Source organism: Mycobacterium sp. 852002-51961_SCH5331710 (genome assembly GCF_001665535.1).
Lineage (GTDB): Bacteria > Actinomycetota > Actinomycetes > Mycobacteriales > Mycobacteriaceae > Mycobacterium.
Genome location: NZ_LZSQ01000061.1, coordinates 1 through 56,093 on the forward strand (window position 1 = coordinate 1; position 56,093 = coordinate 56,093).

60 protein-coding genes and 1 tRNA gene (1 of these 61 running past the window's edge) are annotated in these 56,093 nt (G+C 67.2%); 20 read left to right on the forward strand and 41 right to left on the reverse strand.

The window, feature by feature from the left end:
- Window positions 1–401 (reverse strand): thiolase family protein (locus tag A5752_RS10170; protein ID WP_286159387.1); only part of this gene is annotated, 401 nt, incomplete at its 3' end.
- Between the two features lie 75 nt (window positions 402–476).
- Between A5752_RS10170 and A5752_RS10175 the strand changes: the two genes are divergently transcribed.
- Entirely contained in the window at window positions 477–1,241 is a 765-nt protein-coding gene (locus tag A5752_RS10175; protein WP_067084836.1) for an SDR family NAD(P)-dependent oxidoreductase, read from the forward strand.
- A 169-nt stretch (window positions 1,242–1,410) separates the two neighbouring features.
- Here A5752_RS10175 and A5752_RS10180 read toward each other — a convergent pair whose 3' ends face one another.
- The 4 genes from A5752_RS10180 to A5752_RS10195 are packed head-to-tail and all read right to left on the reverse strand — an operon-like array spanning window position 1,411 to window position 5,449.
- Entirely contained in the window at window positions 1,411–2,178 is a 768-nt protein-coding gene (locus A5752_RS10180) for an enoyl-CoA hydratase/isomerase family protein (RefSeq protein WP_064346498.1), read from the reverse strand.
- Between the two features lies 1 nt (window position 2,179).
- Entirely contained in the window at window positions 2,180–3,268 is a 1,089-nt protein-coding gene (locus tag A5752_RS10185; RefSeq protein WP_067084837.1) for an acyl-CoA dehydrogenase family protein, read from the reverse strand.
- On the reverse strand, window positions 3,255–4,067 hold the full coding sequence (locus A5752_RS10190; protein WP_067084839.1) for an acyl-CoA dehydrogenase family protein: 813 nt from the start codon (window positions 4,065–4,067) through the stop codon (window positions 3,255–3,257). The genes A5752_RS10185 and A5752_RS10190 overlap by 14 nt, the downstream gene beginning before the upstream one ends.
- On the reverse strand, window positions 4,052–5,449 hold the full coding sequence (locus A5752_RS10195) for a class I adenylate-forming enzyme family protein (protein ID WP_067084840.1): 1,398 nt from the start codon (window positions 5,447–5,449) through the stop codon (window positions 4,052–4,054). The genes A5752_RS10190 and A5752_RS10195 overlap by 16 nt, the downstream gene beginning before the upstream one ends.
- 112 nt (window positions 5,450–5,561) lie before the next feature.
- Here A5752_RS10195 and A5752_RS10200 point away from each other — a divergent pair, with 112 nt between their 5' ends.
- Window positions 5,562–5,873, forward strand: a complete 312-nt coding sequence (locus tag A5752_RS10200; RefSeq protein ID WP_067084842.1) for a 2Fe-2S iron-sulfur cluster-binding protein — start codon at window positions 5,562–5,564, stop codon at window positions 5,871–5,873.
- Here A5752_RS10200 and A5752_RS10205 read toward each other — a convergent pair.
- The 4 genes from A5752_RS10205 to A5752_RS10220 are packed head-to-tail and all read right to left on the reverse strand — an operon-like array spanning window position 5,861 to window position 9,899.
- On the reverse strand, window positions 5,861–6,919 hold the full coding sequence (locus A5752_RS10205) for a CaiB/BaiF CoA transferase family protein (protein ID WP_067084843.1): 1,059 nt from the start codon (window positions 6,917–6,919) through the stop codon (window positions 5,861–5,863). The two genes, A5752_RS10200 and A5752_RS10205, sit on opposite strands and share 13 nt — an antisense overlap.
- Window positions 6,916–7,872: an LLM class F420-dependent oxidoreductase gene (locus A5752_RS10210; RefSeq protein ID WP_067084845.1), complete on the reverse strand. Its 957-nt coding sequence runs from the start codon at window positions 7,870–7,872 to the stop codon at window positions 6,916–6,918. The genes A5752_RS10205 and A5752_RS10210 overlap by 4 nt, the downstream gene beginning before the upstream one ends.
- A 33-nt stretch (window positions 7,873–7,905) precedes the next feature.
- Window positions 7,906–8,322, reverse strand: a complete 417-nt coding sequence (locus tag A5752_RS10215; protein ID WP_067084847.1) for a cobalamin B12-binding domain-containing protein — start codon at window positions 8,320–8,322, stop codon at window positions 7,906–7,908.
- Window positions 8,322–9,899 (reverse strand): methylmalonyl-CoA mutase family protein, encoded by a 1,578-nt coding sequence (locus tag A5752_RS10220; protein ID WP_067084848.1) that lies wholly within the window; start codon window positions 9,897–9,899, stop codon window positions 8,322–8,324. Before A5752_RS10220 ends, A5752_RS10215 begins: the two co-directional genes overlap by 1 nt.
- A gap of 209 nt (window positions 9,900–10,108) precedes the next feature.
- Between A5752_RS10220 and A5752_RS10225 the strand changes: the two genes are divergently transcribed.
- The 6 genes from A5752_RS10225 (at window position 10,109) to A5752_RS10250 (ending at window position 16,961) form a co-directional block, all read left to right on the forward strand.
- Complete coding sequence (locus tag A5752_RS10225; RefSeq protein WP_067084850.1) at window positions 10,109–10,960, forward strand: SDR family oxidoreductase; 852 nt, start codon at window positions 10,109–10,111, stop codon at window positions 10,958–10,960.
- Window positions 10,957–12,444 (forward strand): class I adenylate-forming enzyme family protein, encoded by a 1,488-nt coding sequence (locus A5752_RS10230; RefSeq protein ID WP_067084851.1) that lies wholly within the window; start codon window positions 10,957–10,959, stop codon window positions 12,442–12,444. The genes A5752_RS10225 and A5752_RS10230 overlap by 4 nt, the downstream gene beginning before the upstream one ends.
- A gap of 13 nt (window positions 12,445–12,457) precedes the next feature.
- Window positions 12,458–12,760, forward strand: coding sequence for a hypothetical protein (locus tag A5752_RS10235; RefSeq protein WP_067084853.1), 303 nt, complete (start codon window positions 12,458–12,460; stop codon window positions 12,758–12,760).
- A gap of 12 nt (window positions 12,761–12,772) precedes the next feature.
- Window positions 12,773–14,239, forward strand: a complete 1,467-nt coding sequence (locus A5752_RS10240; RefSeq protein ID WP_067084855.1) for an adenylate/guanylate cyclase domain-containing protein — start codon at window positions 12,773–12,775, stop codon at window positions 14,237–14,239.
- A gap of 29 nt (window positions 14,240–14,268) precedes the next feature.
- Window positions 14,269–15,567, forward strand: a complete 1,299-nt coding sequence (locus A5752_RS10245) for an MFS transporter (protein ID WP_067084925.1) — start codon at window positions 14,269–14,271, stop codon at window positions 15,565–15,567.
- 89 nt (window positions 15,568–15,656) lie between these two features.
- Window positions 15,657–16,961: an MFS transporter gene (locus tag A5752_RS10250; protein WP_067084857.1), complete on the forward strand. Its 1,305-nt coding sequence runs from the start codon at window positions 15,657–15,659 to the stop codon at window positions 16,959–16,961.
- On the opposite strand, the gene A5752_RS10255 is transcribed toward A5752_RS10250, so the two are convergent.
- The 14 genes from A5752_RS10255 to A5752_RS10315 form a co-directional block, all read right to left on the reverse strand.
- Entirely contained in the window at window positions 16,878–17,453 is a 576-nt protein-coding gene (locus A5752_RS10255) for an isomerase (protein WP_067084859.1), read from the reverse strand. The two genes, A5752_RS10250 and A5752_RS10255, sit on opposite strands and share 84 nt — an antisense overlap.
- The gene (locus A5752_RS10260; protein ID WP_067084927.1) at window positions 17,453–18,679 is read right to left on the reverse strand and encodes a cytochrome P450; all 1,227 of its coding nucleotides are present in this window, start codon (window positions 18,677–18,679) and stop codon (window positions 17,453–17,455) included. Before A5752_RS10260 ends, A5752_RS10255 begins: the two co-directional genes overlap by 1 nt.
- Window positions 18,676–19,851, reverse strand: coding sequence for a cytochrome P450 (locus tag A5752_RS10265; protein WP_067084860.1), 1,176 nt, complete (start codon window positions 19,849–19,851; stop codon window positions 18,676–18,678). The genes A5752_RS10260 and A5752_RS10265 overlap by 4 nt, the downstream gene beginning before the upstream one ends.
- Complete coding sequence (locus A5752_RS10270; protein ID WP_067084862.1) at window positions 19,848–20,273, reverse strand: VOC family protein; 426 nt, start codon at window positions 20,271–20,273, stop codon at window positions 19,848–19,850. The genes A5752_RS10265 and A5752_RS10270 overlap by 4 nt, the downstream gene beginning before the upstream one ends.
- A complete protein-coding gene (locus A5752_RS10275) occupies window positions 20,270–21,328 on the reverse strand; it encodes an NAD(P)H-dependent amine dehydrogenase family protein (protein WP_067084863.1) in 1,059 nt (352 codons plus the stop codon). The genes A5752_RS10270 and A5752_RS10275 overlap by 4 nt, the downstream gene beginning before the upstream one ends.
- Window positions 21,329–21,383: 55 nt before the next feature.
- Window positions 21,384–22,370 (reverse strand): NAD(P)H-dependent amine dehydrogenase family protein, encoded by a 987-nt coding sequence (locus A5752_RS10280; protein ID WP_082963827.1) that lies wholly within the window; start codon window positions 22,368–22,370, stop codon window positions 21,384–21,386.
- Window positions 22,367–23,590, reverse strand: coding sequence for a cytochrome P450 (locus tag A5752_RS10285; RefSeq protein ID WP_067084865.1), 1,224 nt, complete (start codon window positions 23,588–23,590; stop codon window positions 22,367–22,369). Before A5752_RS10285 ends, A5752_RS10280 begins: the two co-directional genes overlap by 4 nt.
- On the reverse strand, window positions 23,587–24,027 hold the full coding sequence (locus tag A5752_RS10290; protein WP_067084867.1) for a hypothetical protein: 441 nt from the start codon (window positions 24,025–24,027) through the stop codon (window positions 23,587–23,589). The genes A5752_RS10285 and A5752_RS10290 overlap by 4 nt, the downstream gene beginning before the upstream one ends.
- 21 nt (window positions 24,028–24,048) lie before the next feature.
- Window positions 24,049–24,771, reverse strand: coding sequence for a hypothetical protein (locus tag A5752_RS10295; RefSeq protein ID WP_067084869.1), 723 nt, complete (start codon window positions 24,769–24,771; stop codon window positions 24,049–24,051).
- Window positions 24,768–24,896: a hypothetical protein gene (locus tag A5752_RS28165; RefSeq protein ID WP_268777979.1), complete on the reverse strand. Its 129-nt coding sequence runs from the start codon at window positions 24,894–24,896 to the stop codon at window positions 24,768–24,770. Before A5752_RS28165 ends, A5752_RS10295 begins: the two co-directional genes overlap by 4 nt.
- 16 nt (window positions 24,897–24,912) lie before the next feature.
- Window positions 24,913–25,734: a CbbQ/NirQ/NorQ/GpvN family protein gene (locus tag A5752_RS10300; protein ID WP_067084871.1), complete on the reverse strand. Its 822-nt coding sequence runs from the start codon at window positions 25,732–25,734 to the stop codon at window positions 24,913–24,915.
- Window positions 25,731–27,260 (reverse strand): nitric oxide reductase activation protein NorD, encoded by a 1,530-nt coding sequence (locus A5752_RS10305; protein ID WP_067084873.1) that lies wholly within the window; start codon window positions 27,258–27,260, stop codon window positions 25,731–25,733. Before A5752_RS10305 ends, A5752_RS10300 begins: the two co-directional genes overlap by 4 nt.
- A 319-nt stretch (window positions 27,261–27,579) precedes the next feature.
- Window positions 27,580–28,227, reverse strand: a complete 648-nt coding sequence (locus A5752_RS10310; protein ID WP_231983373.1) for a hypothetical protein — start codon at window positions 28,225–28,227, stop codon at window positions 27,580–27,582.
- Window positions 28,228–28,335: 108 nt separating this feature from the next.
- Complete coding sequence (locus tag A5752_RS10315; RefSeq protein WP_067084877.1) at window positions 28,336–28,935, reverse strand: TetR family transcriptional regulator; 600 nt, start codon at window positions 28,933–28,935, stop codon at window positions 28,336–28,338.
- Between the two features lie 72 nt (window positions 28,936–29,007).
- Here A5752_RS10315 and A5752_RS10320 point away from each other — a divergent pair, with 72 nt between their 5' ends.
- Entirely contained in the window at window positions 29,008–29,796 is a 789-nt protein-coding gene (locus A5752_RS10320) for an SDR family NAD(P)-dependent oxidoreductase (RefSeq protein WP_067084879.1), read from the forward strand.
- Window positions 29,797–29,808: 12 nt separating this feature from the next.
- Window positions 29,809–30,882, forward strand: coding sequence for an NAD(P)H-dependent amine dehydrogenase family protein (locus A5752_RS10325; RefSeq protein WP_067084881.1), 1,074 nt, complete (start codon window positions 29,809–29,811; stop codon window positions 30,880–30,882).
- Between the two features lie 10 nt (window positions 30,883–30,892).
- On the opposite strand, the gene A5752_RS10330 is transcribed toward A5752_RS10325, so the two are convergent.
- On the reverse strand, window positions 30,893–32,155 hold the full coding sequence (locus A5752_RS10330) for an amidohydrolase family protein (protein WP_067084883.1): 1,263 nt from the start codon (window positions 32,153–32,155) through the stop codon (window positions 30,893–30,895).
- Window positions 32,156–32,179: 24 nt separating this feature from the next.
- On the opposite strand from A5752_RS10330, the gene A5752_RS10335 reads away from it, so the two are divergent.
- Window positions 32,180–33,031 (forward strand): AraC family transcriptional regulator, encoded by an 852-nt coding sequence (locus tag A5752_RS10335; protein ID WP_067084884.1) that lies wholly within the window; start codon window positions 32,180–32,182, stop codon window positions 33,029–33,031.
- 3 nt (window positions 33,032–33,034) lie between these two features.
- On the opposite strand, the gene A5752_RS10340 is transcribed toward A5752_RS10335, so the two are convergent.
- Window positions 33,035–33,664, reverse strand: a complete 630-nt coding sequence (locus A5752_RS10340; RefSeq protein WP_067084886.1) for a TetR/AcrR family transcriptional regulator — start codon at window positions 33,662–33,664, stop codon at window positions 33,035–33,037.
- A gap of 119 nt (window positions 33,665–33,783) precedes the next feature.
- Between A5752_RS10340 and A5752_RS10345 the strand changes: the two genes are divergently transcribed.
- The 3 genes from A5752_RS10345 (at window position 33,784) to A5752_RS10355 (ending at window position 34,932) form a co-directional block, all read left to right on the forward strand.
- The gene (locus A5752_RS10345; protein ID WP_084792511.1) at window positions 33,784–34,098 is read left to right on the forward strand and encodes a WhiB family transcriptional regulator; all 315 of its coding nucleotides are present in this window, start codon (window positions 33,784–33,786) and stop codon (window positions 34,096–34,098) included.
- Between the two features lie 91 nt (window positions 34,099–34,189).
- A complete protein-coding gene (locus A5752_RS10350; protein ID WP_067084888.1) occupies window positions 34,190–34,408 on the forward strand; it encodes a hypothetical protein in 219 nt (72 codons plus the stop codon).
- A 35-nt stretch (window positions 34,409–34,443) separates the two neighbouring features.
- Window positions 34,444–34,932 (forward strand): SRPBCC family protein, encoded by a 489-nt coding sequence (locus A5752_RS10355; RefSeq protein ID WP_067084890.1) that lies wholly within the window; start codon window positions 34,444–34,446, stop codon window positions 34,930–34,932.
- A gap of 51 nt (window positions 34,933–34,983) precedes the next feature.
- Here the strand turns inward: A5752_RS10355 and A5752_RS10360 are convergent.
- Window positions 34,984–35,065: transfer RNA gene (locus A5752_RS10360), tRNA-Leu, on the reverse strand.
- Between the two features lie 36 nt (window positions 35,066–35,101).
- On the opposite strand from A5752_RS10360, the gene A5752_RS10365 reads away from it, so the two are divergent.
- Both A5752_RS10365 and A5752_RS10370 read left to right on the forward strand, forming a co-directional pair.
- The gene (locus A5752_RS10365; protein ID WP_067084892.1) at window positions 35,102–35,479 is read left to right on the forward strand and encodes a hypothetical protein; all 378 of its coding nucleotides are present in this window, start codon (window positions 35,102–35,104) and stop codon (window positions 35,477–35,479) included.
- On the forward strand, window positions 35,476–35,808 hold the full coding sequence (locus A5752_RS10370; RefSeq protein ID WP_067084894.1) for a DUF3817 domain-containing protein: 333 nt from the start codon (window positions 35,476–35,478) through the stop codon (window positions 35,806–35,808). The genes A5752_RS10365 and A5752_RS10370 overlap by 4 nt, the downstream gene beginning before the upstream one ends.
- Here the strand turns inward: A5752_RS10370 and A5752_RS10375 are convergent.
- The 12 genes from A5752_RS10375 to clpS form a co-directional block, all read right to left on the reverse strand.
- Complete coding sequence (locus A5752_RS10375) at window positions 35,786–37,246, reverse strand: MFS transporter (protein WP_286159388.1); 1,461 nt, start codon at window positions 37,244–37,246, stop codon at window positions 35,786–35,788. The two genes, A5752_RS10370 and A5752_RS10375, sit on opposite strands and share 23 nt — an antisense overlap.
- 93 nt (window positions 37,247–37,339) lie before the next feature.
- A complete protein-coding gene (rdgB, locus tag A5752_RS10380; protein WP_067084932.1) occupies window positions 37,340–37,948 on the reverse strand; it encodes an RdgB/HAM1 family non-canonical purine NTP pyrophosphatase in 609 nt (202 codons plus the stop codon).
- Window positions 37,945–38,727, reverse strand: a complete 783-nt coding sequence (rph, locus tag A5752_RS10385; protein ID WP_067084896.1) for a ribonuclease PH — start codon at window positions 38,725–38,727, stop codon at window positions 37,945–37,947. The genes rdgB and rph overlap by 4 nt, the downstream gene beginning before the upstream one ends.
- Window positions 38,728–38,753: 26 nt before the next feature.
- Window positions 38,754–39,530: a cyclic nucleotide-degrading phosphodiesterase gene (locus A5752_RS10390; protein WP_067084898.1), complete on the reverse strand. Its 777-nt coding sequence runs from the start codon at window positions 39,528–39,530 to the stop codon at window positions 38,754–38,756.
- 58 nt (window positions 39,531–39,588) lie between these two features.
- A complete protein-coding gene (murI, locus tag A5752_RS10395; RefSeq protein WP_067084900.1) occupies window positions 39,589–40,410 on the reverse strand; it encodes a glutamate racemase in 822 nt (273 codons plus the stop codon).
- Window positions 40,411–40,418: 8 nt separating this feature from the next.
- Window positions 40,419–41,102, reverse strand: coding sequence for a rhomboid family intramembrane serine protease (locus A5752_RS10400; protein ID WP_067084901.1), 684 nt, complete (start codon window positions 41,100–41,102; stop codon window positions 40,419–40,421).
- A complete protein-coding gene (locus A5752_RS10405) occupies window positions 41,093–42,055 on the reverse strand; it encodes a cysteine synthase (RefSeq protein ID WP_067084903.1) in 963 nt (320 codons plus the stop codon). Before A5752_RS10405 ends, A5752_RS10400 begins: the two co-directional genes overlap by 10 nt.
- Window positions 42,056–42,057: 2 nt before the next feature.
- Window positions 42,058–42,339, reverse strand: coding sequence for a MoaD/ThiS family protein (locus A5752_RS10410; protein WP_067084905.1), 282 nt, complete (start codon window positions 42,337–42,339; stop codon window positions 42,058–42,060).
- Between the two features lie 29 nt (window positions 42,340–42,368).
- Window positions 42,369–42,803 (reverse strand): M67 family metallopeptidase, encoded by a 435-nt coding sequence (locus A5752_RS10415; RefSeq protein WP_286150371.1) that lies wholly within the window; start codon window positions 42,801–42,803, stop codon window positions 42,369–42,371.
- Window positions 42,804–42,862: 59 nt separating this feature from the next.
- Complete coding sequence (locus tag A5752_RS10420) at window positions 42,863–43,882, reverse strand: P1 family peptidase (RefSeq protein ID WP_067084908.1); 1,020 nt, start codon at window positions 43,880–43,882, stop codon at window positions 42,863–42,865.
- Window positions 43,879–44,463, reverse strand: coding sequence for an oxidative stress transcriptional regulator AosR (gene aosR / locus A5752_RS10425; RefSeq protein WP_067084909.1), 585 nt, complete (start codon window positions 44,461–44,463; stop codon window positions 43,879–43,881). The genes A5752_RS10420 and aosR overlap by 4 nt, the downstream gene beginning before the upstream one ends.
- Before the next feature lie 7 nt (window positions 44,464–44,470).
- The gene (clpS, locus tag A5752_RS10430) at window positions 44,471–44,785 is read right to left on the reverse strand and encodes an ATP-dependent Clp protease adapter ClpS (protein ID WP_067084911.1); all 315 of its coding nucleotides are present in this window, start codon (window positions 44,783–44,785) and stop codon (window positions 44,471–44,473) included.
- Between the two features lie 103 nt (window positions 44,786–44,888).
- Here clpS and A5752_RS10435 point away from each other — a divergent pair, with 103 nt between their 5' ends.
- From A5752_RS10435 to A5752_RS10445, 3 genes are all read left to right on the forward strand, one after another.
- Window positions 44,889–46,148 (forward strand): nicotinate phosphoribosyltransferase, encoded by a 1,260-nt coding sequence (locus A5752_RS10435; protein ID WP_067084934.1) that lies wholly within the window; start codon window positions 44,889–44,891, stop codon window positions 46,146–46,148.
- A 6-nt stretch (window positions 46,149–46,154) separates the two neighbouring features.
- A complete protein-coding gene (locus tag A5752_RS10440) occupies window positions 46,155–48,161 on the forward strand; it encodes an ATP-dependent DNA helicase (RefSeq protein ID WP_067084913.1) in 2,007 nt (668 codons plus the stop codon).
- 68 nt (window positions 48,162–48,229) lie between these two features.
- The gene (locus A5752_RS10445; RefSeq protein WP_067084914.1) at window positions 48,230–49,660 is read left to right on the forward strand and encodes a neutral zinc metallopeptidase; all 1,431 of its coding nucleotides are present in this window, start codon (window positions 48,230–48,232) and stop codon (window positions 49,658–49,660) included.
- Between the two features lie 7 nt (window positions 49,661–49,667).
- Here the strand turns inward: A5752_RS10445 and A5752_RS10450 are convergent, their stop codons facing one another.
- The 3 genes from A5752_RS10450 to A5752_RS10460 all read right to left on the reverse strand — a co-directional run bounded on the left by A5752_RS10450 (window position 49,668) and on the right by A5752_RS10460 (window position 53,975).
- Window positions 49,668–50,396 carry an MspA family porin gene (locus A5752_RS10450; RefSeq protein WP_231983376.1) on the reverse strand — a complete coding sequence of 243 codons (729 nt, stop codon included), beginning with the start codon at window positions 50,394–50,396 and terminating at the stop codon, window positions 49,668–49,670.
- Between the two features lie 104 nt (window positions 50,397–50,500).
- Window positions 50,501–51,346, reverse strand: a complete 846-nt coding sequence (locus A5752_RS10455; protein ID WP_067084918.1) for a virginiamycin B lyase family protein — start codon at window positions 51,344–51,346, stop codon at window positions 50,501–50,503.
- Between the two features lie 4 nt (window positions 51,347–51,350).
- Window positions 51,351–53,975 (reverse strand): glycosyltransferase family 1 protein, encoded by a 2,625-nt coding sequence (locus tag A5752_RS10460; RefSeq protein WP_067084920.1) that lies wholly within the window; start codon window positions 53,973–53,975, stop codon window positions 51,351–51,353.
- A 219-nt stretch (window positions 53,976–54,194) separates the two neighbouring features.
- Here A5752_RS10460 and A5752_RS10465 point away from each other — a divergent pair, with 219 nt between their 5' ends.
- On the forward strand, window positions 54,195–56,093 hold the 5' portion of the coding sequence (locus A5752_RS10465) for an alpha-1,4-glucan--maltose-1-phosphate maltosyltransferase (protein ID WP_067084922.1). It continues 189 nt past the right edge of the window; 1,899 of the gene's 2,088 nt are visible here — the first part of the coding sequence; it begins with the start codon at window positions 54,195–54,197; the stop codon falls past the right edge of the window.

Sequence of the window (56,093 nt, forward strand, 5' to 3'; positions counted from 1 at the left end):
TCGAGCATCGCGGCGGCCTTCGCGCTGCTGGCGCGGCGGGTGAAGCGCGGTGTGGTGGACGCGGAGTTCACGCCGCCGGCGATCACCACCTGGTCCATGCCGGCGCGGATGCTCGCGGCGGCGCTCTGCACGGCGGCCTGTCCCGCCGCGCAATGCCGGTTGTTCGACAGCCCGGGCACCGAGGTCAGGCCCGCGGTGATCGCGGCGTGGCGGGCGATCACGCCGCCGCCGTAGAGGCCCTCGCCGAGGATGACGTCGTCGATCGTCAACCCGTCGATCTCACCCGCCGCCGCGCCGACGACGTGTTCGGCCAGCTGATAGGCGTCGGTGTCTCGCAACGTCCCCTTCATCGCGGTTCCGATGGGGGTGCGCATGGCGGTGACGATCGCGGCTTCAGGCATGGGTTACTCCGTCTCGACAGTATGAGAATGCTATTCTCTCAAGCCGAGAGTGCCAGTTGCAAGAAGGGGAACCACATGCAAATCGCGGGTAGCTCGGCAATCGTGGTCGGCGGGGCCGGTGGCCTCGGCGAGGCGACGGTTCGGCGTCTGCACGGCGCCGGGGCCAAGGTCGTGGTCGCGGACATGGCCGATGACAAGGGCAAGAAGCTCGAAAGCGAGCTCGGCGTGCGCTATGTCCGCACCGATGCGACGTCGGAGGAGTCCGTCAACGCAGCGATCGCCGAGGCTTCTTCGCTGGCTCCCCTGCGCATCTCGGTCGACACCCACGGCGGCCCGGCGAGCGGCGGCCGGCTCATCGGCAAGGACGGCTCACCGCTGGCCCTCGACGGGTTCAAGACGACGATCGAGTTCTACCTCACGGCGGTCTTCAACGTGATGCGGCTGGCGGCCGCGGAGATCGCGAAGTCCGACCCGCTCGACGAGGGCGCCCGCGGCGTCATCATCAACACTGCGTCGATCGCCGGTTACGAGGGCCAGATCGGACAGCTGCCGTACGCCGCGGCCAAGGGCGGCGTGATCGGCATGACTCTCAATGCCGCGCGCGATCTTTCGCCGCTGGGCATTCGGGTGGTCACCATCGCGCCGGGCACCATCAACACCCCCGCGTATGGGCAGGCCGCCGATCAGCTCGAGCAGTACTGGGGTCCGCAGGTGCCGTTCCCGAAGCGGATGGGCCGGTCGACAGAGTATGCGCAGCTGGCGCACAGCATCGTCGAAAACGACTATCTCAACGGCGAAATCATCCGCCTCGACGGAGCGCTGCGCTTCCCGCCCAAGTAGCCACCTCTCCCCCTTTGCCCCTTTGCCGCGAGCGTGCGTGTTTGCACAGAACACGCCGCGGCTCCGCAGCAGTTCGCGCACGCTCGCGCGCACCGAGGGTGCGCATAACGTTGCGCGCGAGCGGCGTGTCGTGTGCAGACACGCACGCTCGCGGCCAACGTGGGGAGTGCTACTTCTTCTTCGCGTTGAGCCGGGTGACGATCTCGCGGAAGTCGTCGGTCTTGAACGACTGCTCCTCCGCGGTGTTCGCGTAGTCGAGAACCGCCAGCACCGACCGCTCGAGGTGAATGTTCAACAGCCGCTTGGTGCTTTCGACCGCTTGGCGAGGCAGCTCCATGATCTTCTTCGCGCAGGCGATCGCCTCGCTCAACGGGTCTTCGACGACGTGATTCGCCAACCCCAGCTCGGCGGCGCGCTGCGCCGAGATACGGGCGCCCGTCAACGCGTACTCCTTGGCGTGCAGCAGGCTCATCTCCAGCGGCCACACCAGGGGGCCGCCGTCGGCGGCGACCAGGCCGACCTGGACATGCGGATCGGCCAGATAGGCATCGTCTTTGATGTAGACGATGTCCGACAGCGCCACCAGGCTGCAACCGAGACCCATCGCGGGACCGTTGACCGCGGCGACCACCGGGATGCGGCAGCGCGCCATGCCCAACACGATCTCGCGACCGTGCAGGATCGTCTTGGCGCGAAGGTCGGCGTCCTGGCGCAACTCCTCGAGATAGCCGAAGTCGCCGCCGGCCGAAAAGGCCCGTCCCGCACCGGTGATGACCGCCGCGCGGGCCTCGCGGTCCTCCGCGAGCCGCGGCCACAACCAGGCGAGCCCGCAGTGCAGGTCGTCGTTGACCGAGTTCAGCGACTCCGGCCGGTTCAGCGTGATGATGCGGAGCGCACCGTCGGCCTGGACGTCGATCTCCGGGGGTAGGTCGTACAACTCAAACTCCTAATCCGAGAATGCGCGAAGCGATGATGTTCTTCTGAATCTGCGACGTGCCGCCCATCACGCTCTGCGCGCGGCTGTACATGTAGGCGCCGAACAGTTCGGGATCGCTCGTGCCCACGGTGGCCAACGCAGCATGCCCCACGGACTGCTCGACCCACGTCATCAACAGTTTGTCCAGCGACCCCTGCGGCCCGTGGGTCAACCCGTCGAGTTGTTCGGAGAGCCTCCTGCGCACGTGCAGCCTCAGCATCTCGGTCTGCACCCACGCCCATGCCAGCTCCTCGGGAGCCGATCCGTCCACTCGGGAGGCCAACTGCCGCACCAGCTTTCCGTAGCGCGCCGAGAAGCCCAGCGTCGAAGGTTCCCGCTCGTGGCTGACGACGGTCATCGCCAGCTTCCAGCCCTCGCCGGGCGCGCCGACCATGTTCTCGGCGGGCACCCGGGCACCGTCGAACAGCACCTGGCCGAACTCCTTGGTGACGCCGCTGATCATCTTCAACGGCCGCTGCTCGATCCCAGTCTGGTGCATCGGCACGATGAACGCCGAGATGCCCTTGTGCTTCGGCACATTCTTGTCGGTGCGGGCCAACAGCAGACACCAGTCGGCCACATCGGAATAGCTGGTCCAGATCTTGTGGCCGTGGATGACGTACTCGTCACCCTCACAGGTCGCCGTCGTGGTCAGCGACGCCAGATCGGAACCCGCCCCGGGCTCGGAGAAGCCCTGGCACCACCGCTCGGTGCCGTTGATCATTCCCGGCAGGAACCGCTGCCGAAGCTCTTCGCTGCCGTGATGCGACAGCCCGACCACCAGGTATCCCAGGCTGGGCCGCGCCGGCGCCCCCGCCTTGGCGATCTCCTCGTCGACGATCACGTCGTAGACGGGTGGCAGATCCTGTCCGCCATACTCTTTCGGCCACGACGTGCCGAAGAACCCGGCTTTGTAGAGTGCCTGATGCCATGCGCCCTGCGCGGCCCAGTACTCGTCGCCCGACGTCGGGAACTTCCCCTTCTGCTCGGTCAGCCAACCGCGCAACCGCTCGCGAAATGCGGCTTCGTCCGGTGAGTCACGAAAGTCCAATGGACAACTCCTCCAACTTCACGGGCCAGGTCTCGGTGGCGGCCAACACCCGGCGCAGGTAGACGTGGGCCAGGCACTCCCAGGTGTTGCCGATGCCCCCGTGCACCTGAATCGAGGTCTCGCAGACGGTCAAAGCCGCTCGTGCACAGTAGATCTTGGCCACTCGGGCCGCCTCGATCGCCTCGGCGGCGGGCAGCTCGTCGACGGCCCAGGCGGCATGTCGCGACACGCTGACCGACCCCTCGATCAGAGCCAGGCTCTCGGCGAGCAGATGGCCGACCGCCTGATACGACCCGATGGTCGCGCCGTACTGCTCGCGCACCTTGGCGTACTCGACGGCCAGGTCCTGGGCGCCCCTGGCGGACCCCACGAGGTCGGCGCACGTGACCGTCAGCGTCAGGGCCCGCCACCGGCCCGCATCCTCATCCGACAGTCCGTTGAGCTCGGCGGGCGATTCGATCACTCCGGCAAGGCTGTTCGTCAGGTCGACCGACTCCGTCGGTCCGGCGACGGCCGGTTCATGCCCGCTGCGTGCCCGCAGGTCGTCGGCGAGCACCGGCCCGATGAACGGCACGTCGACCAGGCCACGGGCGAACTCCTCGGCCACTATTGCCACCTCGACACCCGACGCGCCGTCCGACCGCAGCGTGCGAAAGCCGGTGGCGTCCACCGCCTTCTCCAGTCGGGCCAGCCTGCTGGCATCCTCGAGATCGGCCACCGACCCGGGGCCGAGGTCATCGGCCAGGCTCGCGGCGGCGGACCGCAGCTGTAGTTGTTCACTTGTCAGACGGACGTCCACAGACGCTCCTTCAACACTCGACGCAGAACCTTCCCCGACGGCAGCCGCGGGATCTCGGGCACGACGACCACCCTTGTGGGCCGCTTGTACGACGCCAGTCGCTCTCCCACCCACGCCGCCAATTCGTCTTCGGGCACTGCGGCATTCGTCTTCACGGCGGCGACGATCGCTTCGCCGTTGGCCGTGTCGGGCACACCGAAGACCGCGCAGTCGTCGACCGCGGGATGCCCGTGCAGCACCGCCTCGACCTCCGCAGGCGCGACCTGGAAACCGCGCACCTTGATCATCTCCTTCGACCGGTCGGTGATCCGCAGCCAGCCGTCGTCGTCCAGATAACCCACGTCGCCGGTGCGGTACCACCCGTCGTCGAAGGCCGACGCCGTCGCCGACTCCGGCAGGTAGCCCGCCATCACCGAATCCGACTGCACCTCGATCTCGCCGGCCTGCCCCGTCTCGAGGACCGCACCGCTGTCCAGTGACACCACCCGCACCCGCACACCGGGCACGGGGCGGCCCACGGTGTCGAGGTGTCGGCCGTCGACGTCGTTGCACGAGATGACCGGCAGCTCGCTGGCGCCGTACGCCGTCGCCCACTTCACCCCGGTCCTGGCCGTCACGGCCTCCGCGACGCTCTGGGTCACCGGCGTCGCACACCACATGATGTAGCGCAGCGACGACAGATCGTGGGACTCCAGATCCGGGTGTGCGGCCAACGCCAAAGCGATTGGCGCCACGGCCATCTCGATGGTGATTCGGTCGCTTTCGATATGCCGGAGCATGGTGTCGATGTCGAAGCGCCGATGCAACCGGATCCACGTCCCCGTCTCGAGCGCCATCACGATGTTGAGCAGACCCAGGATGTGCGAGGGCGGCGTCATGATCTGCATGCGGTCCGACGACGACAGCTGCAGAGCATTGCGCCAGTGCCGAACCGCGACGTCGAACGCGGCGTGGGTGTGGCGCACGGCCTTCGGCATGCCGGTGGTACCCGAACTGAACACGAACAGCGCATCGGCCCGGGGATCGGGTGCGTCGAATTCACGGTCGCCCGCGACGATCGGATCGTCCAGCGAGAGCATCGGCATGAGTTCGGCGAGCAACGGGTGATCACCGACCGCATGCACCGGCCGGGTCAGCGTCAGCGCGTGTTCGATCTCCGTGCGCCGCCACGCGGGGCTGAGCAAGACCGCCGAGGCGCCCAGCCGCCAGACGGCGCGCAGCGCCACGACGAACTCGGGTCGGTTCGACGACATCAGCGCGACCCTGTCGCCGGCGTGCACTCCGCGCTCTTCCAGGGTGGCGGCCATTCCGGCACTCAGCGCATCGAGCTGCGACAGCGTGTAGTCACGCTGCTCGAAGGCGAGCGCGATCGCCTCACTCACACCCTGTCCTCACTAGTGGTCACCGGGCCGGATTTCGCTTTGAGAATAGCGTATCATTTAACGAGAATGATATTCTCGCCCAGTTAGAACCGATATGCCAGGAGAGTTGTTGATGACGGCGGATCCGATGCCTGACCAGCCAGCACAGGGCGGACAGGTGACGATCGTGCTCGACCGCAAGAAGGTGTCGGTGACGCGCGTCGCCGACGAGACGCTCCTGGAGAGCGCCAGGCGGGCCGGGTTGTCCCCGCCCTTCTCGTGCGAAGCGGGCAACTGCGGCACCTGCATGGGCAAGCTGACCGAGGGCCGCGCCACGATGCGGGTCAACGACGCGCTCGACGAGGACGAGGTCGACGAGGGATACATCCTCACCTGCCAGGCGATTCCGGATACCGACACGATCTGCGTGACCTACGACGACTGAGCCGTGATGTCGCCGTGCTCGTCGACGCGGGGCGCCGGCCGATACTCCGGTTCGTAGCCGGCGATCTGGATCGGGCTGCGCACCAACCGGAAATCGCCCGCGGTCGCGATCACCTCGGGCGTCTGCTCCAGCGCCTCGGGCAGCGTGCGCACCGCCGCGACCGGAATACCCAACGGGCGCAACCGCGCTTCCCAGCCCGCGGCCGTGTCGGTGGCCAGCGCGGCGGCCACGACCTCCAGCACTTCGTCACGCTTGGCCGCGCGTTCGGCCATCGTCGGGAAACCCTCGATGCCTGCCTCCGCCGAGAACGCCCGCCAGAACCCGTCGTGGGTGATGAACAGCGCCAGATAGCCTTCCGCCGTCGCGAACAGCTGTGCCGGAACGTAATACGAGTGCGCGCCGAAGGGATAACGCAACGGCACCGCGCCGTCGTTGAGATATGCCGAGGCGCGGTAGTTCAGCTGCGAGAACATCACGTCGCGCAGGGACACGTCGACCTGACCACCGCGGCCCGACACGATCTGCGCCAGCAGTCCGAGCGCCGCCGCCAGACCGGTCGAGTTGTCGGCCGACGAGTACCCCGGCAGCGTCGGCGGCTCGTCGGGATGTCCCGTCATGGCCGCCACCCCGGTGGCCGCCTGAATGACGTAGTCGAATGCGGGGTCGTCGCCACCCTCGAGGCCGAAACCCGTCATCGCGACACAGACGATGCGTTCGTTGAACGGCCGAAGCGATTCGTATGTGAGACCGAGCTTCTTGATCGCCGACGGCTTCATGTTCACCAGCAGCGCATGGGATTTCGCGACGAGCTCGCCGAGACGTGCGCGGCCGTCCTCGGACTGCAGATCGAGCACGACGCTCTTCTTGTTGCGGTTGAGACTGGCGAAGTAGCTGTCGCCGACCTGACGGGAGATCTCCCCACCCGGCGGCTCGACCTTGATGACCTCCGCGCCCAGGTCGGCCAGCAGCATGGTGGCGTACGGGCCGGCCAGCATGACTCCGACCTCGACGATCCGGATGCCGGCCAACGGTGCGCCAGCGCTCACCGCACCGCCTTGGCCAACTCCGCGATGACCTCGCGCGTGCGGTATTTCGATGCGATCAGCTCATCGCGATTCTCGCCGATCGGCAGCAGACGTACGGACAGGTCGGTCACTCCTGCGTCGGCGAACCGCTGGAAACGGGCCAGGATCGCGTCCTCGTCGCCGGCGGCGCACAGATCGCCGACGTCGCGCGCATCGCCGCGGTCCAGCAGCCGCTGATAGTTCGGCGACGTCTCGGCCTCGGCGAGGATGCGGTTCGCCCGTTCCTTGGCCGTCTCGATCTCCGAATTCGCGCACAGACACACCGGAATTCCGGCGACGATGCGCGGCGCAGGCCTGCCCGCCTCGGCGGCCGCCTTGTTGATCTTCGGGGCGATGTGTTCGCCGATCGCCTTCTCGTCGGCCATCCACAGCACGGTGCCGTCCGCGCGCTCCCCCGCGATCTGCAGCATCACCGGGCCCAGCGCGGCCACCAGCACCGGCAGCGGGCTCTGGGCTCCCAGCAGGGTCGGGTTGTGCACGGTGAAGGTCTCGTTCTCGACGTCGACGTCGCCAGGCCCGGCCAGCGCGGCGTTGAGCACCTCGAGGTAGTCGCGGGTGTAGGCCGCCGGCTTCTCGTAAGGAATGCCGAGCATGTCGCGCACGATCCAGTGGTGCGACGGCCCCACGCCGAGCGCGAGCCGCCCGCCGGCCGTCGCATGCACCGAAAGAGCCTGGCGCGCCAGCGCGACCGGATGCTGCGCCTGTAGCGGAACCACCGCGGTGCCGAGCTCGATCCTCGACGTGTGCGCGGCCATCAGCGCGACCATGGTCAGGCAGTCGAAATCGTTGGGCACCTGCGGCATCCACGCGGTGTCCATTCCGGCGGATTCGGCCCACTCGATATCGGAGACCAGCTTGTTGACCTTGCGCGCCATGTCGCCGCGTTCGGCCCCGATCATCACGCCAAGGCGCATGTCAGTTCTTCCTCCGAGAGTTCGGCGAGCGAGTCACTGCCCGCTCACCGTCAGCTTGCGCACCTCGTCGACGAGCGTGTCGAGCGGGGTGCCCGTCGGAAACACCGCGGCCGCACCCGCGGACAGCAGCTTGGACACATCGCCCTGCGGGATGGTGCCGCCGACGACGACGGCGATGTCACCCGCGTCGGCCGCACGCAGGGCCTCGACCGTTCGCGTCGTGAGCGCCACGTGTGCGCCGGACAGGATCGAAAGCCCGACCAGCGCAACATCTTCCTGCAGGGCGATCGACACGATGTCCTCGATGCGCTGGCGGATCCCGGTGTAGATCACCTCGAAGCCCGCATCGCGCAGCGTGCGCGCGACGATCTTCGCGCCGCGGTCGTGGCCGTCGAGGCCGGGTTTGGCGACAAGCACCCGCACCGGGCCGGCGACAGAAGCGTCCGCCATCAGAACACCACCGGCTGCTGGAACTCGCCCCACACCGACTTGAGTGTCGAAACCATCTCTCCCACAGTGCAGTAGGCGTTGGCGCAGTCGATCAGCTTGTGCATCAGGTTGTCATCGCCTTCCGCCGCGCGCGCCAGGGCCGCCAGCGATTCGGAGACCGCGGTGGCGTCACGCTCGGCCTTGACCTTTGAGAGCCGTTTGAGTTGCAGATCGCGGCCCTCGGCGTCGAGTTCGTAGGTTGCGATCTCCGGCGGCGGCTCGTCCGAGACGAACTTGTTGACCCCGACGACCGGTCGCTCCCCCGACTCGATCTCCTGGTGGATCTTGAACGCCTCGTCGGCGATCAGGCCCTGCAGGTAGCCGTCCTCGATGGCGCGCACCATCCCACCGTGGGTCTCGAGATCGTGCATGATCTCGATGATCTTCTCCTCGGTAGCGTCGGTGAGCGCCTCGACGAAGTACGAGCCGCCGAGCGGATCAGCGACCTTGGTCACGCCGGTCTCATACGCGAGGATCTGCTGGGTGCGCAACGCCAGCGTCGCCGATTCCTCACTCGGCAACGCGAACGGCTCGTCCCACGCGGCGGTGAACATCGACTGCACGCCGCCGAGCACCGCGGCCATCGCCTCGTATGCCACCCGCACGAGGTTGTTCTGGGCCTGCGGAGCGAACAGCGATGCGCCGCCCGCCACACACCCGAACCGGAACATCGACGCCTTGTCCGACGTCGCGCCGTAGCGCTCGCGCACGATCGTCGCCCAGCGCCGCCGTCCGGCGCGGTACTTGGCGATCTCTTCGAAGAAGTCACCGTGGGTGTAGAAGAAGAACGAGATCTGCGGCGCGAACTGGTCGATGGTCATGCGGCCGCGTTCGACGACGGTGTCGCAGTAGGTGACGCCGTCGGCGAGGGTGAACGCCATCTCCTGGACCGCGTTCGCCCCGGCGTCGCGGAAGTGCGCACCGGCGACGGAGATCGCGTTGAACTTGGGCACCTCGGCCGCGCAGAACTCGATGGTGTCGGCGATCAGGCGCAGCGACGGCTCGGGCGGCCAGATCCAGGTCCCGCGCGAGGCGTACTCCTTGAGGATGTCGTTCTGGATGGTGCCGGTGAGCTTGGCCCTGGGCACGCCCTTCTTCTCCGCCGCGGCGACATAGAAGGCCAGCAGGATCGCCGCGGTGCCGTTGATCGTGAAGCTGGTGCTGATCTTGTCCAGCGGGATGCCGTCGAACAGGATCTCCGCGTCGGCGAGCGTGTCGACCGCGACACCGACGCGGCCCACCTCCTCGCCGTACTCCGGATCGTCGGAGTCGTAGCCGCACTGCGTGGGCAGGTCCAGCGCCACCGACAGCCCGGTACCGCCCTGGTCGAGCAGGTAGCGGTAACGGCGGTTGGACTCCTCGGGGGTGCCGAACCCCGAGTACTGCCGGAACGTCCACGTCTTGCCGCGATAGCCCGTCGCGAAGTTTCCGCGCGTGAACGGATAGGTGCCGGGCGGAGGCGGCTCCGTCACCCTGTCCGCTGGCCCATAGACCGGCTCGAGCGGGAGCCCCGACGGGGTCTGTACTGGCTCGCTCATCACGGATAACGTACTTGCAAAAAATGAGAATGCCAATACCGCACGCCGGAAACGCGCACCGAGGAAGGGGCGTCCCCGGCCGTCTAAAGCCTCCGAAGACCCGGTACACAGCGAATATGGCACTTGCGTAAAATGAGAACGCCAATACCGAATGCGTCCGGGGTCCGCTAGCATCGTGGGGCGACTCGGGTCGCAGCCAAAGGAGGTCCATGTCCACCTTCACTGACCGCACGCTTGTCGTCTCCGGCGGCAGTCGCGGCATCGGTCTCGCGATCGCTCTCGCCGCGGCCAGGCGCGGCGCCAATGTCGTGCTGCTGGCCAAAACGGCCGAACCGCATCCGAAGCTGCCCGGCACCGTGCACACCGCGGTCGCAGAGGTGGAGGCCGCGGGCGGCAAGGGCGTGGCAGTGGTCGGCGACGTCCGCAAAGAAGAGGACGTGCAGCGCGCGGTCGACGCGGCCGTCGAGCATTTCGGCGGCGTCGACGTGGTGATCAACAACGCCAGCGCCATCGCCACCGACCCCACCGAACAACTCGCGGCCAAGAAGTTCGACCTGATGATGGACATCAACGTGCGCGGCACGTTCCTGCTCACCAAGGCCGCGCTGCCGTACCTACGGAAGTCCGCGGCGCCCACGGGCGGAACCGAGTCCGCGGGGGCACACGTGATCACGCTGGCGCCGCCACTGAACATGAACCCGCACTGGTTGGGCGCCCACCCCTCCTACACGCTGTCCAAGTACGGGATGACGCTGCTCTCGCTCGGCTGGGCCGCCGAATACGCCGAGACCGGCATCGGCTTCAGCTGCTTGTGGCCCGAGACCTACATCGCGACCTCGGCGGTCGCCAACGCCCCCGGTTTCAAGGAGATGCTGGAGCGCTCCCGCGACCCGCAGATCATGGGTGACGCCGCCGCGCTGATCCTGTCGCGTCCCTCCGCCGACGTGAACGGCAAGTGCTTCATCGACTCCGAACTGCTCGCCGAGTCCGGCGTGACGGACCTGTCGCGCTACGGCGGTGGGGACGACCCCATCCTTGATATCTTCGTCGACAAGTCATGAGCATCTCACTGCTGCTCGAGATGGCCTCGAGCAATCCGGACCGCACCGCCGTGGTGTCGGGTGAATTGCGGCTGACCACAGCCGAGTTGAGTGAGCTGGCCGACGGCGGGGCTGGTGTCATCGCCGCCTCGGGCGCATCTCACGTCGCATACGTCGGCATGGGCGGCGCGTTGCTGCCGCTGCTGTTGTTCGCGTCGGCGCGGGCCGGGGTGCCGGTGACGCCCCTGAACTACCGGCTCAGCGCCGACGGACTCCGCGAGCTCATCGACCGCCTCCCCCAGCCTCTCGTCGTCGCCGACACCGAATATCGCGAGATGGTCGCGGGTGCGGGCAAGCAGGTCATGGGCTCCGACGAGTTCCTTGACGCCGCGCGCACCGCCGAGCCCGCCGCGGAGTTCCCCGACCCGGAGGACGTCGGGGTCGTGCTGTTCACCTCTGGCACGACGTCGCGCCCGAAAGCCGTTGAGCTGACCCACAACAATCTCACCAGCTACATCACCGGCACGGTCGAGTTCGATTCCGCCGAACCCGGTGACGCGGCGCTGATCTGCGTCCCGCCGTATCACATCGCGGGCGTCAGTGCGGCGCTGTCGAATCTCTACGCCGGCCGGAAGATGGTGTACCTGCCGCAGTTCGACGCCGGCGAATGGATCCGGTTGGTGCGCGACGAGGGCGTGACGTCGGCGACGGTCGTGCCGACGATGTTGGACCGGATCGTCACCGCGCTGGAGGCCGAGAATGCATCGCTGCCGACGCTGCGCAGCCTGGCTTACGGCGGTTCGAAGGTGCCACTCCCGTTGGTGCGCAAGGCGCTTTCGCTGTTGCCGGAGGTCGGATTCGTCAACGCCTACGGCCTGACCGAGACCAGCTCGACCATCGCCGTGCTCGGCCCCGACGACCACCGTGAGGCGCTCGCCTCCTCCGACGAGGCGGTCCTACGCAGATTGGGCTCGGTCGGCCAGCCCGTGCCCGGGATCGACGTTCAGATCCGCGATGCCGACGGCACGGTGCTCGGCCCCGGCGAAACCGGAGAGCTGTTCGTCCGCGGCGATCAGGTGTCCGGCCGCTATTCGGAGATCGGCTCGGTGCTCGACGCCGACGGGTGGTTCCCCACCAAGGACATCGCGATGCTCGACGAGGACGGCTATCTGTTCATCGGCGGGCGCTCCGACGACACGATCATCCGCGGCGGCGAGAACATCGCACCGGCCGAGATCGAGGACGTCCTCGTCGAACATCCGGCGGTGCGCGATTGCGCCGTCGTGGGCCCGGAGGACCCGCAGTGGGGTCAGATCATCGTTGCGGTGGTCGTCCCCGACGGCCCGGCCACCCCGGACCCGGACGAACTGCGCGAGCACGTGCGACGCCAGCTGCGCGGGTCACGGACTCCCGACCGTGTCGTGTTCCGCGACGAGTTACCGACGAACGCGACCGGCAAGGTGTTGCGTCGAGAACTGATCGCCGAGTTGACAGCTACCAAATAGCAAGGAGCCCAGCATGATCAAGAACGGCACGCGGCTGCAGAGTCAGGTGTGCGACACCCAGGTCATCGTCGTGCGCAGCGCGGATAGCCTCGACGATCTGCGCGCGGGAGGCGTTCCGATGGTGCCGCTGGACGCCGAGAAGTCTGCCGACGCCCAGATCGACCCGGAGTTCTCCGGCGGCAACGCGATGGGCAAGCGCTACGTCGACGACAACGGCGCCGAAGTCCTGGTGACGAAGGCCGGCGCCGGCACGCTGAGCGTGGGCACCACGCCGCTGTCTCTCAAGGAAGCCAAACCGCTGCCGGCCAGCGACTGATATTTTCCACGGGTGAGCCCACGCCGCCTGCTCACCCGGTATGTGGCTGGCCTCGCGTCGGCCTACCTCCTGACGGCCGTCGAGGTCATCGCGATCGTCGGACTCCTCGCCGGGCGTAGCGTCGTCACGCTCGAGAACGTGCTCACCACGGCGGCATTGCTTGCGGTTGGCACCGCGACCGTCGGCCTCAGCGCCGCGTACATTCTGCTGCAGCCACTGCGTCACCTGCGCGCCGGGCGCGAACCCACCGCCGCCGAACGGCGCTCGACGCTGATGATGATGCGCCGCCAGTCCGCGGCCACGCTGGCACCGTGGATCCTGACGGCCGCGGTCCTGGTACCGCTGAACCTCGACGCCGGATCCGAGGCGCTGGCCGTGATCGGGTCGGCCATGCTCTTCGGGGCGATCGCCACGGTGTGCACCGGCTTTCTGTTCACCCTGCGGACGCTGCGGCCCGTATTGGCAAGCGTGGCACCGGATTCCACCACACCGCGGTTGACGGCGCCGGGAGTTCGGGCGCGGCTGCTGCTGATGTGGACCGTGTGTACGGCGCTACCGGGCGTGGCCATCGCCGCACTGTTGGTCATGCGCAACAACGGTTGGCTGATCGCGGAGAGCGCCGCGATCGAGTTGGCGCTGATCGTGCTCGCCCTCGTCGCGGTCGTGCTCGGCCTGCGTTCGCTGATCCTGACCTCGATGTCGATCTCCGATCCCGTCGGCGAAGTCGTGCAGGCGATGGCCGAAGTGGAACGCGGTCACATCGACCGATCCGTCGAGGTATACGAATGGTCCGAAATCGGCCGTCTGCAACGCGGTTTCAACAGCATGGTGGCGGGGCTGCGGGAGCGGGACCGGCTGCGCGACCTGTTCGGTCGCCACGTCGGCGAGGACGTGGTCCGGCGGGCGGTCGACGAGAACGAATCACTGTCGGGCGACGAGCGAGACGTCGCGGTGCTGTTCATCGACCTGGTCGGGTCGACCAGGTTGGCGGCCATCCACAAGCCGGGCGAGGTCGCCGACCTCCTGAACGACTTCTTCCGCATCGTCGTCGCGGCCGTCGACCGGCGGCACGGCCTGATCAACAAGTTCCAAGGCGACGCGGCGTTGGCGGTGTTCGGCGCTCCGTTGCGCGTCGACGATCCGGCGTCGGCGGCGCTGGAGACTGCGCGGGTCCTCGTCACCGATCTGCAGCGCCTGCACCTCGACTTCGGCATCGGGGTGTCGGCCGGGCCGGTGTTCGCGGGCAACATCGGTGCGGAGAACCGGTACGAGTACACCGTCGTCGGTGACGCGGTCAACGAGGCGGCGCGGTTGGCCGACCGCGCCAAGGAGTTCAGCGGACGCGTGCTGGGCTCCGGTGCCGTACTCGAACGCGCCGGCGAGGCGGAGCGACGGTGCTGGGGGGCGCAGGGCTCGGAGACCTTACGCGGTCGATCCGCACCCACGCAGCTGTGGGCACCGAGCAGAGACGCTGGTTAGAGACGCGGACCGTCGGGGAATACAGCGGCATGGTTGTGCGCACCGCGGACTCCGACGCCCTTCGCAAGGCTGTAGCCGGCGCATCGATCGGCAATGCCGTGGAGTGGTTCGACTTCGCCATCTACGGGCTCCTGGCCACCTACATCGCGGAGAAGTTCTTCCCGCCCGGCGACGAGACTGCTGCCCTGCTCAACACTTTCGCCGTCTTCGCCGCCGCCTTCTTCATGCGGCCGTTGGGCGGCTTCTTCTTCGGGCCGCTGGGTGACCGGATCGGCCGTCAACGCGTGCTCGCGCTGGTGATCCTGCTGATGTCGGCGTCGACACTGGCCATCGGTCTGGTCCCGAGCTACGAATCGATCGGTGTGGCAGCGCCGCTGCTGTTGCTGTTTCTGCGGTGTCTGCAGGGTTTCTCGGCCGGAGGCGAGTACGGCAGCGGCGCATGCTTCCTCGCCGAATACGCCACCGACAAGCATCGCGGTTTCATCGTCTCGTTCCTGGTGTGGTCGGTTGTCGTCGGTTTCCTGTTGGGGGCGTTGACCGTCACCGGGCTCGAGGCCGTCCTGTCCGAACCGTCGATGGACTCCTTCGGGTGGCGAATCCCCTTCCTGATCGCCGGTGTGCTCGGGGTCGTCGGGCTCTACATCCGGTTGCAACTTCGCGACACACCGGAGTTCGAGGACCTGCGCGAGAAAGGGGAGGTCGCGACGTCACCGCTGCGCGAGGCGCTGCGCACTTCGTGGCGGCCCATCCTGCAGATCGCCGGTCTGGTCGTGATCCACAACGTCGGGTTTTACATCGTATTCACGTATCTACCAACATATTTCACCGAGACTCTCGACTTCACCAAGGTCGACGCCTTCGTCTCGATCGCGGTCGCCAGCGTGGTGGCGATGGTCCTGATCCCACCGCTGGGCGCGCTGTCCGACCGGATCGGACGTAAGCCGCTGCTGTTCTCCGGCGCGATCGGCTTCGCGGTCTTCGCCTATCCCCTGTTCCTGCTGTTGAATTCGGGTTCGCTTGTCGCCGCGGTCACGGCCCACGCCGCCCTGGCCGCCCTCGAGTCGGTGTTCGTGTCGTCGTCGTTGGCCGCCGGCGCCGAGCTGTTCGCCACCAGGGTGCGTTCCAGTGGCTACTCCATCGGGTACAACGTGTCCGTCGCCGTATTCGGCGGCACTGCGCCGTATGTCGCGACGTGGCTCGTCGACCGCACCGACAACCAGATCGCACCGGCCTACTACGTGATCGCCGCGGCCGCCGTCAGCATCGCGACTCTGCTGACCATGCGGGAGACCGCGCGTCGGCCGTTGCGCTCCACCGTGCACACATAGCGCACACCTCAGCGCCGCAACCGGCTGCACTGAATACGCGTATGCCACACAATCGGTGAATGCCGACGGTGTCTTCGCGGGTCTCCCCCATGCGTGTGGGGCTGGCCAGCTTCATCGGAACAACGGTTGAGTTCTACGACTTCCTCATCTACGGCACGGCCGCTGCGCTGGTGTTCCCGAAGTTGTTCTTTCCCGCCGTGTCTCCGGCGACAGGACTGCTGTTGTCGTTCGCCACCTTTGGCGTCGGGTTCGTCGCGCGGCCGCTCGGCGGTGTCGTGTTCGGCCACTTCGGTGATCGCGTCGGGCGCAAGAAGATGCTCGTCTACTCACTGCTGGTGATGGGCACCGCGACGGTACTCATGGGCGTGCTGCCGACCTACGCTCAGATCGGACTCGCGGCGCCGCTCCTGTTGACGGCGTTACGGCTGGCGCAGGGTTTCGCCGTCGGAGGCGAGTGGGGCGGCGCGACACTGATGGCCGTCGAACATGCCTCCGACCGTCGCAAAGGTCTCTACGGGGCGTTCCCGCAGATGGGCGCTCCGGCAGGGACAGCATGCGCGACGCTGGCATTCTGGGCGGTTTCGCGGCTGCCCGACGACCAGTTCCTCGCGTGGGGATGGCGCATCCCGTTCCTGGCCAGTGCGGTGCTGATCGCCATCGGACTGGTGATCCGGCTGTCGGTTGCGGAGAGTCCGGATTTCGCGGCGTTGCGGCGACGCGATCAGGTGGTGCGCATGCCGATCGCGGACGCGTTTCGCAGGCACTGGAAACAGATCCTGCTGGTGGCGGGGGCGTATCTATCTCAGGGCGTCTTCGCCTACATCTGCGTGGCCTACCTGGTGTCGTACGGGACCACCGTCATCGGGATCGACAGGACCCAAGCACTTTTCGGGGTTGCCGTGGCGGCAGTGATCGCGGTCGCCACCTATCCGATGTTCGGCGCGCTGTCCGACCGCCTGGGCCGCAAGCCGGTCTTCCTCGCGGGTGTGATCCTGATGGGTCTGTCGATCGGCCCGGCGTTCGCGTTGATCAACACGGGCAGCGCGCTGCTGTTCGGGGCCGCGCTGTTGCTGGTGTTCGGTTTGGCGATGGCTCCGGCCGCCGGGGTCACCGGTTCGTTGTTCAGCCTGGCGTTCGATCCCGACGTCCGCTACAGCGGCGTGTCGATCGGCTATACGTTGTCGCAAGTGGTGGGTTCGGCGTTCGCGCCGACGATCGCCGCCGCGTTGTATGCGGCGACGAAGACGAGCGGGTCCATCGTCGCCTATCTCACCGTCGTGTCGGTGATCTCCGCGCTCTCGGCCTGCTTTCTACCGGGCGCGTGGACGCGCTCGCCTGCGGATCAGCCGGGTGAACTCGACCGCCGAGCGGCGGACCGACTCCAATTCGAGTGAGACGAAGAGGGTGTCGACCATCGCGAACGGCAGAGTCGTGGCCACCGCACCGCGGCCGTACTCGATGTGCCAGGATCCGGGATGGATGGTCAAGCCCCTCGCCCGTCCTTCCTCCAGGCACGTCCGCTCACCGGGCAGCAGCGTCGCCGCCGTGTTGTCGTCGGATTCGAGGTCGTAGGAATCGATCCGGCCGGCCATCAGGAACTTGTGGATCTGCACCCGCTTGTAGCGACCCGAAAAGCCTTGTGTGCCGGTCGGCGAGCCGAAGATGACGATGTACTCACGCGGGCTGAAGTACACGAACCGGACCTTGCCGAGGATTCCGCCTGCCCTGCTGGCGACCCACCGTCCCGGTGCGTCGTCGATGAGGTCGGGGTACGCGTCGGCGAGCAATCGGATCGCGCGCGCGGTGAGCTCGCCGTCGTCGACGGGCAGTCCGACCACCTGCCGCGCGACGTCGTGGAGCACGTCGGGATCGATTCGGTACCGCATCAATCGAACTCCAGCGGCAGGCTGGTCGGCCCGCTCATACCGAGCAGCGGCTTCCACGGGGCCGGTCCGGCCAGACGCGGGTTCGGCATACGGTGCGCGATGATGATCAGCGCCTCGCAGAGCTCACGGCGTGCGAGGTTCGCGCCCAGGCAGTAGTGCGCACCGCCCCCGAAGGTGAGGATGGGTGGTGGATCGCTTCGGGTGATGTCGGAGCGGGTCGGGTCGTCGTAGACGGCCGGATCGCGGTTGGCGGCATAGGTGTTGACGATGATGAACGTTCCGGCGGGGAAGGTGTAGTCGCCGATCGCGACGTCGTCTGCGACGGTTCGGACCGTGCTGCACATCGACGGTGAGTGGCGCATGGTTTCTTCGACGGCGCGCATCGCGAGGCTGGGATCGTCACGCAGCAGCGCCCACTGATCGGGGTGCTCACACAGCACCTGCATGGATGCCGCGAGTTGGCTTCGGGTGGTGTCGGTTCCGGCGATGAGCACGCTGAAGGCCAGCATGCGTAGTTCACTCGCATCGAGCCGGTCACCGTCGTCTTCGGCCCGGATGAGCTCGGAGAGCAGGTCATCGGTGAGGTCGCGGCGGCGATGGGCGATCATGTCGTCGATGTAGCGGTCGAATTCGTCCCACGCCCTGAGAACGGTCGGTTCTTCCGCGGCGAGATCGCAGTCGAAGCTGACGATCTTGAAGATATCTTCGGCCCACCGTGAAAACCGTTGCCAGTCCTGCCTTGGCGCTCCCAGCAGCGCGCAGATCACGGGGATGGGGTACGGCCTGGCGATGTCGTCGACGAATTCGCAGCGCCCGTCGTGGACGACGCGGTCGATGAGCTCGTTGACGACCGTGTGGATGGTGGGATCCATGCGTGCCGTCGCCCGTGGTGTGAAGGCCTTCGACACCAGCCCCCGCAACCGGCGGTGTTCTTCTCCGTCCATGTTGAGGATGCTGTGGGTGACCCTGTCCCACAACTCGCCTGAGGTGATGCCGTGCGCCGACAGGTGGATGCCCTTGGGGATGCCGAATCGGGGATCGCGCAGGATGGTCCTGGCCAGCTCGTAAGACAGCACCTCGGGCCCGATCGGGCCGAGCGCGACCGGCGCTTGGCGCAGCGCCGCCTGGAACTGCGGATAGATCTCCTGCGGCGTCGCCGTGATGTCATAGGTCAGCGTCGGCAGCTCGGCGTCGAAGATGCTGGGCTTCGCGGTCCCGACGCTCATCGTGTGCTCTCCGCCCGGATTCTCAGCGGAAGCTCGCGCAGCGAGCACGTCGCCGACGGCCATGTGATCTCCGGGACGAAGCCGGGAGCGAGTTCGAACTCCGGTATGCGCGCGAGCCATTCGGTCACGACGAGCCGCAGCTCCATCCGGGCCAGATGGGCGCCCAAGCAGCGGTGCGGACCGCCGCCGAAGCCCCAGTGCTTGTGCAACTTACCGTCCATCACCAGGTCGTCTCCGGAGTGCGGATCGCTTCCGTCGCGGTTGATCGCGCCGACACAGAGCCGGACTTGTGACCCCTCGGGCAACGTGACGCCCGCGACCGTCACCTCTCGTGTGGTCACGCGCCCCAATACCGGCGCCGCCGGTTCCAACCGGATCACCTCCTCGACGAACGCGCCGACATGGTCGGGTTCCTCCCGGAGTCGCCGGCGCAGGTCCGGACGACGGACCAGTTCCAGCATGGCGGCACCGATCGAGGCCGTGACGGTGTCGAGGCCCGCGAGGACGAACACGAGCGACATGCCCGTCGCTTCGGCGTCGGTGAGCGCATCCTCGCCGTGGAGGACGTCGGACAGTATGCCCGCCTGCGGTGACTCCCGCTGCGTCCGTATGGCTTCGGTGAGGTAGCCGAAAAGCTCGACTGCGGGGGTCAGGTCGACGCTTGTCGGGTCGGTGGCGAGGCTTACCGCGATGATCGCGTCCTTCCACGCGATCAAGCGCTCACGGTCTTCGAGCGGAAGACCGAACAGGGTCAGAAACACCTGTGACGGATACGGGATCGCGAGGTCTCCCATGACCTCGCAGTCGGGGCGGTCGGCGATCTCGTCGATGATGTCGATCACCTGTGCCTGCAGTGACGGCAGAAGCGCGCTGAGCGTCTGCGGGCTGAAGTAGGGATGCAGCAGGCGGCGGTACCGGGTGTGCCCGGGTGGGTCGAATCCGAGCGGCACGAGCGGAACCGGGCTGATCATGTCGTCGTAGTCGGTCCTCGACGAGAACGTTTCCGGATCCCTCAGTGCGGCAAGCACATCGTCGCGACGGGTGAAGTAGAACCAACCCTCGCCGTAGAGCACCGGGCCCAGGTCGCGCAGTTTCGCCCAGCCCGCACCGCGGTCCCGCGCCATGGGCAGATCTTCGTAGCGGACCTGCGTCAGCCCCAGCGCCTCGGTCATGACACGTTGGTGGCCAGAAACGTCAGCGGAAGCCCGACGACCGACAGGTCGATCTCGTCGAGATAGGACCCCTCACCCGAGAACCCCTGGCGGAAACGAGTGGTGGAGCCGTAGCGCTGCGCAACGGATTCCGCGGCCGAGGCGTCCGGTACCCGCAGCACGACCGTGTACACACCGTCGCCGTGGCGATTCAGGAACTCGTTGACATACGTTGCGACCGAGGCCGTGGAGTCGGGAACCGGGCTGATCAGCTCGATGCCCCGGTTCCAGTCCAGATGGACGCGAACCCCGAGTTCGGTGAGTTCGGCTTCTTCGAATTCGAAGCCGAGGTCGGTGAACATCGCCGCCATCGTCTCGCGCCGTTGTGGCGCCACCGCGAACACGACGTGATGCAATTGCAGCGGAGATGCGTTGTCGCTCATCGGCGTACCAGCCCCCGGGGTTGCACCAGGCCGAGGTCCAGATGGGTCAGCCATCCGGGCGGGCCGTCGCAGACGTCGGGTATGGCGTTGATGGCCCCCATCGCCGTCCAGGTGTAGCCCGGGTGGGTCATGGTTCCGTCGGCCCGCACCACCCCTTGCAGCGTGAGTTCGGTGGGCGGGTCGCCCTCGATGACGATGCGATAGCGGGTTCTGCCCCAGTCCCAGGCAGGGTCGAGCTGGTCGGGTCCGCCGGTCAGGTAGATGGCGTGGTAGACGATCAGCGGTTCGCCGCCTGAACGAGCGGTCCAGGTGTGGTGTTGCGCGGCAACGGTTCCACGCGGAATAGCACCCTCGTCGTGCGGGATGTCCTCGGTGGCCACCGCGGCCTGGACGTCTGCGGCGGTCACATCGTCGATGGTCACGCCGAGTCCGTCGGCGACCATGTGCATCGACTGCGCGAAGAAGGGCACGCCGAGCCCGAGGATCGTCGGTTCCGAGAGGAACTTCTCCTTGTCCTTGCCGAATCCCATCCAGTCGATGTGGTCCATCGGGGCGTCGGTCAGCACGTTGACGACTTCCCACACCTCGATCTTGTCGATCGCGCTGGCGACGCGCGCGAGGGTGAGGGGCAGGATGTCACCGGCGTAGCCGGGATGGATGCCGCCGGCGTGGAAGGAGGCCCCGCCGTCTTGACATGCGGCGCGGATCTTGTCGCCACCGTCGCGGAAATCCTCTGTGGGATGGAAGAAACCACTTGTCGTGACGACATTCTTGCCTGACCGCAGGAGTCCGCACACGGTGTCGATGTCCATGATGACGGGCGTGTAGAACACACAGTCGGCGTCGAGGGCGGTGATCGAGTCGACGTCGTCGGTCGCGACCACCCCGACGGGCCCGATGCCCGCGATCTCGCCGGCATCCTTGCCGACCTTGTCCTTGCTGTGCACCAGCACCCCGACGAGGTCGAAGACCGGACCTTGCGCGAAATGCCGCAACCCGACCTGGCCGACGTCGCCCGTCATCCACTGGATGACCCGGTAGGTTTTCTCAGGCATTGAGGACTCCCCGCGGAAGTAGCAGCGGCAGATCGTTGTAGGTGGCGATGCCCGGTTACGCCGCCACGACGGCCGGGATCGCGGTGATCGCCGGCATCGCGACGATCGACAGGCCGAGCATGATGTAGTCGTCCAGGGTCTCGCCCACGAAACCCTCGGGCGGAAGGAAACTCAGCGTGGTCTTGATGGTCGGCGTGCCCGCGACCTCCACCGTGTAGCCCATGTCGAGTTCCCAATCCGGGTCGAGCGTCTGGCCCTTGCGCCACCGCCCGCGAATCTCGATGACCTCCTTGCCGCCGACGATCCCCTTCCAGCCGACGTCGACCCCGGCGACGCAGCCCTTCGCGATCACCCAGTCGCCGGGCAGGTGGAGGTCGGCAGTGGTCTGGGCGTACGCGACGTCGCAGCGGACCTCGTCGAGACTCACACCGAGCGCTTCGGCGACGAGCAGGACACCGTCGCGGAAGATCGCCGAGCCCTTCTCGGTGATCGATTTCAGATCTGGATGGTCGATGGGATAACCGAAGCCCATGGGCTTCTCGGTGTCCGGTGAGTTGTAGATCGTGGTGTCGATGGCCTCCACGACCGACACCTTGTCCACGCTCTCCGATAAGCCCGCCGACACGATGGCGAAGAGTTGGATGAAGCCGGGGTTGATTCCGCTGCCGAAAATGGTCGACTGACCGTGCCGGCAGGCCTCGACGATGCGGTCGCGGTCGTCGCCGAAGAAGTGGCCGGTGATGAACTCGGATGTGGAGACGATGTTCACCCCGGCGCGCAGTATTCGAACCATCTCGTCCACGTCAGCGAACATCGGGTTGTAGACGACACAGTCCGGTCGCAGCGCCAGCAGGGCGTCGACGTCGTCGGTCGCGGTCACGCCCAGCGGGTCGATGCCGCACAACTCCCCCACATCGCGACCGACTTTGTCTTTTGACCACGCATAGCATCCGACCAGCTCCAGATGCGGGTTGCGGGCCACCGCGCGGACCGAACGCTTGCCCACGTTGCCCGTTGTCCATTGGACGATGCGGTACGTCATGCCGCCGACCGTTCGGCGGGGCTGAAAATTACTGGCACCGAGCGGAATCCGCGGGTGACCGAGCTCCCGTGAAAGTGTCCCGATGCATCGGGATCGAGGGCGAGGTCCGGCATCCGCGTCAGCACCTGCTCGAGACCGACCTGGAACTCCAGTCGCGCGAGGTTCGAGCCGAGGCAGCGGTGTACACCCGCACCGAAGCCCAGATGCCGGTTCTCCCGGCGGTCGAGGATGCACCGGTCGGCGTTGCGGAACTCGCGTTCGTCCCGGTTGGCGGAGGCGTAGTTGACGATGACCGACTGGCCCGGTTCGAACATCTGCCCACCCAATTCGACCTCTTTGGCGACAGTGCGGGGAATTCCGTGGATCGACCCGCCGAATCGGATGAACTCCTCGACCGCGCGCGGCACCATGTCGGCGTCGCCGGCCAACCGGTCACGCTCCTCGGGATGGGTGGCGAGGTAGTGGAAGGCGAATGACATCGCGCTCGCGGTGGTCTCGAGACCGGCCTGCACCAGCAGCATCGCGTTCGACACCACGTCGGCGAACGGCAGCTTCTCGCCGTCGATCTCGGCCGACAGCAGGACGTCGATCATGTCGTCCTGGGGTGGTGCGGCGCTGCGCTCGGCCACCGCATCGTGGATGTGCTGGTAGAGACCACCCCATGCGGACATTCGCTCGTCCTCGGTCGCCCCGTTGAGGGCGGTGTCCGTCAGCTCGATACACAGCGGGACATCGCCGATCGGCATGCCGAGGAGGTATTTGAAGAACACGATGCCGGGCTGCCGCCAGGCCACCTCGGCCAGGTCCCCGGCACCGCGTTCGATGAAGCCGTCGATCAGTCGATCGGTCTCCTCCCGGATCTGCGGCCGCAGCGCCTTCATCCTGGCCGGGGAGAAGTACGGATTGAGCACCTTGCGAAACTTCTGCTGACGCGGCGGATCGAGGGTGATGACGAGGTCGCCCGCGAGGTGCTCGGACGCTTCGGGTGTCGGATTGCTGGAGAAGTGCTGCCAGTCCTGGAGGATCTTGTAGCACTGCTCATACCGCACAGCCACCCACGCGCCGCCGGGGGTGGCGCTGAGGAACGGCGAATCGGTGTGGGCGAACGGCGCATTGCGCCGCATCACCGCGTATACGTCGTAGAGGAACTCCTCGTCGTTGAAATCCTCGTGCCGGAGATCCCAGTTCGCCGCGTGTTCCTCGGCGGCTTTTCGGCTCACGGAGCCGGATTCCCTTGGGATTGGGCGGCTTGCCGCGCCTCCCGCTCCTCGTGGATGCGGACCAGTTCGCGCCAACCGATCCGGTTGTACTTCGGCACCGGCTGAATGCCCCACTCGTCCTGAGCGGTGTCCTTGCCCTCGGCGCCCTCCGGGGGACCCAGCGGCGGATACGGCACCTTGCACTCCAGCGCGTCATCGGAGTAGCGGACCTTGAGCAGCTCGCTGCAGATCTCGGTGAGGCTCAGGGTGGGATAGCCGTAGTAGACCGCCATGAACGGCAGCGTGAACGCGCCCTCGATCACCAGCGCGACCAGGCAGACGAGCACGGCACGCTTGATGTAGAGGTGCATCCGCGCGTAGTACGGCGTGGTGCCGGGTGGTAGGTCGTCGGCGTTGTCCTTTTCGCCGCTGTCGGGGGTGAGTGAAGGCGATGTCATCAGTCGGCTCCTTGAACCTGTTCAGTCGGTGAAGATTTCGCGGTTGACCGTGTGGAGATACGGAATGGCCAAGAAGGGCGTGATGTAGAAGATGTCGTACAGCCACCAACCGATGACCGGGAAGACCACGCCGGCATAGCGCACGTCGGCGTACATCGTCATGTTGAACACGTACAGACACCAGATGAGCACGCCCATCCAGCAGGTGATGATCATCCACTGATGACCCCAGCGCTTCATCTGCAGAAACCCGATTGCCGCGGCGCACCGCATCGCGAAAACCGTCAGGATCATGCCGAACACCATCGACTTCTCGCCCGGTCCGGCCGCGCCCCCGACCCACAGTTCGTTGTAGTGCCAGAAGTAGCCGGCGTCGAACATTGCACCCCAGCCGACCATCAGCACCCGGTTGATCAGCGTGTGGTTGGCGACCAGGTCGAGCGCCCAGCCGAGGCTGTTGAGCATTCCGTCGATCAGCACGAGATAGCCGATCAGAGTGACGATCATCGGCCGCATCGACAACCCGGCGCGCGCAGCCTGACGCTGGAGCCACACGCCGCGCATGAAGATGGGAAATCCGATCAGCCCGGGCGCCCACATACCCATCAGCGCGGCACCGACGATCATCCACTTGTCCGCACGGCGCTGGGCGAGCCGCGATTCCTCGTGGTGCTCCTCGAGGCTCACGGACCCGTCCCCCGCCACGGGCGCATTCGAACGACGGTTCAGCAGCGGCAGATTCACAATTCCCACCATCCGCGCGCGAACGACATGTAGAGCTGGATCGCGAACATCGCGAACAGGTAGCCGTAGATGACTATCTGCAGAATGATCAGCGCCTTCTTGCGCTTGCGCTCCTTTTGATCCATGCGGTTGGACTCCTTCCTAGCCGTGGGTGCTACCAGCGTCGGCGGCCAGGCTGGCCACGGCGACTTCACGCAAGCCGTCGGTGATGGCACCGTCGGTGGACAGCGGCGCGAGGATGCAGGCCTCGGCGGCTTCCAGTTCGGTTGCGCCGGCGACGATCAGCTGCGCGGCGGTCACGAGCACGCGGGTGGACGGCGGTTCGAAGTGGAATGCCTCATCGGCGGTGCGGATGGCCGTGGCGCAGTGCACGAGTCGTGTCGCGGTCGCGGAGTCCACGCCCGTTTCGGCGACGATGACCTCGGCTTCGCGGCCGGGTGCCAGGTACCTCATCGGGATCGTGACGAAGCGTTGCCGGAACGACGGTTTGAGTTCCTTCAGCGAGCTGCGGTAGGCGGGGTTGTACGAGCAGACCAGCATGAAGGTGTCCGGCGCCTTGACGACCTCACCGGCCCGGTCGAGGTACAGCGCGCGGCGGTGATCGGTCAACGAGTGCAGGATGGCCAGCGAGTCGTGGCGGGCCTCCACCACCTCGTCGAGATAGCAGATCGCACCGTCTTTCACGGCCCTGGTGAGAGGCCCGTCCGTCCACACCACGTCGCCGCCGGTGACCATGAACCGTCCGACAAGGTCGGAACTCGTCAAGTCGTCGTGGCAGCTGATCGTCACGACGGGCCGACGCAGCAGCACCCCCATGTGCTCGACGAGGCGGGTCTTGCCGCAGCCGGTCGGACCGGTCAGCATCACCGGCAGCCGTTGCTGGTAGGCCTGCTCGAAGAGCTGGACTTCGTTGGCGTTCGCGAAATAGTCGCTGTTAACTGTTCGTTCGCTGGCGTCGGTCATGCGGCCACCAATTCACGATGGACGTGGGCAAGCACTCGGGGCAGCTCCTCGACTCGTCGGATGCGTTGTGAGCGTTGAGGTCCGAAGACCTCCGGCAACGGGTCGACGCGGGTGGGCCCCACGCCGACGTAGTAGATGCGAACACCCGCGTCGTTGGCCTCTTCGACGGCGTGTGCGGCGTCGGCCCAGGCGTATCGGCCCTCGTATCCCTCGTCGGAGATGAGCCCGTCACCGATCACGATGAGCAGCCGGCGCTCGGACGGTTGCGCGAGCAATCGGCTGGTCAGATGGCGCAGCGGGGCGCCGAGCCGGGTGTAGCCGCCGGTGGCCAGTCCGAGACGGCCGGGCGGCACGAACCTGCGGTCCTCGAAGTCCTTGAGGCAACTGACTTCGACGCGGTGACGGGTGTTTCCGGTGAACACGAAAATGCCGTGCCTCTCGCGGGCCAGCGTCATCGCGCGCGAAAGCGCGTCGGCGCAGGCCAACTCGAGCTTGAAGATGCGACCGCCGTGCACTCCGAGCGACGAACTGCCGTCCAGCAGAAGGGCCGTGGTGACGTCCCGGTTGCTGGGCAGCAGTTCGCGGAAGAGCCGCGGCTCGATCGCCTCACCGGTGGCGAGGTCGACGTAGTGGTTGACGTACTGTTCGACGTCCAGGTCGGACCCGTCCTCCAACCGGTTCTTCATCGCGCGGTGGGTGTGCTCCTCGAACCACCGGCGCAGTTCTGCGGATACGGATTCCGGCTCGCGCGTGCGCGAGGCGTGCGCCTTCTCGAGCACGGCGACGTGGTCGCGCATGAAACTCTTGGTCCACGCATTCCATTCGGGGTAAGGGATTCCGGGCCGGTGGTCGGGCGTGATGTCGAGATCGTTGTCCTGAGGACGGCTCGGCGGCGGAAGGTTCGGATTGCGAATTCCGCCGTCGCCTCCGACAGGGATGGAATACGGCCGCGGCAGCCGCTTCTCGGATGTGGTCCACGGCATCCTGCCCAGCGTGCGCCGCAGCTTGTCCGACATGCTCCGCGGAGCGGTGTACGCCAGAGGAAGCCGGCCGAACAGTGGATCGACGCCGAGCGATTCGGTGGTGCGCGCCAAGGCGATCGCCCGGTTGAGCATCGAGGTCGCATCGAGGTCGCCGTCGAGCATCTCGATGGCGCCGAGTACGCGCGCGAACTCGGGCAGCAGACCGGGCCAGCGCTCGGCAGCCCAGCCCAGGGCGACACCGGCCTCCACCACGGTCAACGCCTGCAGCTCACGTGTCGACAGTTCGTTCAGCCGGAACCCGACCACCTTGTCCTTCGACGGCGAGCACTGCAGCGCGATCCCACAGGTGAGCGTCCGTCGGGTCCAGCCGTGAGCGATCGGATACGGCACGTGGACGTAATCCAGTGCGGCGTTGAGGCCGAACGCACGGTGCTGCCCGGTCACGAGGCGAACGCCTTGGCGCCGCTGCCCGCTCAGCGCCACGGCCGTCACCGCGCAACTGCGCTCGACCGCCATCGCGTGTGAGTCGGAGAGTTCAGCCATGGAATTCGGGGCCGCTCAGAAGGTTCCGATGTTGGAGAACATCCAGTACCAGAACCAGATGATCAGGCCGGTGCCGCCCCAGGCGGCGACGTAGCGAAGTATCTCCCAGATCCAGTCCACGTGGGCGCCTCCTCGGAGCGGGTTGATGTCAGCGGGAAGTGCTCAGCCGCACGGCCGAGGTGGTCGGTTCGGGCGGCACCGGATGGCGACCGCGGCCGTCAGTTCGTCCCCGGCCTTCCACGCGCGCCAACAGCTTGGCCTGAGCCGTCATGGTATGCCCCTTTGTAGTCCATATACTGACTTAGGTCAATGAGTTGAGTCAGTCAGAGAAGATTTCCCTGTTCACCGTGTGCAGGTACGGAATCGCGAGGAACGGCGTGATGTAGAAGATGTCGTACAGCCACCAACCGACGACGGGGAAGATCGTGCCCGCGTACCGCACGTCGGCGTACATCGTCATGTTGAACACATACAGACACCAGATGAGCACACCCATCCAGCAGGTGACGATCATCCACTGGTGACCCCAGCGCTTCATCTGCAGGAACCCGATTCCCGCGGCGATCCGCATGGTGAAGACGGTGAGGATCATCCCGACCTCCATCGCCTTCTCGCCCGGTCCGGCGGCGCCGCCGAGCCACAGCTCGTTGTAGTGCCAGAAGTAACCGGCGTCGAACATCGCGCCCCAGCCGTTCAACAGGATTCGCGCCAGGATGGTGTGGTTCGCCACCAGGTCGAGCGCCCAGCCCACCGTATTGATGGCCGCGTCGATGATCACCAGATAGCCGATCAGTGTGACGATCATCGGACGCACGGACAGGCCCTCGCGCGCAGCCTTACGCAGCAGCCAGACACCGCGCAGAAACAGCGGGAGGCCGAAGATCCCAAGGGCCGCGGTGCCGATGAGCAGGCTGCCGGATATCAGCCACTTGTCCGCCTGGCGTTGGGCCAGCCGGGAGCGTTCCATGTGCTCGTCCAGACCGCCGGCGGCGACGGGTTCTGTGCGCAGAGTCAAGGCACCCTCCTGAGAGTCGGCCTTGTGAGCATCGCAGGAAGACTGACCCCAGTCAACAAACTATCGGGCTTCGATACCCCGCAGGGTGCGTGTCACATAGTCGTCGAGCATGGAGCTCTGCGTGGGCCATTCGTGCGTGGTCGTCAACAATGCGTAAAGGCCCAGCAAGAAGAACACCGCACTGTTCATCGGGTCGACGTCGGGGGCAACCCGGCCTGATTTCTGTGCCCGCTCGATCTCCTGGGCGACCCTGACGATGACCGGATGCTCGTTGCTCTCGTCCGCGGGGCGTGTCTGCGAGAAATGCAGGGCAAGAAAGTCTTTGAACAAGATCGCCCCGAGACGGCGTTCCAGCCCCAGAACGAGTTGAACCGCCTCGTCGAGCACGGCGGATAGGTCGCGAGCCGAATCGGCGTACCGACCGAGCTGTTTGGCGATGCGCTCCTCTTCGCGACGCTCCAGTTCGAGCAGCACATGTTGCTTCGTCGGGAAGTGGAAGAAGAACGTGCCGTGCGCGACCCCGGCCGCGGCGACGATCGCGCCCACATCGGCCTCGGCCATGCCCGACCGCTTGAACTCCGCAATGGCCGCGCCCATCAACCGCTCGCGCGTCTGTAAGCGTTTGGCCTCGCGCGCTGAGGGTTTGTCCACCACTGCCATGCCCCGACGATAGCAATACCGACCGGGTATTGACACGTGTGATTGACTGCAGTCAATTTCGGAAGGAGTTCGATGGCGCTCGAACAGTTCAACCTCGACGGGCAGGTGGCGATCGTCACCGGAGCGGGCAAGGGGGTGGGACAGGGGATCGCGAGGGTCCTCGCCGAAGCAGGGGCCACCGTCGTCGGCACCGCACGCACCGAATCCGACATCGTGGCAACGATCAAGGGCATCGAGGATTCGGGCGGTAAGGGGCTCGCCCTGGTGGCCGACGCCATCAGCCGTCCGGACGGCGAACGTGTGGTGGGCACGGCGATGAAAGAGTTCGGGCGCATCGACATCCTCATCAACAATGTGGGTGGTTCGACGTTCGGGTCGTTTCTCGACATCACCGACGAGGACTTCCGGCACACGTTCGACTGGTGTGTCACGTCAGCGTTCATCATGAGTCAACTCGCCGCCCGTCACATGATCGAGGCCGGACACGGCAACATCGTCAACATCTCCTCGGGATCAGCACGTTTCGGCATCCGCGCGCTCACCTCGTACTGCGTCGCCAAAGGTGGGCTCGAAGCGCTCACCCGGGCGATGGCCCAAGAGTTGGCGCCGAAGATCCGCGTCAATGCCATCGCACTCGGCTCGTTCGCCACCGAGGGACTGCAATCCGGTCTCGACATGATGCCGGGGGCGCTGGACACGATGCTCTCCCTCACGCCCCTGCATCGACTCGGCAACGTCGAGGATCTCGGTCGGCTCTGCGTCTACCTGTCGACCAAGGACTGCTACGCGACCAACGCCATCTTCCACGTCGACGGCGGAATCGAATCGAATAACCTGCCGCTGCCCATACCCGACTACTGATCGAGGCGTGCAATGCGAAGAGTGGTCCAGTTTTCCACCGGAAACGTCGGTCAGCACTCACTTCGGGCGCTCATCGGCCGTCCCGACATCGAACTCGTCGGCGTCCACGCCGCCAGCCCCGAGAAGGTCGGGCGCGACGCGGCCGAGTTGTGCGGCCTGGCCGATCCGTCCGGCGTCATCGCCACCGACGACATCGATGCGCTGATCGCGTTGAAGCCGGACTGCGTTGTCTACACCGCCCTCGGTGAGACGCGTCCGATGGAAGCCCTCGAGCAGATGTCGCGGTTCCTGTCCGCTGGGATCAATGTCGTCGGGACGTCGATGGTGTGGCTGGTGACGCCGCGCCAGGCCGACGACTGGCTGCGGGGACCGTTGGAAGATGCCTGCGCGAAGGGCAATTCGTCGCTTTACGTCAACGGGATCGACCCGGGGTACTCGGGCGACACCGCGGTGCTGGCTGCGCTCAGCCTCGCGACCCGTGCGGAATCGGTCACCGTCCGGGAGGTCTTCGACTACGGCAACTACGACGACTATGAGTACACCGGCACCGCAATGGGTTTCGGCAGCAAGCCAGGCGACGACCCCGCGATGGCCTTCTTACCGGGCGTCATCACCGCGATGTTCGGTGGGCTGGTACGCAACATCGCCACCCACCTTTGTGTCGAACTCGACGACGTCACCGAGCGTTTCGAGCCGTGGTACACCGACAGGCGAATCGAATGCAAGATGATGACCGTCGAGCCCGGCGGGATGGCGGGTGTGCGCTTCGCAGCCGAAGGCATCTGCGCCGGCTCCCCCGTCATCACCGTCGAGCACACCACCCGGCTCACCCCCGCGGCCGCGCCGGACTGGGAGTACCCACCGGACGGACACCTCGGGGTGCACAAGGTGATCATCGAGGGTGAGCCGCGCGTCGAGATCAACACCCTGCTCTCGCACCCGGTTCTCGACGTCACCGAGGCGGGCTGCGTCTCGACCGCGGCCCGCGTCGTGAACGTCATCGACTGGGTGTGCCGGGCCCCCGCGGGCCTGATCTCAATGGAGGAGATCCCGCCGTCGGAGATGGCTCGCGGCCTGATGTGGTGACCCGCCGAGCCTATGCCTTCGCGAGCTGCTTCTGCTCGTAGAGCCGCGCCCACTCCTTACGGGGGCGAATCGAGACGTCGACGTCGGTGGCCTTGGCGCGCAACGCCCCTGCTGTCGCCTGCTCCTTCGGTGTGAGCTTGAACGGATCCCAGCTGAAGAACCGGCACGAGTTCTCCCAGGTGATCTTGTTGATGTCTGAATCGGACGCACCGGCCGCATTCAGTTCGGCGAGCACCTGTTCGGGCGCATCGGGCCAGAAGCAGTCCGAATGCGGGTAGTCGCATTCCCACGCAATGATGTCGATGCCGATCTCATGACGCAGCTTCAGCGACGTCTTGTCGGTGACATAGCAGGCCAGCGAATGCTCGCGGAACACGTCGGACGGCAGCTTGTCCCCGAAGTCACGTCGCAGCCACTTCTGGTTGGTGTAGTGACGGTCGCTGCGGTCGAGGTAGAACGGGATCCAGCCGATACCGCCTTCGGAGAACGCGAATTTCAGGTCGGGGTAGTTGCGCATCGCCGGACCCCACAGCAGATCCTGCGCGCACATCGCCGACACCTGGGTGGCGAGGATGATCAGGTTGTCGATCGGGGCGTTGGGCGCCATGCTGATCGCGCCGAAACCGGTGCCGATGTGCAGGCACATCACCACGTTCTCGTCGGACAGGGTCCGGAAGACGGGGCCCCAGTACTCCTCGTCGTGATAGCTCGGAAGACCCTCGAGGTGCGGCAGTTCCGGCATCGTCACCGCACGACAGCCCTTCGCGGCGACGCGGCGGATCTCGTCGCACATGGCCTCCGGATTCCAGGTCGGCAGGATTGCGATCGGGATGAAGCGGTCGGGGTATGAACCCGCCCACTCGTCGATGTGCCAGTCGTTGTAGGCCGACACCATCACCAGGGTGGCCTCTTCGCGGTGCATGTTGAGGTGTCGTGCGGAAAACCCGGTGAACGTCGGGAAGCACATCGAGGCCAGGATGCCGTTGCGGTTCATGTCGCGGACGCGCTCGTGCACGTCGTACACGCCGGGCCGCATCTCGGCAAAGCCGGCCGGATCGCGGCCCCACTCCTCGGCGGGCCAGGACACCACCGCGTTCAGCCCACTGACCCCCTGCGGGCGGCCCTGATACATCCATTGGTCGACGCCCTTGTCGTCGGTGACCACGATCGGCGCCTCGTCCTTGTACTTGGCCGGAACATGCCGAAGAAACATGTCGGGCGGTTCCACCACGTGGTCGTCGATGCTCACCAGAATCAGGTCGTCAACGTTCATACCTCAGTAGTACCGTCTAGCACCGTGACCGTCTCTGCGCTATCGGACAGAGGTTTGGCCGAACCGGCCAAACTGGCCGGCGTCCCCACCCGCCGGGTCATCGACCTGCGGCGAGGCGGGCGCGCGCTGGGCGGCAGCTATCTGTACGAGGGTGACGCGCTGATCACCGGTTGGCACTCGCACGACGTGCACCAGATCGAGTACGCGCTCGGCGGGGTTGTCGAGGTCGAAACCGACTCGGCGCACTACCTGTTGCCGCCCCAACAGGCGGCTTGGATTCCGGTCGGGCTCGAACATCAGGCCACCATGAACCCCGACGTCCGGACCGTAGCGGTGATGTTCGATCCGCAACTGATCCCGCACGCTGGCGAGCGGGCACGCATCCTCGCGGTGTCGCCGCTGATCCGCGAGATGATGGTCTACGCGCTGCGCTGGCCGATCGACAGGCCGGAAGGCGACGAGATCTCCGATGCGTTCTTCCGCACCTTGGCAAACCTGGTGGCCGAGGCGCTCGACCACGAGGCGCCGTTGAGCCTGCCCAGCTCCGAACACCCGATCGTCGCCGCCGCGATGGCCTATACCAAAGAGCATCTGGACGGGGTGAGCGCGGACGAGGTGAGCAGGGCGGTTTCCGTATCGGAGCGGACGCTGCGGCGACTGTTTCAGGATGCCGTCGGAATGCCATGGCGCACATACCTTCTGCACGCTCGGATGCTCAAGGCCATGGCGTTGCTCGCCGCACCGGGGCAGTCGGTTCAGGAGACGTCGTCGGCCGTCGGCTTCGACAGCCTCAGTTCGTTCACCCGGGCCTTCACGCAGTTCTGCGGGGAGACGCCGACGAGCTACCGCAAACGGGTCGGCGGCACCTCGCTGTAGACGTCAGGATTGGTGGCGCATCTGCCCATCACGCAGGAGGGAGTCAGTGGCCTCTTGCCACCGCCGCAATTGTGTCGGCGTCTCGAGCGGTTCGGGAAGATGACGCTCGATGTGGGCGCGCAGCACCCACGCCCCGAGCGCCAGCACCAGCGGATTCAGCGTGCCCCAGATCGGATCGAGATCCGGTCGGGTCAGGTTCTGCTCGGCGCGCACCTGCCACCGCTCGGCACCGATGTCCGCCAACGCATCGAATACCTCCCGCCCGAGCGCGCTGCCGTCGGTGAGCGCGCGGCCGACGTACGCCACCACATCCGGCTCGTCGGCGACCAGCGACGTCACCCTGTTACCGATGTCGGCGATGGAATCTGCCGGCGGTTCGGGAATGGGTTTCGCGAGCGCGGAGGCCATCACACCGAGCACATGTTCGTCGACGGCCTTGATCAAGTTCGCCTTGGTGTCGAAATGGTGTTGCACCAACCCGAGCGAGACACCCGCTTCCGCCGCGACCGCGCGCAGCGACGTCGCGGACGTGCCCCGGTCCGCGAAGCATTTCAGTGCCGCGTCACGAATCCGTTCGACGCTCGGACGCTGATCACCACCGGAGGCGTACCGATCCGTCCGTACCGCCGTCATCGATACCCGCGGGCGAGAGAGTTCACCCCCACACCCTAGCCACTGCCGAAGTGTCGCCAGCAACGATACACGTGTATTGTCGGCCGAGTCGCGGACCGCACGACCGAGAGGAGACGCAGATGCCCGCCGACGAACGGCCGACCGGCAGGACGGCGCGCCCCTTTTCGGTCGGCGCATTGCAGAACGCTCCGATCGGCGCCTGCGCCCAGGACCCCGACCGATGGGCCCTAGGGGCCGACGACGGCGCCAAGGAGTTGTGCCGGACATGTCCGCGACGCTGGCTCTGTGCGCGGGAGGCGTGCCAAACGCCGGGGGCCGTCGGGGTATGGGCCGGCATCCACATCCCCGACACCGGCCGGTCACGCCAATTCGCATTGCGGCAACTGCAGTCGCTGGCCGAACTCAACGGGTTCACGGTCCGAAAGGCGGGCTGAACCGGGTCTTTTCGGGCGCGGGTTTCACGGCGGTTGCCAGTGGGCAACCTCAGCACAACCGTCCGTAACCGCGAGCCAACAGGAGACCTCGATGCGCGAGCGCGCCCTCGCCCCCGCTGACAATCCGGCCGCCGAAGCGCTCGCCACCACGGGCCTCTTCCTGATCTTCACCGCGATCATCGCGGTCGCGGTCGGGCTCGCGAGTTGGGGTGCCTCCGACGCGCCGCTGGCCGCCACCGCCGGTGTGGTCGCGGTCTTCAGCTTCACCGCCAGCATGGTCTGCTTCGGCAAGCAGAGCCGGGACGACTGAGCCCCCTCGCCGCGGGCCTGCCATGATGGCCAGCTATGGCCCGCTGGTATCCCCTTCTCTCCGCCGACGCCGACTTCCTGGTGTCAGCACCCCATGTCTTCCGCTACGAGAAGCGTTTCGCCGCGACGCCGGAACGCGTGTGGGAGTCGCTGACGTCGGACGAATCGCTGGCGGCGTGGGGGCCGTCCATCAAGGACGTCACCTGGACCTCACCGCGCCCCTTCGGCGTCGGCACGACTAGGGACGTCACCGCTCCCGGCGGGGCCGTCATGCGCGAGCGCTTCTTCGCATGGGACGAGGGCCGGCAGAAGTCCTTCTACGTATACGAGTCGACGCTGCCGCTGTTCAAACGGTTCGCCGAGGACTACCTCGTCGAAGCGGAGGGCCGGCAGACGCGGTTCACCTGGGTGGTCGCGATCGAACCGAAGAGGGCCGCGAGCCTGCCGGTCGCGGTCTTGGCGCCTCTGCTCAGAGCCGGATTCGGGCGCGTACCCAGCGGCGGGCAGAAGTACTTCGCCGACTGAACGCGGCCGTCGGATCACGACGCCGGCGCAGAAGCCGCCGATCGGCGTGGGTGCGCGAGGGGGGACTCGAACCCCCACGTCCACAGGACAATGGCACCTAAAACCATCGCGTCTTCCATTCCGCCACTCGCGCATGGGCCGTCCAAGGGTAGCGCGGTACCGTTGGAAGGTGTCCACTACACGGCGTAGGAGGCCGGCGCTCATCGCCTTGGTGATCGTCGGCGCCGCCGGCTGTCTGGCGTTGGCGTGGTGGCAGTGGACCCGCTTCGAGTCGGCCTCGGGCAGCTTCCAGAACCTCGGCTATGCGATGCAGTGGCCGCTGTTCGCCGGTTTCGTCGTGTACGCGTATTACAAGTTCGTGCGCTACGAGGAGGCACCACCCCTGCCGACGAATCGCGACATCACCGAGATCCCTGAGGACCTGCTCCCCCAAAAACCCGCAGCGTCAACCCGCTTCGACGACGACGTCGACGACCCCGCACTACGCGAGTACAACGCCTACCTGGCCGAGCTCGCGAAGAAAGACAAGGAACACCCGGCCACATGACCGAGCAGCCGATCACCTCCGCCGAAAACATCCGCAAGGCACTTCTGGGCTACCGAGTGCTGGCCTGGACGACGGGCATCTGGCTCATCGCGCTCTGCTACGAGATGGTGATGAAGTACGTCTACCACGTCGAGGGTCTGAACTGGATCGCGGTGGTCCACGGCTGGGTGTACTTCGTGTATCTGCTCTTCACCGCGAACCTCGCGGTCAAGGTGCGCTGGCCGATCGGGAAGACCGTCGGGGTTCTGCTCGCCGGCACCATTCCGCTCGTGGGCATCATCGTCGAGCAGGTTCAGACCCGCGAGATCAAGGAACGCTACGGTCTGTAGTCAGCGCCAGATCGGGCTCTGACTCCTCCGATTCGTCGCCCTTCGGGATCGCGAGCGCGGTGAGCGCGGCGATGACGGCCGCACCGGCCGCGATCAGCAGCGCCACGCGCAACCCGCCCAGCGACGGCACCTGCTGGCCGGCGACGGTCGTGGTCATCACCGTGAGCACCGCGCCGATGACCGCGCTGGAGACCGACGTTCCCAGCGACCGCGCCAGCGCATTGATTCCGTTGGCTGCCGCCGTTTCCGATACGGGCACCGCCGCGTTGATCAGCGCGGGCAGCGACGAGAACGCGAAGCCGACGCCGACGCTGACCATCACGTTGAACACGCACAGCTGCCACGCGCTGTTCATCAGCAGCAGTCCCGACAGATAGCCGACGGCCACCACCGTCGATCCGACGAACAGCGTGAACCGCGGACCGCGTACACCGGCGATCCGGGCGGCCACCGGCGAGGTCAGCATCATCGCCAGACCGCCGGGCGCCATCCACAGACCGGTCTCCAACATCGACTGGCCCAGCCCGTAACCCGCACCCGCCGGCAGTTCGAGGATCTGCGGCGCGATCAGCGACATCGCGAACAGCGAGAAGCCCACCGCGATGGACGCCAGGTTCGTCGTCAGCACCGGCCGCTTCAACGTCGTGCGCAGATCGACGATGGGAGCAGTCGTCCGGAACTGCCACAGCGCGAACAGTCCGAAGATCACCACCGACGCGGCGAACATCGTCACGGTGATCGCACTCGTCCAGCCCCAGCTTCCGCCCTTGGAGATGCCCAACAGCAGCGTCACGAGCCCGCCCGCCAGCCCGAGCGCGCCCAACGCATCGAAGCGGTCGGCGGAGACCGAGGGAAGGTGCGGCACCAGCACCGCGAACGACACCGCCGCCACGACGCCGAGCGCGGCGCCGAACCAGAACAACGCGTGCCAGTCGAACCGATCGGCGATGATCGCCGACAGCGGAAGACCAAGCGCACCACCAACACCCAGCGATGCGCTCATCAGACCCATCGCGGTGCCGACCCGATGTGCCGGCACCGAGGCACGCATGACGCTGATGCCCAGCGGGATGATGGGCATGCCGAAGCCCTGGAGCCCGCGGCCCACGATGACCGGGATCAGCGCGGTCGTCGTCGCCGCGATCAGCGATCCCACGGTGAGCAGTAGGGCGCAGATGATCAGGATCGGCTTGGGCCCGTACATGTCGCCGAGCCTGCCGAACATCGGCGTCGCGACGGCCGCCGTCAGCAGCGTCGCGGTGATCACCCACGACGCGTTGGATGCGCTGGTGTTCAGCAGCGTGGGCAGTTCGGGGATCAGCGGGATGACGAGCGTCTGCATCAGCGAGACGCTGATGCCCGCCGCTGCGAGCACCGCCACGACGATCGCCGGGTGCCGCGTCCTGCCGACTTCGGAATCGACGGAGGAGCGGCGCACCCCGGGGATGCTACCGCTTAGTTGAGCTATACAAAATTTCGGCGGCGAACGTGAGTTCGTCCTCGACATATCCGCCGGATCTCGAGCGCGAGCTCAGGTTCGATCGGCCAACGCGCGCAACGCGGGAAGCAGGGCCGTCAGCGCCCGCCCCCGGTGCGATGCCGCGTCCTTCTCGGCGGGGTCGAGTTCGGCGGCCGTGCGCGTCGAGCCCTCCGGCAGGAACACCGGGTCGTAGCCGAAGCCGCCGTCGCCGCGGGGTTCGCGGACGATGCTGCCCGGCCACTCGCCCCGCACGACGACCTCGCCGGCGCCGTGCACCAGCGCGCACGCCGACACGAACGCCGCGCCGCGCCGGTCGTCGGGCACGTCGGCCAGCTGCGCCAACAGCAGCGCGGTGTTGGCCGTGTCGTCACCGTGCCGGCCCGCCCACCGCGCCGACAGCACCCCCGGCATCCGGTTCAGCGCCGCGACCTCCAGCCCGGAATCGTCGGCGACCGTCGCAAGACCCGTCGCCCGAAACGCGTCGCGCGCCTTGGCCAATGCGTTCTCCTCGAATGTCGCGCCGGTCTCGGGCGCCTCGTCGAACGCGGGCACATCGTCGAGCGAGCGCAGCGTCAACCCCGACACCCCCGCCGCCGTCAGCACGCGGTGCAACTCGGCCAGCTTCTTCGGGTTGCGGCTGGCCACCAGCAGCTCGGTCAGCTTCCGAACGCCTTCTTCGGCGGCTCTTTCGACTCCGGCAACACCCCGGGATACGGCAGCTCCAGGGCCTGGCGCTGGATCTCGAAGATCTGCTCGCACGCACCCATCGCGGCGTCGAGCATCTTGTCCAGCGTCGAGCGGGGGAACGTCGCGCCCTCACCGGTGCCCTGGATCTCGACGAGGGTTCCGGTATCGGTGGCGACGACGTTCATGTCGACCTCGGCGCGCGAGTCCTCGCTGTAGGGCAGGTCGACGCGGACCCGGCCGTCGACCACGCCGACGCTGACGGCGGCGATCGCACACGACAGCGGGCGCGGGTCGGACAGCTTGCCGGCGGCGCCCAGGTAGGTCACCGCGTCGGCCAACGCGACGTAGGCCCCGGTGATCGCCGCGGTGCGGGTGCCCCCGTCGGCCTGCAACACGTCGCAGTCGATCGCTATCGTGTTCTCGCCCAGCGCCGCGAGGTCGATGCACGCCCTCAACGACCTTCCGACCAGCCGGCTGATCTCTTGGGTGCGGCCACCGACGCGGCCCTTGACGGACTCGCGGTCTGACCGGTCGTGGGTGGCGGCGGGCAACATCGCGTATTCGGCTGTCAGCCAACCTTTTCCGGAGCCCTTACGCCACCGCGGCACGCCCTCGGTGACGCTCGCCGTGCACATGACGCGCGTCTGGCCGAATTCCACCAGCACGGAACCGGCGGGATGGGTGGTGAAGCCGCGGGTGATGCGAACCGGCCTCAGCTCGTCGTCAAGCCGGCCGTCTTCTCTCTGGGACACGCACCAACCCTATCGGTCGGTTCTGACTAGGCGGCGCGGACGACGTCGAACGTCTCGTTGCACACCACCGCGTGCACCGGACCGTCGAACTCGGCCTTGGCCTCGCTGATGACGTCCTCGCGCGACGTCCACGGCGGGATGTGGGTCAGCAGGAGTTCACCGACTCCGGCCTCGGCCGCGGCCCGCCCCGCCTCGGTGCCCGACAGGTGTAGCCGCGGGGGCCGTTCCGGCGAATGCGTCCATGAGGCCTCGCACAGGAACACGTCGGCGCCGCGCGCCAAGTCGATGAGGGCGTCGCAGTAACCGGTGTCCCCGCTGTAGACCAGCGTCGCGCCGTCCTGATCGGTGATGCGCATGCCGTAAGACTCGGTGGGGTGACAGACGAGCTTCGGCGTCACGGTCAGCGAGCCGATGGTGACCGGTTCGTTGTCGACCCAGTGCCGGATCTCGAAGATGTCGGAGAAGTCGTCGACCTCCCCGCCTTCGGGCGAGGACGCCGCGCCGAGCCGCGCCCACGTGTTGGCGGGGCCGTACATGATGCCGCGCTCCTGCGCCGGCGACGGGTGATAGCGCCGCCACACGAACAGCCCCGGCAGATCGAGGCAGTGGTCGGCATGGAGATGAGACAGCAGCACGTGCACGTCGTTGGGATCGGCATGGCGCTGCAGCGCGCCGAGCACTCCGCCGCCGAAGTCGAGCACCAACGGCGGGGTATCGGGTGCGGAGACTAGATATCCGGACGCTGGCGAATCAGGTCCGACAACACTGCCGGAGCAACCGAGAACGGTGATTCGCACACTCACTAGCTTGCCATGCCCGATCGGCCTGTGACGAAAACATGGCCGGTTTGAGCGACCGAAATCATCTTGGCGCGCCGACGTGACGTTGAACAGGTCGAACGCCGTCGAGTGTGGGCCCGAGAAACCGTGCGGCCAGGGCGGTGAACGCGTCTGGATCGCCCGTCGCCTCGAAGACTCGCCGCACCGGAGGACCGTCGTGCGGGCGCAGCAAATCGAGTTCGGTGAGCACCTTCAGCAAGTCCTTGGCGGTCTCCTCGGCGCTCGACACCAACGTGACGTTGTCGCCCATCGCCAACTGGATCAGCCCCGACAGCATCGGGTAGTGCGTGCAGCCCAGAACGAGCGTGTCGACCTGTGCGCGCTGAAGCGGTTCCAGGTACCCCTCGGCGAGGCCCAGCACCTGCCGCCCGCTGGTCACGCCACGCTCGACGAAGTCGACGAAGCGTGGGCAGGCCACCCCGATCACCTCGGTGTCGCGGGCCGCCGCGAACGCGTCCTGGTAGGCGCCGGACGCGATCGTCGCCTCGGTGCCGATGACGCCGATCCGGCCGTTGCGGGTGGCGGCGACGGCCCTGCGCACGGCGGGCAGGATCACCTCGACGACGGGCACCGGGGCGTAGCGTTCGCGGGCGTCGCGCAGGCACGCCGACGACGCCGTGTTGCAGGCGATGACGAGCGCCTTGATCCCACGCGAGACGAGATCGTCCCCGATCGCCAGCGCATGGGCACGCACTTCCGGAATGGTCAGCGGCCCGTACGGCCCGTTGCCGGTGTCGCCGACGTAGACGATGTTCTCGTCGGGCAACTGGTCGATGATCGCGCGGGCGACCGTGAGCCCGCCGACGCCCGAATCGAAGATGCCGACGGGCGCGTCCGCAGACACTGCCGGGGTCACGACGTCAGGTACGGGTTCGTCGCCACGCTCTTGCGCTTCTCGCGTGCCTTGCGCTCCGGCCCGGACAGCAGATACGCCGCGATGACGCCCGCGACCGCACCGCTGAGATGGCCCTGCCACGAGACCCCCGGGGTGCCCGGCAGCACGCCGAGCAGAACGCTGCCGTAGACGAGCAGCACGATCACGCCGACGACGATCTCCCACGCCTTACGGGTGAAGAACCCGAACACGATGAGGAACGCCAGCCAGCCGAAGATCAGCCCCGAAGCGCCGATGTGGTTGGCCTCGCACCGCACCCCGACGTACGGGCAGTGCATCCCGATGTTGCCGATCAGCCAGGTGCCCAACCCGCCGAGAATCCACACGATGGCCGTCGCGAAGATGAACCGCGACATGCCCGCCAGCGTCATCAGGAAGCCGAGCACCAACGCGGGCACGGTGTTGGCGATCAGGTGGTCCCAGGTCGAGTGCAACAACGGGGCGAACAGGATGCCCAGTAGGCCATCGGACTCCAACGGCCGGATGCCGTTGTCGTCGAGCCGGTGGTTCGACAGCGAGTCGAACAACTCGATGACCCACAGCAGCACGACGAAGCTGAATACCGTGACGGCGCCGATCACCCACGCGGGCCGCTTCCTCGGTTGCGACGGTGTGGTCCCCGGATAACCGGTCATGCCCATAGCTGCCCTTCAAGCGCGTCTTCGGCGTCATCAAGGCTACCGGCGTACGCACCGGTCGACAGATACTTCCACCCCGCATCGGCGACGACGAACGCGATGTCGGCCTGCTCCCCCGCCTTGACCGCCTTGGCCGCCATGCCCAGCGCCGCGTGCAGCACCGCGCCGGTGGAGATGCCCGCGAAGATCCCTTCCACCTGGACCAGGTCGCGGGTGCGTTTGACCGCGTCGTACGAACCGACGGAGTACCGCGTGGTGAGCACATCCGGGTCGTAGAGCTCGGGAATGAATCCCTCGTCGATGTTGCGCAGCGCGTAGACACCCTCGCCGTACCGGGGTTCGGCGGCGACGATCTTCACGTCCGGTTTGCGTTCGCGCAGGAACCGTCCGGTCCCCATCAGGGTTCCGGTGGTGCCGAGCCCGGCGACGAAGTGGGTGATCTCCGGAAGGTCGGCGAGGAGCTCGGGGCCGGTGCCCTCGTAATGCGACAGCGAGTTGGCCTCGTTGCCGTACTGGTAGAGCATCACCCACGAAGGGTTCTGCAGCGCAAGCTCTTTCGCATGCGCGACGGCGGTGTTCGAGCCGCCCTCGGCGGGGGAGTAGATGATTCGCGCACCGTAGAGCTCGAGCAGCTGACGGCGCTCGATCGAGGTGTTCTCCGGCATCACGCAAATCATCTGGTAGCCCTTGAGCAGTGCCGCCATCGCCAGCGAGATGCCGGTGTTGCCGCTCGTCGGCTCCAGGATCGTCGCGCCGGGTTGTAACCGGCCCTGCCGCTCGGCCTCCTCGATCATCCGCAGCGCCGGTCGGTCCTTGATGGAGCCGGTCGGATTGCGGTCCTCGAGCTTGGCCCACAGCCGCACATGGGGCTCCTCGTCCCAGCGGGGCGAGAGCCGGCGCAGACCCACGAGCGGCGTATTGCCCAGGGCTTCGAGCAGCGAGTCGTATCGCGCCAAGATCAGCCGCCTGCCACCGCGGGCAGGATCGTCACCGAGTCGCCGTCAGCGATCGTGGTGTCGAGCCCGCCCGAGAACCGCACGTCCTCGTCGTTGACGTAGATGTTGACGAAGCGGTTCAGCTTGCCGGGGTTGTCCTTGTCCATCAGGCGCTCGGAGATGCCGGAGTAGTTGGCCTCCAGGTCGCTGATCACCGCCGCCAGCGTCTCGCCGGATGCGGTGACGCGCTTCTCCCCACCGGTATGGGTGCGCAGGATGGTCGGGATGGACACGGAAACAGACATGCAACGGCTCCTTTAGGGCTCAGGTCTTTTCAGTACTGCTCGACGATCTTGACGGGTTCCTCGGTGACGACGCCGTCGACGATGCGGTAACTCCGCAGTTCGTGTTTCTCCGGGTCGCGGGTCGACACCAGCACGTAGTGGGCGTCGGGTTCGGATGCGTACGCGATGTCGGTGCGGCTGGGGTACGCCTCGGTCGCGGTGTGCGAGTGGTAGATGATTATGGGCGCCTCACCTGCGTCTTCCAATGCCCGCCACACCTTGAGCTGTTCCCCCGAGTCGAACCGGTAGAACGTCGGCGACCGCTCCGCGTTGGTCATCGCGATGAAGCGCTCCGGGCGGTCCGAGCCCTCGGGCCCCGCGATCACGCCGCAGGCCTCGTCGGGATGATCGGCGCGGGCGTGGGCGACCATGGCGTCGACCAGATCCGCTCGGATGACCAGCACAGCAACTACCCCTTTCTGCACGAAACTGTATTCCAGCAGCGAAACATCGAGTAAACGGCTGCTGGAATGCAGTTTCGCGATTACTCGAACGCTCCGGGCAACAGGTCCCGGTACGCGGGTATTCCGGCCACCGACGAGGCGGCCAGCACACCGACCATCACCGCGCGGGCCAGGCAGTCCGCGGCGGCGGCGCCCACCTGAGTGATCAGCGGCACCTCCGGCGACATCGACGCCGGCGCGGTGGGATCGGGAGGCACCTCGACGGCGCCGGTGGCCAGCGCGAAGACGGTGTCCCCGTCGAGCGGCGTGTGACACGGCCGGATGGTGCGTGCCAGCCCGTCGTGCGCGGCGACGGCGACCCGCCGGCACCCCGCCGGACTCAGCGCGGCGTCGGTGGCGACGACGGCGATGGTCGTGTTGAGCGGGCTGTACTCCTGGTGCCGGTCGGCGTACGCCGCGATCTGGTCGGCCGGCGGGGCGACCAGACCGAACTCCTCGATCTGGTACGCCAGCCACGGCAGGCCGGTCGCGGTGTCGACCGCGTCCCCGGCGGCGTTGACCACCACGAGCGCACCGACGGTCGCGCCGCAGTCCAGGACCGTCGACGCGCTGCCCACGCCGCCCTTGAGCACGCCCACGCGCGCGCCGGTGCCCGCGCCCACGGTGCCGAGCGCCACCTCGGTTCCGGCGTCGGCGGCCGCGGCGTACCCGAACTCCGCGGTGGGCCGGCACTGCCATCCGCCGACCGGAAGGTCGAACACCACCGCGGCGGGCACGATCGGCACCACGCCGCCCTCCAGGGCGACGCCGCGACCCTGTTCCTCGAGCCAGCGCATCACCCCGTCCGCGGCGGCCAGACCGTAGGCGCTGCCACCGGTCAACACCACGGCGTCGACGTGGCGAACGGAGTTGATCGGATCGAGCAGATCGGTCTCGCGGGTGCCGGGCGCCCCGCCCCTGCCGTCGACGCCGCCGACGGTGCCCGGCGGTGTGAGCACGACCGTGGTGCCGCTCGCCCAGCCCGAACCCAGCGTCACGTCAGGGTCGAGGCGATGGTGCTGGCCCACCCGGATGCCCGCCACATCGGTGATCGAACTCATCTCGACTTCCCCATCAATCCCAGCACCAGATACTCCTGCAGCACGGTCAGCCACTGGTAGACGTCGAGATGCCCGGCCATCGGATGGTCGGGCGGCAGTTCGTCGGGCCCGTCCGGTGAGATCGCGAGCATGGTGCCCAGGGCCAGGCGCATGTCGTTGACCGCGGCGGCCCAAGCGTGCGCGTCGTCCTCGGTCAACTCGAACTTGCCGCCCTGCACGGGCATGGTATCCAGAAGTGTCTGCGCCGCTTGACGTTTCGCGTCGATGATCTCGGGCTCATGCAGGCTTCGCAGTGCGCTGTTCAGGCTCTCGGTGGCATTGGAGCCGGCCGGGTGGTCGCGCTGCGGCCGGTAGAAGTCGGGCAGCAGACGTTTCATCGTGTCGTCGTCGGGCGGCGTCGAATTACCGGTGCGCATACCGGTGATCTCTTCGAGTTCGTCTGCGGGCGCGGATGATTCGCGCTCCTCGAGCATCCCCACGACCGAGGTGGCCAGGCTTCGCAACAATGCGGCCTCGTGAGGCGCGATGGCCGACCGGAAGCGTGCGCCATCGACGGTCTCCACCCGCTTCCATTTACGCACTTGTCTGTCAGCGGTCCTGCTGCATGGTCGCCCACAACCCGGCGGCGTGGAGCTTGGACACGTCGACCTCCATCGCCTCGCGGCTGCCCGCCGAGACCACCGCCTTGCCCTCGTTGTGCACCTGAAGCATCAATTTGGTCGCGTGCGCCTCGGGGTAGCCGAACAGCTTCTGGAAGACGTAGGTCACGTAGGTCATCAGGTTCACTGGGTCGTCCCACACGATGGTCACCCACGGAGTGTCGGTGGCGGCGTCTTCCGTCGCGACGGACTTGACGCCCCGCTCCTCGCGAGTCCCCGGTCGAGCCTTCGCCGGCGTAACCATGTTGTTCAGGATAGCCAACGCATAACCGGCACTTCGAGCTACTACGGTGACACCTGTGACCGCCGCATCCCCGGCCCTGCTCACCGACAAGTATGAGCTGACGATGCTCGCGGCCGCGCTGCGCGACGGCACCGCGCACCGGCGCACGACCTTCGAGCTCTTCGCGCGCCGACTGCCCGAAGGGCGCCGCTACGGCGTCGTGGCAGGCACCGCACGGTTTGTTGATGCTTTGGCGCAGTTCGAATTCGACGATGCGACGCTCTCGGCGCTCGCGGACTTCCTCGACGAGAAGACACTCGCCTATCTGGCCGACTACCGGTTCGGAGGAGATGTCGACGGATACGCCGAGGGCGAGCTGTACTTCCCGGGCTCGCCGGTGCTCTCGGTGCACGGCACGTTCGGCGAATGTGTCGTGTTGGAGACCCTGGCGTTGTCGATCTTCAACCACGACACCGCGATCGCCTCCGCCGCCGCCCGCATGGTCAGCGCGGCCCAGGGAAGGCCACTGATCGAGATGGGTTCGCGGCGCACCCACGAACGAGCCGCTGTCGCCGCGGCCCGCGCCGCCTACCTCGCCGGTTTCGCCGGATCGTCCAACCTGGCGGCCCAGCGCGACTACGGCGTTCCGGCGCTGGGCACCAGCGCGCACGCGTTCACGCTGCTGCACACCACCCCCGACGGACCCGACGAACGGGCCGCCTTCCGCGCGCAGGTCGACGCGCTCGGGGCGGGCACGACGCTGCTCGTCGACACCTACGACATCACCGAGGGGGTGGCGACCGCCGTCGAGGTCGCCGGTCCGGAACTCGGTGCGGTGCGCATCGATTCCGGTGATCTCGGGGTGCTGGCGCGTCAGGTTCGCACGCAGCTCGACGACCTCGGCGCCACCAAGACGCAGATCGTGGTGTCGGGAGATCTCGATGAGTTCGCGATCGCCGCGTTGCGCGCCGAACCCGTCGACATCTATGGCGTCGGAACGTCGCTCGTCACCGGTTCCGGCGCTCCCACCGCCGGCATGGTCTACAAGTTGGCCGAGGTGGACGGTCTTCCGGTGGAGAAACGCAGCAGCCACAAACAGTCGCACGGCGGTCGCAAACAGGCGATGCGGCTGACCAAGAAGACCGGCACGATCGTCGAGGAGGTCATCTACCCCTACGGCCGCCCGCCCGCCGACACCGACGGGTTCACCTCGCGACCGTTGACCGTCCCCTTGGTGGAGCGCGGCGAACCCGTCGGTGAACTGTCCCTCGACGCGGCACGCGACCGCGTCCGAGCCGGCCTGACGAGCCTTCCCTGGGACGGGTTGAAACTGTCCCGCGGTGAGCCGGCGGTGCCGACGCGGCTGATCCCGCCCGGCGCGTAGGGGGTCATCACGTCGGACACGCCGGACATCACTGAACTACTGGCCACAGCCGTCGCGGGTCTCGGCGGCCGCGAACGCGAAGGCCAGATCGAGATGGCCAAAGCCGTCGCCAACGCCTTCGAGACCGGTGAGCACTTGGCCGTTCAAGCCGGGACGGGCACCGGGAAATCGCTGGCCTACCTGGTGCCCGCGATCGCACGCGCGGTCGACAGCGACGAACCCGTCGTGGTGTCGACCGCGACCATCGCGCTGCAACGCCAACTCGTCGACCGCGACCTGCCGCGGCTGGCCGAGTCGCTGTCCGAAGCGCTGCCCCGCACCCCGGAGTTCGCGCTGTTGAAGGGCCGCGGAAATTATCTGTGCCTGAACAAGATCCACAACGGAGCCGCGACCGAGCCCGACGACCGTCCGCAGGAGGAGCTGTTCGAACCCGTGGCGAGCAGCGCCCTGGGCCGCGATGTGAAGCGGCTCATCGCCTGGTCCTCGGACACCGAGACCGGCGACCGTGACGAGCTGACACCCGGTGTCGCAGACCGATCCTGGTCTCAGGTCAGCGTCTCAGCACGCGAATGCATCGGCGTGGCGCGCTGCCCGTTCGGCACCGACTGCTTCGCGGAGAAAGCTCGGGAGAAAGCCGGCCACGCTGATGTCGTCGTGACCAACCATGCGCTCCTGGCCATCGACGCGATCTCCGATGCCGCGGTGCTTCCCGAGCACCACTGGCTCGTCGTCGACGAGGCGCACGAGTTGGTCGACCGGGTGACCTCGGTGGCCACCGGCGAGCTGTCGGCGACGTCGCTCGGCGTCGCCCACCGCCGGGCCGCGCGCCTGATCGACGAGGAGCTCGCCCAGCGGTTGGAGGCGGCGACGGCGACGCTGTCGTCGGCCATCCACGACACCGAACCGGGCCGCATCGACGTGCTCGACGACGAATTGGCGACGTATCTGACCGCGGTGCGAGACGCCGCGCATCGGGCCCGCTCGGCGATCGACACCGCGCCCAGCGACCCGGCGGCGGCCTCCGCGCGCACCGAGGCGGTGACCGCGTTGACCGACATCGGCGACACCGCCTCGCGCATCATCGACTCCTTCGTCCCGGCCATCCCGGACCGCACGGACGTGGTGTGGATCGAACGCGAGGAGACGCGCGGGTCCGTGCGGACGGTCTTGCGGGTCGCGCCGCTCTCGGTGTCAGGATTGTTGCGCACCAGTCTCTTTGAGAATGCGACGACCGTGCTGACATCGGCGACGTTGACCATCGGCGGCACCTTCGAGGCGATGGCCTCGGCGTGGGGGTTGAAAGGTGAGGACGCCCCGTGTTCGACGCCGCCGCCAGAGCGGCTCCGGTGGCAGGGCATCGACGTCGGATCGCCGTTCGAGCACGCGAAGTCTGGGATCCTCTACGTCGCAGCGCATCTGCCGCCGCCAGGACGCGACGGCACGGGATCGGCGGAACAACTCGACGAGATCGCCGGCCTGATCGCCGCGGCCGGCGGTCGGACGCTTGGGTTGTTCTCCTCGATGCGCGCGGCCAAGGCCGCCGCCGAGATCATGCGCGACCGTCTCGACACCCCGGTGCTGTGCCAGGGCGAGGACACCACGTCGGCGCTGGTGAAGCGGTTCGCCGACGACCCGGAGACGTCGCTGTTCGGCACGTTGTCGCTGTGGCAGGGCGTCGACGTGCCCGGTCCGTCGCTGTCGCTCGTGCTCATCGACCGCATTCCGTTCCCCCGCCCCGACGACCCGCTGCTGACGGCCCGGCAGCGGGCGGTGGCCGCCCGCGGGGGCAACGGATTCATGGCCGTCGCGGCCAGCCATGCCGCGCTGCTGTTGGCACAAGGGGCGGGACGACTCCTGCGCACCGTCGAAGATCGCGGTGTGGTCGCCGTGCTGGATTCCCGGATGGCCACCGCCCGCTACGGCGGATTCCTGCGGGCCTCGCTGCCGCCGTTCTGGGCGACAACCGACTCGCACCGCGTCCGTGCCGCGCTCGAACGTCTACGCGCGGGCTGATTCTTTCTTATTCTGTCAACGCTTCACTGTGCGTGCCCCAGGCCGCCTCGACGCGAAAGGCGGCGTCCATGAAACCAGTCCGCGCGGTGGCGGTGTTCTCGGCGGTGCTTGTGATGGCCGGGTGCACAACCACGCTACGGGGCGAACCCGTTTCGGTGTTCAGCGATCCGTTCCGCGTCGCGGGCATGCCGGCGACCGACGGCCCCACCGGTTTACGGCCGGACGCACGCGGCCCGTCACGCGTGGTGGTGGGCACCGACGGCAGCGAGATCGACGAGCTCGGCCGCCAGGCGATCAGCGACATCGAGGAATTCTGGGAAGGCGCCTATAGCAGCGCCTTCGATGGCCAGTTCGAGCCGGTCGATCGCGTCTACTCCTGGGACGCCAACGGATTCGACAGCACCGGGTTCTGCGACACCGACACCTATGGTCTGGTCAACGCCGGCTACTGCAACACCGACAACACGATCGGATGGGATCGCGGCGAACTTCTTCCGAGCCTGCGGCAGGAGTTCGGCGACATGGGCGTGACGATGGTGCTCGCCCACGAGTACGGCCACGCGGTGCAGAAGCTGGCAGGCCTGGCCGATGACGAAACCCCGACTCTGGTCTCCGAACAACAAGCCGACTGCCTCGCGGGTGGTTACATGCGCTGGGTCGCCGAAGGTGACTCACCGCGCTTCACACTGTCGACAGGCGACGGGCTCAACAACGTGTTGGCGGCCGTCATCGCTTTCCGCGATCCGCTGTTGAGCGAAGACGACCCGGAAGTCGGTGTCGACGAACACGGTTCGGCGTTCGAACGCCTATCGGCCTTCCAGTTCGGCTTCACCGACGGGCCCTCGGCGTGTGCGAGCATCGACATGCGCGAGATCGGCCAGCGCCGAGGCAATCTGCCCGTGCTGCTGGAAGAGGACGAGACCGGCGAGTGGCCCGTCTCCGAAGAATCGGTGCGATCGGTCATGGACGCGATGGGCATCCTCTTCAAACCCGCGAACCCGCCACGACTCAGCTTCGAACGCGCCGAGTGCACCGACGCGCGGCCGAGCCCGCCGGTGTCCTACTGTCCGGCGACGAACACGATCGCGGTCGATCTCGATGAGCTCGCAGAGATGGGCGCCCAGCCCGACATCGAGGATCCGGTCGGCCTGGCCAGCGGCGACAACACCGCCTACTCGGTGCTGGTGTCGCGTTACATGCAGGCGATTCAGAACGAACACGGCGGCGTCGCACTGGACAACGCCGAGGCCGCGCTGCGCACGGCATGCCTGACCGGGGTGGCGACCACCAAACTGTCCAAGAGCGTGACAACCCCGGACGGCAACACCGTGGCGCTCACGGCCGGCGACGTCGACGAGGCCGTGTCGGGCATCCTCACCAACGGCCTGGTGGCCAGCGATGTCAACGGCGAATCGGTGCCGTCGGGGTTCTCCCGCATCGACGCCTTCCGCGTCGGTGTCCTGGGCGACACCGAACGCTGCTTCAAACGCTTCGACTAGGCGGCACTCAGATCTTTTTGGTCACGCCGTACCAGGCCAGCACCGCGTCGGACTGGTCGGTGGAGTGCACCAGATAGGCGTAGGACCGGATGAACGACTCGCCGACGCAGCCGTCGATCTTCACCCGAAAACCGCTGACCATCACCCACGGGTCGGTGCCGGTGAACTCCTTCTTCGTCACCGGAACCACGTTCACCAGGCCCGGCTTGAGGCCGACGGTGATGCCGCCGCCGATGTTGCCGCCGAGGCTGGGCAGGACCCCGAAGTCCGATCCCTGGGCAACGGTGAGGCCGAGCAAGCCGATCGACGGGTTGATACCGGCGGTGCCGGTCAGCGAGACACCGTTCGACGTGCTCATGTCGATGCCGCAACCGATTTCGTAGCCGACCTCGAGCGTGCCCTGGGGCGCTTCACCATCGTCCGCGCCGACGAGCGACCCCTGGTACGTGCCGCCGACGACGTACTCGCGGGACGACAAGGCGGTCGTCAACGGCGGTATCGGCGCCTGCGTCTCCTCTCTGGCCGACAACGTCAACGTCCACCCGTTCGGGGTATCGGTCACCGCGGGCGGCGTCGACTCGACGGCCCCGTCGGGCGGAGGCGGAGGCGGTGCACCCTCGGCGGGCACCTCGGCGACGACCGGCTCGACCTCCGGATCGGCCGAGGCGGGTGCAACCCCCAAAGTGCCCAGGACACCCGCGACCGCGACCAGCGTCATACCTCGTCGCAGCACAATTCCAACCGCCACTGCCCACCCTCCATCGTTAGCAACGCTTCGGAACCTACCGCGCCAGATGTGAGCCGCGGGCGGATGCTCCCAGAATCGGTCCGATCGCCCCGTCAGGTGGGCATGCGTAGGACGTGACCTGCCTCCAGCGCGACCCACACGGCGCCTTCGGCGTCGACCGCGAGCCCGTGGGGTTCACTGCCGGGCGGCAGGTCGATGGTCACGACGTCACCGTCTCCCCCGACACGGGCGAGCTGACTCGAACCCCACAGGGTCACCCACACCCCGTCGCTGGGATCGGCGATCACCGCGTGCGGCTTCCCGGGCAGTTCGATCTCCTGGATCGCGTCGTCCATCGGTATCCGGCCGAGTCGTTCGGCGAGGATCTCGGTGAACCACACCGCATCGTCGTGCGTGGCGGTGATGCCAACGGGACCCGAAGCGGCGGTGGGGGTTTCGCGCACGCTCAGTTCACCGGACAGGGTCAGCCTGCCTATTGCACCGGCCTGGTTCATGGTGAACCACAGCGCGTTGTCGGGGCCGGAGACGATCATCGACGGGGCGCCGCCGACCGGATGGGTTTCGGTCAGCTCACCGTCGACCGAAACCCGCCCGACGACCCCGGACGTCATCGCGGTGAACCAGAGCGCACCGTCGGGTCCGACGGTGATGCCGTAGGGGTCGCTGCCGCCGGGCAGGTCGACGGCGCTGAGCTCGCCGGCGGTGGTGATGCGGCCGATTCTGTCGTCGTGGCGGGTGAACCACAGCGCGCCGTCCGGGCCTGCGGTGATGACCATCGGGCGGCTGTCGGGCCCGACCGGATACCGCGTGACGTCGCCGGTCGCCGTCACCCGGGCGATCTCGTGCGCCTGGGCCAGCGTCACCCACATCGCACCGTCGTGCCCGGCCGCGATCCCGTACGGACCGCCGTCGACGGCGACCTTGAGCGCTTGTGTCATGGCGTCACGCGAGCGTGACGAGGCCGAGCTCGTTGTCACCCGCCAACAGCGGATGATGCGGCAGCACCCGGACCGTGTAGCCCACCGGTCCCGCGACCGGCAACGGCGCGGTGGCCGAGAACACGTCTTTGCCGCCGTCGGCGGGCCCGGTGTGCGCCATCGGCACGGTCACCGGATCGACCAGGTGATCGCCGGCGTCGACGCGGCCGAGCACCGCTTGCACCGCGACCTCGTCGGGCCGCAGACCGGCCAGGTACACGGTGGCGGTCAGCGTCAGCTCCGAGCCAAGCAGCGGGGTGTCGGGCAGCCCGTAGCTGTCGACGTCGGTGATCTGGAGCTTGGGCCACGACTCCTGGACGCGCAGCCGATAGTGCGCCAGATCCCTTGCGGCGCCGAATGGTTCACCATCACCACCCGGTTCGACGGTCCGCCGCAGCGACTGCGCCGCCGGCGCGTAGTACTTCTCCGTGTAGTCACGCACCATCCGCGAGGCCAGCACCTTGGGTCCGAGCACGATCAACGTGTGCCGCACCATCTCGACCCACCTCGCCGGGACGCCGCGCTCGTCGCGGTCGTAGAACTTCGGCGCCACCGAGGTCTCGAGCAGGTCGTAGAGGGCGGCCGCCTCGAGGTCGTCGCGCCGGTTCTCGTCGGCCAGGCCGTCGGCGGTCGGGATCTCCCAGCCGTTCTCGCCGTCGTACCACTCGTCCCACCATCCGTCGCGGATCGACAGGTTCAGCCCGCCGTTGAGCGCGCTCTTCATGCCCGAGGTGCCGCAGGCCTCAAGCGGACGCAGCGGATTGTTCAGCCACACATCGCATCCCCAGTACAACTGACGGGCCATCGACATGTCGTAGTCGGGAAGGAACGCGATCCGGTGGCGAACCTCGGGCCGGTCGGCAAACCGCACCACTTGCTGGATCAGCGCCTTGCCGCCGTCGTCGGCGGGGTGTGACTTACCGGCGACGATGAGCTGGATCGGCCGTTCGTCGTTGAGCAGCAGCCGTTCCAGGCGTTCGGGGTCGCGCAGCATCAGGGTCAGACGCTTGTAGGTCGGCACCCGCCGGGCGAATCCGATCGTCAGGACGTTGGGGTCGAAAGCCGTTGCGATCCAACCCAGCTCGGCCTCGGCCGCGCCGCGCTCCAGATAGGAGCGACGCAACCGCGCGCGCACGTCCTCGACAAGCTGCTCGCGCAGCTGCGAGCGGATCCACCACAGATGCCCGGTGTCGACCTGCTGCAGCCGGCCCCAGACCGCGGGCTCTCGCGCACTGCTCAGGTCCTCGCTGCCGAGCAGTTCGCGCCCGAGTTCCATCCACTGCGGCGCCGCCCAGGTCGGCGCGTGCACACCGTTGGTGATCGACCCGATCGGCACCTCCTCGGGGTCGAACCCCGGCCACAGCTCGTTGAACATGTGCCGGCTGACGTTGCCGTGCAGAAGCGAGACGCCGTTGGCACGCTGCGCCAGGCGCAGGCCCATATGGGCCATGTTGAACTTGGTCGGATCGTCCTCTTCGCCGAACGCGACGATGCGATCGACGGGTAGGCCCGGCAGCAGCCGAGACATCTGCCCCGACGGGCCGTCGGTGGAGCCGCCGAAGTACCGCCGCACCATCTCCTCCGGGAACCGGTCGATACCGGCGGGCACAGGGGTGTGAGTGGTGAACACCGTCGACGAACGCACCACGGTCAGCGCGGTGTCGAAATCGAGCCCGGCGTCGATGAGTTCGCGGATGCGCTCGACACCGAGAAAACCCGCATGCCCCTCGTTCATGTGGAACACCTCGGGCGAGGGCCTGCCCTCGAGCTCGATGAACGCCCGGATCGCGCGGACGCCGCCGATGCCGGCGAGGATCTCCTGCTTGATGCGGTGTTCCTGGTCGCCGCCGTAGAGCCGGTCGGTCACGCCGCGCAGTTCGTGGTCGTTCTCCGGGACGTCGGAGTCCAGCAGCAGCAACGGAATTCGGCCCACCGGGGCGATCCAGACCCGGGCCCGCAGCTGGTTGTCGAGGCCCTGTTCGCTGGGCATCGCCACCGAAACCAGCACCGGGTGCCCGTCGCGGTCGGTGAGCAGTCGCAGCGGCAGACCCTGCGGGTCGATGGCCGGGTAGCTCTCGTGCTGCCAGCCGTCGGCGGTCAAAGACTGCCGGAAGTAGCCCGAGCGGTAGAGCAGTCCGACGGCGATCAACGGCAGCCCGAGATCCGATGCGGCCTTGAGGTGATCGCCGGCCAGGATGCCGAGTCCGCCCGAGTAGTTCGGCAGCGACTCGGCGACGCCGAACTCCATCGAGAAGTACGCGATGCCGTTGGGCAGCTGTGCGCCGTTCTCAACCTCCTGCTGGTACCACAGCGGGCGGCTGAGGTAGTCGTCGAGATCGGCGGCCAGACCGTCGAGGCGGTGCAGAAACGCCTCGTCGTCGGCGAGCGCGTCCAGGCGCTGCGGGCTGACCTGACCCAGAAGACCCACCGGATCGCATCCGACCCGCTTCCACAGCTCGGGGTCGATCGCCTCGAACAGATCCTGCGTCGGCCGATCCCAGGACCAGCGCAGGTTGACCGACAACCGCTCGAGCGCTGCCAGCCGATCGGGCAGATGCGCGCGGACGGTGAACCTTCTCAGGGCTTTCATCGGGCCATCACGCGACCCAACATTACTGACAATCCGCCGTTGCGCAGGGTCCGCGGTCGGACTGCTTCGCCCGCTTCGGGTTGGGTCGCGCACTAACGTGGGTATAGGGCGCGACGAGGCTTATTGAACTTGACTGAGAACACGACCGAGAAGAACAGCGGCCACGTCGGCGGTGCCGGCGGAGCACTTCGGTGGCCGCGCCAGAAGAAGGAGTGGTAGGTGGCCGGTCGAATCGAAATCGATGACGTCGCGCCTGTCGTCTCCGGGGGGCGGTATCCGGCCAAGGCGGTCGTCGGAGAGATCGTTCCGGTCGCGGCCACGGTCTGGCGCGAGGGCCACGACGCGGTCGCCGCGACCTTGGTGGTGCGCTATCACGGCACGGCCTACCCTCGGCTCGCCGACGACCCGCCGGGGCTGGCCAAGACCACCGAGGCGGTGCCGATCGAGACAGTGCTCACGGCCGGACCCCGCAAGAAGCCGCAACACCTGCCGATGTCGACCGGTCGGACCCCGGACGTCTTCCACGGTGCGTTCACCCCCGATTGCGCGGGGCTGTGGACGTTCCGAGTGGACGGTTGGGGCGATCCGATCGCAACCTGGCGCAAGAACGTGACCGCCAAACTGGACGCGGGTCAGAGCGAATCGGAGCTCTCCAACGATCTGTTGATCGGGGCCCGGCTGCTGGAGCGCGCCTCGGCCGGCGTGCCACGCCAGCACCGCTATCCGCTCATCGAGGCGGCGGCGCGGCTCCGCCAAGCAGGGGACCCGTTCACCCGCGCCGGCGCCGCGCTCGCACCGGAGGTCACCAGCCTGCTCGACGAGTATCCGCTGCGCGAGTTGGTCACCCGCGGCGAGCAGTACGGCATCTGGGTGGATCGTCCCGAGGCGCGGTTCAGCGCGTGGTACGAGTTCTTCCCCCGCTCCACCGGCGGCTGGGACGCCAAGGGCAACCCGGTGCACGGCACGTTCGCGACCGCCACCAAGGCGTTGCCGCGCATCGCGCGCATGGGCTTCGACGTCGTCTACCTTCCGCCGATCCATCCGATCGGCAAGGTGCACCGCAAGGGCCGCAACAACAGCGTCACCGCCGCACCCAACGACGTCGGCTCGCCGTGGGCGATCGGCAGCGACGAGGGCGGGCACGACGCGGTCCACCCCGACCTGGGCACGATCGAGGACTTCGACGAGTTCGTCGCCGCGGCGCGCGACGACGGCATGGAGGTGGCCCTCGACCTCGCGCTGCAGTGCGCCCCCGACCACCCGTGGGCCAAGGAACATCCCGAGTGGTTCACCGTGCTGCCCGACGGCACGATCGCCTATGCCGAGAACCCGCCGAAGAAGTATCAGGACATCTACCCGCTGAACTTCGACAACGACCCGGCCGGACTCTACGAAGAGGTGCTGCGGGTCGTTCGGCACTGGATCGCGCACGGCGTCAAGATTTTCCGGGTCGACAACCCGCACACGAAGCCGCCGAACTTCTGGGCCTGGCTGATCGGCCAGGTGAAGAACGAGCACCCCGACGTCCTGTTCCTGTCGGAAGCGTTCACCCGTCCCGCACGGCTGTACGGATTGGCCAAACTCGGCTTCACCCAGTCGTATTCATATTTCACCTGGCGCACCGCGAAGTGGGAGATCACCGAGTTCGGGGAGCAGATCGCCGAGCACGCCGACTATGCGTGCCCGAACCTGTTCGTCAACACACCCGACATCCTGCACGAGAGCCTGCAACACGGCGGCCCAGGGATGTTCGCGATCCGCGCGGTGCTTGCGGCGACGATGAGTTCGGCCTGGGGGGTGTACTCGGGTTTCGAACTCTACGAACATCGCCCGGTCCGCGAGGGCAGCGAGGAATACCTCAACTCCGAGAAGTACGAACTGCGACCCCGTGACTTCGACGCCGCGCTGGCCGACGGCGAATCGTTGGAGCCGTTCATCACCCGGCTCAACGAGATCCGCAAGCTGCACCCGGCGCTGCATCAGTTGCGGACGATCAAGTTTCATCACGCCGACAACGACGCGCTGCTGGCGTACAGCAAGTTCGATCCCGTGACCGGGGATCAGGTGCTGGTGGTGGTCACGCTCAACCCGTTCGGGCCAGAGGAGGCCACGCTGTGG

Bases quoted from the DNA above. Each gene is read 5' to 3' on its own strand.
- A5752_RS10400 (WP_067084901.1), bottom strand. From the start codon at position 41,102: ATGGGCATGACCGGTTATCCGGGGACCACACCGTCGCAACCGAGGAAG.
- A5752_RS10255 (WP_067084859.1), bottom strand. From the start codon at position 17,453: ATGCGGTACCGAATCGATCCCGACGTGCTCCACGACGTCGCGCGGCAG.
- A5752_RS10345 (WP_084792511.1), top strand. From the start codon at position 33,784: ATGCCCGCCGACGAACGGCCGACCGGCAGGACGGCGCGCCCCTTTTCG.
- A5752_RS10325 (WP_067084881.1), top strand. From the start codon at position 29,809: ATGCGAAGAGTGGTCCAGTTTTCCACCGGAAACGTCGGTCAGCACTCA.
- A5752_RS28165 (WP_268777979.1), bottom strand. From the start codon at position 24,896: ATGGATCAAAAGGAGCGCAAGCGCAAGAAGGCGCTGATCATTCTGCAG.
- A5752_RS10215 (WP_067084847.1), bottom strand. From the start codon at position 8,322: ATGGCGGACGCTTCTGTCGCCGGCCCGGTGCGGGTGCTTGTCGCCAAA.
- A5752_RS10320 (WP_067084879.1), top strand. From the start codon at position 29,008: ATGGCGCTCGAACAGTTCAACCTCGACGGGCAGGTGGCGATCGTCACC.
- A5752_RS10225 (WP_067084850.1), top strand. From the start codon at position 10,109: ATGTCCACCTTCACTGACCGCACGCTTGTCGTCTCCGGCGGCAGTCGC.
- A5752_RS10290 (WP_067084867.1), bottom strand. From the start codon at position 24,027: ATGACATCGCCTTCACTCACCCCCGACAGCGGCGAAAAGGACAACGCC.
- A5752_RS10210 (WP_067084845.1), bottom strand. From the start codon at position 7,872: ATGCGCCTTGGCGTGATGATCGGGGCCGAACGCGGCGACATGGCGCGC.
- A5752_RS10455 (WP_067084918.1), bottom strand. From the start codon at position 51,346: ATGACACAAGCGCTCAAGGTCGCCGTCGACGGCGGTCCGTACGGGATC.
- A5752_RS10340 (WP_067084886.1), bottom strand. From the start codon at position 33,664: ATGACGGCGGTACGGACGGATCGGTACGCCTCCGGTGGTGATCAGCGT.
- A5752_RS10280 (WP_082963827.1), bottom strand. From the start codon at position 22,370: ATGACGTACCGCATCGTCCAATGGACAACGGGCAACGTGGGCAAGCGT.
- A5752_RS10315 (WP_067084877.1), bottom strand. From the start codon at position 28,935: ATGGCAGTGGTGGACAAACCCTCAGCGCGCGAGGCCAAACGCTTACAG.
- A5752_RS10330 (WP_067084883.1), bottom strand. From the start codon at position 32,155: ATGAACGTTGACGACCTGATTCTGGTGAGCATCGACGACCACGTGGTG.
- A5752_RS10310 (WP_231983373.1), bottom strand. From the start codon at position 28,227: ATGGAACGCTCCCGGCTGGCCCAACGCCAGGCGGACAAGTGGCTGATA.
- A5752_RS10220 (WP_067084848.1), bottom strand. From the start codon at position 9,899: ATGAGCGAGCCAGTACAGACCCCGTCGGGGCTCCCGCTCGAGCCGGTC.
- A5752_RS10410 (WP_067084905.1), bottom strand. From the start codon at position 42,339: ATGTCTGTTTCCGTGTCCATCCCGACCATCCTGCGCACCCATACCGGT.
- A5752_RS10305 (WP_067084873.1), bottom strand. From the start codon at position 27,260: ATGGCTGAACTCTCCGACTCACACGCGATGGCGGTCGAGCGCAGTTGC.
- A5752_RS10235 (WP_067084853.1), top strand. From the start codon at position 12,458: ATGATCAAGAACGGCACGCGGCTGCAGAGTCAGGTGTGCGACACCCAG.
- A5752_RS10460 (WP_067084920.1), bottom strand. From the start codon at position 53,975: ATGAAAGCCCTGAGAAGGTTCACCGTCCGCGCGCATCTGCCCGATCGG.
- A5752_RS10370 (WP_067084894.1), top strand. From the start codon at position 35,476: ATGACCGAGCAGCCGATCACCTCCGCCGAAAACATCCGCAAGGCACTT.
- A5752_RS10350 (WP_067084888.1), top strand. From the start codon at position 34,190: ATGCGCGAGCGCGCCCTCGCCCCCGCTGACAATCCGGCCGCCGAAGCG.
- clpS (WP_067084911.1), bottom strand. From the start codon at position 44,785: ATGGTTACGCCGGCGAAGGCTCGACCGGGGACTCGCGAGGAGCGGGGC.
- A5752_RS10435 (WP_067084934.1), top strand. From the start codon at position 44,889: ATGCTCGCGGCCGCGCTGCGCGACGGCACCGCGCACCGGCGCACGACC.
- A5752_RS10265 (WP_067084860.1), bottom strand. From the start codon at position 19,851: ATGACCGAGGCGCTGGGGCTGACGCAGGTCCGCTACGAAGATCTGCCC.
- A5752_RS10230 (WP_067084851.1), top strand. From the start codon at position 10,957: ATGAGCATCTCACTGCTGCTCGAGATGGCCTCGAGCAATCCGGACCGC.
- A5752_RS10200 (WP_067084842.1), top strand. From the start codon at position 5,562: ATGACGGCGGATCCGATGCCTGACCAGCCAGCACAGGGCGGACAGGTG.
- A5752_RS10275 (WP_067084863.1), bottom strand. From the start codon at position 21,328: ATGCCTGAGAAAACCTACCGGGTCATCCAGTGGATGACGGGCGACGTC.
- A5752_RS10250 (WP_067084857.1), top strand. From the start codon at position 15,657: ATGCGTGTGGGGCTGGCCAGCTTCATCGGAACAACGGTTGAGTTCTAC.
- A5752_RS10355 (WP_067084890.1), top strand. From the start codon at position 34,444: ATGGCCCGCTGGTATCCCCTTCTCTCCGCCGACGCCGACTTCCTGGTG.
- A5752_RS10270 (WP_067084862.1), bottom strand. From the start codon at position 20,273: ATGAGCGACAACGCATCTCCGCTGCAATTGCATCACGTCGTGTTCGCG.
- A5752_RS10175 (WP_067084836.1), top strand. From the start codon at position 477: ATGCAAATCGCGGGTAGCTCGGCAATCGTGGTCGGCGGGGCCGGTGGC.
- A5752_RS10245 (WP_067084925.1), top strand. From the start codon at position 14,269: ATGGTTGTGCGCACCGCGGACTCCGACGCCCTTCGCAAGGCTGTAGCC.
- A5752_RS10420 (WP_067084908.1), bottom strand. From the start codon at position 43,882: ATGAGTTCGATCACCGATGTGGCGGGCATCCGGGTGGGCCAGCACCAT.
- A5752_RS10445 (WP_067084914.1), top strand. From the start codon at position 48,230: ATGAAACCAGTCCGCGCGGTGGCGGTGTTCTCGGCGGTGCTTGTGATG.
- A5752_RS10300 (WP_067084871.1), bottom strand. From the start codon at position 25,734: ATGACCGACGCCAGCGAACGAACAGTTAACAGCGACTATTTCGCGAAC.
- A5752_RS10260 (WP_067084927.1), bottom strand. From the start codon at position 18,679: ATGAGCGTCGGGACCGCGAAGCCCAGCATCTTCGACGCCGAGCTGCCG.